The following is a 57,671-nucleotide window of genomic DNA, read 5'->3' on the forward strand; positions in this document are numbered from 1 at the left end:
TCGCAAATATTGTTTGGGTTTGATACCAAGTATCAAACCGCCCTACACATATTTGGTTTGTCGAAACAATGTTCAGTTTTCAAAGGTCTACCAAGTTATCAGAGAAGCAAGCGCTCCGTGACAACTTTTAAAGTATATCATGTCGTCAAATACCTGTCAACAACTTTTTAAACATCTTTTTGAATAAATATCGATGTTTCTGAATCAAGTTGAATAAATATTCTCAACAACGTTTACTACTATATCAATAATCAACCAGACCGTCAAGCCTTTTTTTAAATTATTGAGAAAGCAATTTTTCGTTGCTGTCACAATGTTTGCACACATAAATGACAACAGAAAATAGTTTACCAATATCTGCCGCCACGGTCAAGGGTAAAATGAATATTTACTGAAATTAATTTCAGCCTTCTCTCCCTCTCTTCAGAAAAAGGCCATCAAATCACCGTTAAGCCGCCTAAATCGGTCTACGTCATCCAATAGCATTCCCTAGAACGTAACCCTAACCGGAGCCCAATTATCACTTTGCTCACCCTCCCCCTAATGACTTAGATGATTCGTATTCCATTTATAACTTACATTTGGGCCCATCAAAACTCAAAAAAGAAGTCAATCACCTAACACGCGTGATTGACTTCTTCATTGTAGATAGAAATATGCTATTTTAATTCAGGTGCATCGGTCTTGTAGTCGGAAACCGTACTCTTGTCATCATGCTTAGCAAGCACACTCGTCTTTTCCTTCTTCTCCGCCTCTGCTAACTGCTCCATCGCAGGCTTCAACTTATAAGTGAAGTCTGTCTTGTTGACCTTCGTAAAGTTCTTAGGCGTATAGAAACGCAGCAAGTCCCCATAAATAACCCGATCAGACAAGGATAGCTCAGTTGTGACATGGTTCTGTAGCTTAGCCACGTCTTTCTTTTGTGCCGCCGTTAACGTCAGCACATCCCCCGTCTTGGTATCATAAACGGTCCCACCGATTTTAGTATACTTCGGCGAAACAAAGTTCCCATTTCGGAACGCCACGGTCTGATTACGATCTTTAGCCAGTAAATCTTGGCCAAATTGAACCGTATCCGTATTCTTAACCCCTAAGAGGTCCAGCAACGTTGGTAGCACATCGATTTCACCACCATAGGTTGACTGAATGCCGCCTTTGAGTCCCGTTGCGTGAATCATAAATGGTACCTTCTGGAACTGAGCGAGATCATAGTTGGTCACCTTGCTCTTACCCAACAGCTGCGCAATCGCTGGCCGGTGATTATTCGAAATACCATAGTGGTCCCCATAAGCCACAATGACACTGTTCTTATAGAGTCCTGCTTTCTTCAAATAATTGATGAACTCGGCAAACGCCTGATCCAGATAATGTGCAGTCTGTACGTACGGATCGACGGTCTTATCCCCCGTCTTGGTCGCTGGGAAGTCCGTATTCTTCTTATCCAGCTCATAAGGGTAGTGGTTCGTCAGTGTAATCAGCTTCGCATAAAACGGTTGTGGTAACTGCTCAATGTACTTAGCTGACTGCTTGAAGAAGATTTTATCCTTCAGTCCATAGCCGATACTATAATCCGCCTTCTCCGTATAATAGCTGGAGCTAAAGAAGTACTGGTATCCCCATGACTTGTAGGTATTGTCCCGGTTCCAAAAACTAGGCACATCCCCATGGAATGCTGCCGTCGTATACCCGGCTTCCTGATTCAAGATTGCCGGTGCTGCCTGGAACGTGTTTTGAGTCCCATAGGTGGTCATTGCTGAGCCCTGTGGTAATCCAAACAATGAATTTTCCAGCATCATTTCGGCATCAGAGGTTTTCCCCTGGGCTACCTGGTTATAGAAGTTCTTATAAGCCAGGGTATTCTTGCTATGGTAGAACTTATTCAGCGTTGGCGTTACTTCCTTGCCGTCCACCTTATAGTCGATCAAGAATTGCTGGAAACTTTCCAAGTGAATAATGAAGACGTTTTTCCCCTTCTCCTTGCCAAAGTATGAGACGTTTGGACTCACCCGATTTTGCTTCAGGTATTTTAGCACACTCTTCATATCACTGGCATTGGCACTTGCCCGCGTTGCGCTTTCCTTTTGCGTCTGATAGGCGTTAAAGGCGGCATATTCATTAAGCCCCAAGTATTTCACAATATAATTATTGTCAAATGTCCGGGTCAAAAGTCCTGAGCGATCCGCATTAGCCATCCCAAATTCAGCAAACATCAGGCCAAATGACAAGACCGTAATCGAGAACGCGTACCGCCGCTTGAACGGTCGCGCATCGATTCGAATCACGTGGGTGACCAATAGAATGATCAGAATCACGATATCAATATAGACAAAAAAATCATAGACGTGCGTAATCTGGGCTAAACTCTTGCCCAGGTTGTTTCCCACGTCACTAGAGCCCTTCATAATCCCAAATGAGAGGAAATCAGAGAACTCGCGGTAGTAGAGCACATTCGCAAAGATCCAAGTGGACTCTAATACATCAATAATCAACATTAGCCAATAAGCTAACCGCCCGCGGAAATAGAGCGCAATGCCAAATACGAGTAAGGCGGCCGGAATCGGGTTAATCAACAATAAAAACTGCTGAACGCTCCCCTTAGCCCCCAACGTAAATTCGGTCTGATAGGCAATGTAAGTTTTTACCCAAAATAAAACGACGATCAACAGGAAAAAGCCCATCCGGCTGTTTACCCAGTTCGTCTTCCGCTTAAAAAAGTTCGCCATGCGATTGCCTCCACAAAATAATTAACATCACTATAGTATAGCTGATATTAACGGGTAATCAATGTGATTCCATAACCTTTGGAAAAATGCAACTTTTTCCCGGTATAAAAAAACAAAACTATGGCACCCATAGTTTTGTTAGTTATCCGTCAACAAATCAAATAATTCGATAGCTACTAAATCGATGTTATCAAACTCAAAAGTCGTTTCCGGGTTGTGTTCGGTTAAGGTGTAGGTGTGGCTCAACTGGTTGTAAACAACCGTTGCCTGCTCAACGCCTTCCTTTTCAAATCGACGGGGTTGTGGCTCGTCGGTGGCATCTTCTTGCATCGCCTTTAAGCGATTGATGATGCCAATCAATTGAGATTCTTCCATGGTTGGTCCCCTTTCTAGCTTTCACTAATGATTTTACCAAACTTGAGGCGGTATGGCACGCCCTAATCCAGAAAAACTCACTCATTTGGCAAATCATTTTTTTCAATCACCTTATCTGGGGAAATCACCATTGCAATCAAGCCCGTCAGCATGCCGAAGTAGTAGGTCAGCAAGCGCCAGAGAATCATCGCTAAAACTAACTTACTATTTGACGAAATATAACTCCGAAAAATCATTTCGAAGCTATACTCCGCTCCACCAGACCCACCTGGAATGGGAAATAGTGAAATCACCATGACAATCAGCACGTGTAAGCTGGTCACCATGACAATATTCGCCGTTGTGTAGCCCAAGGCCAGCATAATAAAGTACGGGATCAGGTAATAAAACATCAATTGGAAGAAAGTAATCACAAAAACCTTGAGCATTAACTTTCCTTGCCCACTGATACGGACGCTTTCATGGTAAAACGAGTCGATCTTGCCATTAATGTTGGCTTCCATCCGCGCAAAATGATCCTTCTTCATAAACCAACGGCAAGGATACAAGACGACTCCCACCATTTTCTTCGTGAATGCGTGCCAAAACATCACCATCAGCAAACCGACAATGACAGCCAGATGAATCGTAAATCCAAAGACGACCAACCAGACCAGCGCGTGCAATTTATCCTGAATGTCATTAAAACCAATGACCAAGGCAAATAAAAAGTTAATAACAATCATTGATTGGTAAACAACAAACTTCATTAGGAGCACCGAGCTGGCTTTACCGGCATCGACTCCCGTTTGCATCAACGCAATTAGTTGCGCCGGCTGACCACCAGAAGAAAATGGCGTGATCCCGTTAAACAGCTGTTCCACCATCGGAATCCGCAACGCATCTTTAAACGTGAAACCCGCAATCCGATCCGAAATGAAGACCTTGACGATGACGGCTTCCAGACCAAGATATAACACCATGCACAGAATAGCGACCCCAAACCACCAGAAGTTAATGTGCACGAAGTCATTGATTAAGACTGAAAATTTAATGTCACGTAGCGAAAAGGCAAAAATCGCAATCCCCAAAAGCAACATTAAAGTGAGTACCCATTTATTTCGACGTGACATGCACTTACCCCTCTTTTGCTTGTTGCTGATAGAACGCCCGCCAGATTGTAGTCAAGTGTTCTTCAGAGTAGCGCTCAGCGGCAGCTAAACTCTGTTGATGCCAGTGTTCCATGGCATCCGGGTCCTGCGGTAACCGCTGCAGCTGCGCATTCATTTCCGCATAGTCTTTCGCCGGTTGATAGTCTCCAGCAATAATGGCCTGGTATAAGTCCAAATCACGCAGTAAAACTGGCGTTCCAGTGCTAAAGGCCTCCAAAACGGACATCGGAAACAACTCGTTAAATGACGGTAATAAGAATAAGTCTGTCAAGTTGTAGTAGTCAACTAATCGATCACGATCCACAATACCCGGAAAGCTTAAATTAGCCGGGGGATCATCAACGACCTTTTTCAGCGCGGCATAACCATCCGTCATCCGGCCAAAAGAGAATCCGCCAGCCCAAATGAATTGCAGCTGCGGATTATTTCGGGCCAACTTGATAAAGTCGAAGAGCCCCTTGCGTTCCTGAATCTGGCCAATTCCCAGCACCGTAAACTTTTGCTGGTCATAACCGTACTGGTCGCGCAACGCTTGTTTCTTCTCTGCCGTCACTGGATAAAACTCCTTACGACTCACAAAATTCGGAATGTACGTCACTTTATCTTCAGGGATGCCGTAAGCCACAAGCTTCGGGATAAATGTGGGGTTGACCACCACGATGTGATCCATCCGCTTGTAGAAGGCAATCACGTATTTATAAAAAATCGACCGGAAGGGTTGGGGGATCTTTAAGCTGCCCTCTAAAGTTTCCGGCAAGAAATGAACGTAGCCGATTTTTCGACCGCGTCCAGGTAAAAATGTTGATAAGTAATAGGAAAAATTAATCGTATGGTAATGCGTGAGGTCCACCCGACCATACTTGTTGACCGTCACCTGAAAATCGTCTGCTAGACGGGTGTGCATCAGGTTCATGAGCTCATTGTAAGCACTGCCGACACCCTGTCCCTTGACAGAATCAGCAGCGGAAAACATGTTGATTTTTAACATCCAATAACTCCTCTAATTGCTAAAATCTGGGGTATCCTCGTGGGCAGCCTCATAGCTTGCCTGCGCATCTTGATAAAAGCCAATGATTCGTTGACCAAAAGTATCCGCAGAAATATCGGCCAGTTTCTTCGCCAACAAGTCCGGATCCTGCTCTTCGTCTCCGTGACGCAGATAATCAACCACGTTTTCAATCATTTCAGCAGGTTCTTTAAAGGTGACCCCCAGCGTTCGACTCGACAACAGCTCGTCCGTATATGGACTGGTCATAACGACGATTTTCGTTCCCGCCGCCATAGCTTCAATGTAGGTCAACCCCTGTGATTCGGAATCCGAAGATGACAAGAAGACATTGGCCATATGATAATAACGGAATACTTCATCATTGTTCACTTCCCCGGTGAACGACACGTGATCCGTTAAACCGGCATCCTTGACCTGTTGTTCCAAATCTTCCCGTGCAGGACCATCCCCAACAATCAAGAGTTGGGCTTCAGGAACCTGGGCCAAGATCTGCGGCATTGCTGCGATACTTTCCTTGATATTCTTTTCATAGGCCAAGCGACTCAGCGAAAGAATGACGGGCGTATCAGGCTGGTAGCCCAATTGCCGCCGCAAGTTCGCCGTGTCTGGTTGCTCGTATTGATGTAAGTTGACGCCAGTCGGAATCACGCGGATCGGTGTTTTTACCCCATAATCCGTCAAGGTTGTTAACACCCGGTCACTGGGTGCAACAACGCCCGTCAAATGGTAACAAAAGGCCAACGTCCCCTGCTTCACGTGGACCGGCTTCAAGATCTTACCGTTAGCCACATAGTGTAAATAATCTTCGTACATGGTGTGATAAGTGTGGAGGCACGGAATTTCTAAGTTGCGCGCCACAAACTTACCGATCCACCCCATCGAGAACTCAGTCTGGGTGTGGACGATATCTAGATTCAATTCCTTTGCAATTTGGTAGGCTTGGAAAAGTCCCCGTACCGCAATCCGCCGATCCGTAAATGAAACGAACGGAATACTCGAAAAGCGAAAGACGTTCCGCTCGTAAACGTTACGTTCAACGTGCGGATCAGTCGTCGTAAAAATGTAGACCTGATGGCCCTGCTTTTCCAATTGATCACGCAACGTCTTAATCGACGTTGCGACCCCACTTACTTGAGGGAAATAGGTATCTGTAAATAAGCCAATGTTCATCGCCAATCCCCCTTGCGTCTGTGTTTGGCTAGGTTCTCCGGAATAACGCTTTGTACAGTCACCACAATTATATGGGTTTGGCTAGGTGATTGCAAACCACAACCAGGTTATGCCACAAAATAGTCTCGTTCTGGGGGGGATGGCAGCGTGTTATCGCAACTGCTCCTCAGTGATTAATAACCTTGGTTGACCCTCTTGCCGGCAAAGTTGATTGCCAGTTAACTAATTGTTGATGTTCCCCTTATAAAGGCTAAGTGGCTAGCAAAAAAGCACCAACAACGAGTCTCCCCGCTCTTAGTGCTTTTTAAAGCCAATTCAGTTATTTTTGCAAAACGCCAGGAACCGCTGCTTGAACCATGGTGATGACCTCTTGGCTCGTGCTGGCTGAGTTCAATGCTGTCTCGACCAACGATTGCAAATCGTGTGCGTTGAGCTGACCGATCAGCTCACGGGTCTTCAAGACGGCACCTGCGCTCATGGAGAACTCATCCAAGCCCATGCCTAACAAGAGTGGCACTGCAATTGGGTCACCGGCCATTTCACCACACATGGCAACGGGAATTCCCGCTGCATGACCGGCGTGAATGATTCGGTCAACCAGCCGCAGAATCGCTGGATGGTACGGTTGGTACAGGTAAGCCACATCTTGATTCGTCCGGTCGGCTGCCATGGTATAGCCAATCAGGTCGTTAGTTCCCACGCTCATGAAGTCGACCTCTTGAGCAAACCGGTCGGCTAACAGTGCTGCCGCAGGAACCTCGACCATCATCCCCACTTTGATCTTGCCCATCGGGACCTGAGCTGTGGTGAGCTTCGAGCGCTCATCATCGTAAATTGCCTTGGCCTGTCGGAATTCATCTAACGTCGCAATCATTGGAAACATGATTCGTAGCTGACCAAACGCCGATGCCCGTAGTAACGCCCGCAATTGACTGCGGAAGATATTTTGGTGCGCTAAGCTCTGACGAATGGCCCGTTCACCCATGAAGGGATTATCTTCGTGTTTCGTTTTTAAATAGGGTAACGGCTTATCGCCACCTATGTCGAGGGTCCGAATAACGACTGGTCGTGGGGCCATGGATTGAACGACTTGGCGATAAACGTCAAATTGTTCATCTTCCGTTGGGAGTTGGTCGGCGTCCATGTACAGAAACTCGGTGCGCATCAAGCCGATCCCCTCAGCGCCATTTTCTAAAACTGCTGGCAAGTCGCTAGCAGTTCCAATGTTGGCCGCCAACATCACACCAACGCCATCCTTAGAAATCGTCTCGTGGTGGCGTAAGCTCTCCAACCGTCTTTGATTAGCTACCCGTACCTTCATCTCACGGCGGGCCGTGGCCAACTCATCAACGGTTGGCTGAACGATCACGTTGCCGCGCGTTCCATTTAAGATTACCGTTTCACCAGCCGGAATTCGTTCGGTTGCGTCTTGCGTCCCCACAACGGCTGGCAGATTTAGGTTGCGCGCCAAAATCGAGGAGTGCGAGGTCCGGCCGCCCATGTCCGTAATGAAGCCTAAGATATACTGGGGATTTACAGAAACCGTGTCACTGGGAATCAGGTCGTGCGTCACCACAATAACAGGGTGATCAATCAAGGCCAGATCCGGTAATGTCACGCCCAGCAAATGACCCGTCAAGCGCTTCGTCACGTCATGCAGGTCCGTAATCCGCTCTTGCATATAGGGATTATCAGTGAGCCCCTGTAGCTTAGCTTCATAGTCCGCTGTGACCTTCGCTACGGCCGTCTCAGCGTTAACCCGCTTTTCTTTTATGTTTGCTTCAACTGCCGCAATCAATTCTGGGTCTTGAAGCATCGCAATGTGCGCACTAAAAACCTGGGCACTGTCAGCGCCCAGGTTTTTAGTTGCACGAGTTTTAATCGTCTCAATGTCTGAGACGGCTGCTTCAAGGGCCTGATGGAATCGATTTAATTCGGTATCAAGATTTGTGATTGTCCGTCGTTCAACGTTCAAGTCTGGTTCAACCAGGCGATATGCCTGACCGCAAACCACACCATCACTGGCGGCAATTCCCTTGAGCATCGTCCTCATTAGTCAGATAAACCCTCTTTTTTCAAAGTTTCAGCAACCGCGTTCATCGCATCTGCTTCATCGTCACCATCAGTTGTGATTGTGATTTCGGCATTTTGACCAACACCTAATGACATCACACCCATGATAGACTTTAAGTTAACAGACTTGTCTTGGTACTGTAAGCTAACTTCTGAGTTGAACTTACTTGCAGCCTGTACTAATAAAGTAGCGGGACGTGCATGGATACCAGTTTCTGCTGTAACATGAAATTCGCGTTTTTCCATAATTGATCGATCTCCTTTAAGCTTAGGTTGATTTCTTACTGAACATTATCCGTCTTGACCTGCGCATTGGCCAAACAACCATTTTTACGGATAACGTCTACCTACTAAGAATATCAATCTAACTGATAAATTACAAGTTCTATGTGAACCGCTTTCATCAAAAAAATCCTATTCGCCATCATTTCCGGCATCGTGATCGTAATGATAAATCAATTGCCCATTCTTATTGGCCTGACCAACCACCCGTTTCCGCGTGCCAAACGACATAAAAGCCTTTTGGAAGGCCGGAAAGTCTTCGGGTGTCACTTCAAACTGTTCGATTTTTTTATCTTTCAACTGATTCATCAGGTCCGTAAAGTCTTTTGCCAACTCGTCACCCCCTCATGTATGCTCGTGAAACTCGACTAGCTATGCTGAAAACTCACTTTACGCCAGGATCATCGAGCCAACTTATCTATTATACAAAAGTTTCTCCTTAAAAACACGCCAGCACACTTCCCCGCGAATTTGACCCTTAAGGCGACCATCACCCGCAAGCAATCACCAGTACTGACTGACCATTCTCACGTGTCGGTGGCTCTGAGTCTGCTTTTAAACCACGAACATCCCCGAATCATTTACTTCACGGGTCAAAGGACTGTGACCCCTAAAAGTTAAAAAAGTTGATAATTTCAGGAAGTCATTTTAGCATTCTCTGGGTGAGAGTGCTAAAATGAAGTCGTTCGCTGGAAAGCCCCTGACACGTGGCGTTTTCATCGCCGAACAAAATACTTGCACGATGAAGCGAACGCGGTATAATGTGGTCAATGGTCAAGAAAGGTCAAACGCTTTCGAACAGACCACGTGGGACCTCTCACGAGAAATCCAGGCAAGAAAGGAGACGACAAGATGCTATGTCAAAATTGCCACCGCAATGAAGCAACGATACACCTATACATGAGTGTAAACGGGCAGCGGCAACAAGTTGACCTATGCCAAAATTGTTACCAACTGCTTAAGCAGCAACAAAACGATTCTGGAAATGGAGGTGGCCGTATGGCACAAGATCCATTCGGCTTTGGCAACCTGGATGATATTTTCCGGGCAATGCAAGACGGTAACGCCAACCAAGGCGACTACCGGCAAGCAGCCGCACAGCAAAATCGGCCAACGCAACCAGCTGGCAATCAAGGTTCCGGCAACGGACTGCTCAACCAGTACGGACTGAACCTGACCCAATTGGCCAAGGATGGCAAGATTGATCCCGTTATTGGACGGGACAAAGAGACGGCTCAAGTCATCGAAATCCTCAACCGCCGGACTAAGAACAACCCCGTTTTAATTGGGGAAGCCGGTGTTGGGAAGACGGCGGTCGTCGAAGGACTCGCGGAACGGATTGTTGAAGGCAACGTTCCCGAGAAGTTAACGAATAAGCAAATCATTCGGTTGGATGTTGTTTCCCTGGTTCAAGGGACCGGAATCCGTGGGCAATTCGAACAACGGATGCAACAACTGATGAAGGAAGTCCAGTCTAATCCAGACATTATCCTCTTCATTGACGAAATCCATGAAATCATGGGTGCCGGCAATGCTGAAGGTGGCATGGACGCTGGTAACGTGTTAAAGCCAGCGTTAGCCCGGGGCGATTTCCAACTGATTGGGGCGACAACTTTAAATGAATACAGAGATATTGAAAAGGATCAAGCCCTCGCTCGGCGGTTCCAACCCGTTACGGTTGATGAACCGAGCGCTGATGAAGCCATTGAAATCCTGAAAGGGATTCAAAAGAAGTACGAAGATTACCACCACGTTCACTATACCGATGACGCCATTGAGGCGGCCGTTCGACTATCTGATCGTTATATCCAAGACCGTTTCTTACCTGATAAGGCCATTGACCTGTTGGACGAAGCCGGCTCACGGAAGAACTTAACGATCAACGTCGCTGACCCCAAGGCTATTGACGAAAAGATCAAGGCGGCTGAGTCACAGAAACAGGCTGCCCTGAAGCAGGAAGACTACGAAAAGGCTGCCTACTATCGCGATCAAGTGACAAAGTTGGAGAAATCCAAGGAATCCGCCGCAAACGCTGATCAAAATCAATCAGCTGAGGTCACGGTCAAGGACATGCAAGACATCGTCGAAGAAAAGACCAACATTCCGGTTGGCGAATTACAAGCTAAAGAACAGCATCAACTTCAGAGTTTGGCCGGTGATCTTGAAGGTCACGTTATCGGTCAAAACGAAGCGGTTGATAAAGTTGCCCGGGCTATTCGCCGTAACCGGATCGGCTTAAATGGTACTGGGCGGCCAATTGGTTCCTTCCTCTTCGTTGGCCCTACTGGTGTTGGGAAGACGGAATTAGCGAAGCAATTAGCCAATGAACTCTTTGGTTCCCAAGAAGCCATGATTCGGTTTGACATGTCTGAGTACATGGAGCCGCATTCAATTTCTAAGCTGATCGGGTCACCTCCTGGCTATGTTGGCTATGAAGAGGCTGGTCAATTGACTGAACAGGTTCGGCGTCATCCTTACACGCTGATCCTACTGGACGAAATTGAAAAGGCCCACCCCGACGTCATGAATATGTTCTTACAGATTCTTGACGACGGTCGCCTGACCGATTCACAGGGTCGTACCGTGTCCTTCAAGGATACACTGATCATTATGACCAGTAATGCCGGTACCGGTGATGCCGAAGCCAACGTTGGTTTCGGCGCTGCCGCTGAAGGCAAGACCCACTCCGTTCTGGGCAATTTAACCAACTACTTCAAGCCTGAATTCTTGAACCGGTTCGACGACATCATTGAATTCAACTCGCTCAGCAAGGAAAACTTGATGAAGATTGTTGATCTGATGATTGGCGATGTGAACCAGATGTTGGCGGGCCAAGGCCTCCACATCCACGTCACGGAACCCGTTGAAGAACAACTCGTCGCTAAGGGCTACAACCCAGCCATGGGTGCACGGCCATTACGTCGAGTCATTCAAGAAGAAATTGAAGACCGAATTGCTGACTTCTACCTTGATCACGCAGACGTTAAAAACCTCGTGGCCAAGATTGAAGACGGTAAGATCGTCTTAGCTGCCGATACCGAAGCGAATGCTGCGGCAAAGACAACGCCTGACTCTGATAAGAAATAGCTTTTCTCTGAATGGTCGTGCCAACTGGTGCGACCATTTTTGGTTGCAATTTTTACCCAATTACGAGAGCTACCGGTGGTTGTGCGAAACGGCCCCGCTACCCGCATCTCCTGCTGACTAGTTAGGAGCGCAAAAATAGGCTCCCCATTTTCACTGATTTTCTGTCATCTGCTCCAGATACTTTAGAATCATGATTGGTCCGTCAAAAATTGCCTGCCACGGGTGCGATGAATGCGGTATACTAGGTTTTAAAAGGAAACTTATGGAGGTGAGCAGAAATGGCATTTTTTGACTGGTTACGGCGCTTGATTGAGCCGGCCCCCCGGCGTGGGCCTAAACACGCGCTACGGCGGCAAGCATTACCAACAACCGCTAAGGTCACACCTGTCGTTTCCAAGCCCTCTCAGGCAACACCGACGGCAACTCCTCCTGCCACACCGGTGCCAACTCCAGCGATCAAGCCATCAGCACCTGAGCCAACTGCTACCTTAGTGGTGCGCCTCGTTGATGAAAACGATCACCCCCTGCAGCCTGCATTAATTTTAACTGGCCAGCTAAACCACGCGATTCGGTTCAGCTTTCCGATCATTCCGGGCTACGTGTTGACCCATACACACGGCTTCACACAGGACTTTATCACTGAATACGGGCTAACGACCCTGACCTACCAACGTCAATGGGGCCGGCCCATCGTCACCTATTTGATTGACTACGATAACGGCCAACTCTTAAAATTACCAACGATGCATCGCGGCCGACTCGATGAACGTTACCAGTTAACGCCACCGGAAGTCTCCGGCTATCGTATTTTTCAAGCACAGGGTGCCCAACGCGGTCAATTCTCTCAGCAAACACACCGCGTTATTTACTTCTACCGGCGGGATGCCTGGCAAACCGTACAACGGGTTCACCAGTATGTCTTGCTTACTGCAGACCATCAAATCGTCAATCAACCAGCCGGTCAAGCCTACGGGTACCAATTCCCAGCAAATTCACTCTGGCGGTTATTCGTTGTTGTGACCCGTACCGATGGCAGCGTCTGGTACAACTTGGGCGGTGAACAGTGGCTCGCTGCCACCGAGACGACCTTACGTGACCATCCGCTGCCTACGGGACTGCCACAACGACACCATTGGAACGTTCAGCCCTTTGCGCGACTAGGCAGTGTCGATTATGTTCCCCACGCAGCCGTGACCATTTTCAAGGAGCCCTATGGCGAAAGCATCGGGCAGCTCGATCATGGCGAACCGCTGGATGTCCGTGGTCGCGTTGTAGACGACCAAAACCTTGTCTGGTACCAAATTGGACCGGATGCGTATATTAGCGCCCACTATGTACGCCTAGTCCCCGTGGCATCTGCTTAACGCTAACCTAACAAAGAACCGTAACCCACTACCTCCTCCAAGGGATAGTCAGTTACGGTTCTTTTTCGTTGCGGAAATCCTTAGTCTAAGTCGAGCTCACCCATCAGCTGCTGCGTGCCTCGCCGCTGCCAGCGCTTTGCTACCTCGAGGATCAGGGTTGGCACAAAGACTGCCGGAAGCACCACCAACCAAGCTACTGCCGGTAAGGCGACGAGACCAAACATGCTCCGGATTCCAGGAACTAGCGCAATCAACAAGACAACGCCAATCGCGACTAACATTGCCCCGTTTAACACCGGGTTACGCTTTAAGCTCATCATCGTCAACGGTTGTCGATCCTTGATGGCGTAAATGTCGATCATGGAGCCAATCGCGAGCACCAGGAAGACCATCGTCATCCCCACCGTCGCCTGTCCCGCTGATAAGCTAAACCGGCCTAGGGCGTAAATTCCGAGCGTTAATCCCGTGAATGTCACGGCCCGAACTGCTAAGCGACCCCCAAGTCCTCTGGCAAATAAGCTTTCGTCGTTGGCCACTGGCGGTTGCGCCATGGCTTCCTTTTCACCTGGTTCCCGGCTAATGTAGAAGCCAGGAATCCCATCGGCCAACACGTTGATCAGCAACAGTTGTTCTGCCAATAGTGGCGCCCCCCAACCCATGAGGACAGCGCCCACCATCAGGAAGATTTGGGCGAAGTTGACCCCCACCAAGAACTCAACGGCTTTTAGGATGTTTTGGTAAACCGTTCGCCCTTCGCGGACCGCTGCAATGATCGTGGCAAAGTTGTCATCCGTTAAGACCATATCGGCAGCTCCTTTGGAGACCTCAGTCCCCGTAATCCCCATGGCGATGCCGACATCGGCTGCCTTCAAGGCTGGTGCATCGTTCACACCGTCACCCGTCATGGCGACCGTCTTGCCCAATTTTTGCCAAGCTTGCACGATTCGAATTTTATCCGTTGGGGAAACTCGGGCATAGACCGCAATATTTTCAATCTGCGCTGTCAACTCTTCGTCCGTCAGCGTCCGAAGTTCGTCACCCGACATCACCAACTGTCCCGGCGTCAACAAGCCGATTTCCTTTGCAATGGCCTCAGCAGTTACCATGTGGTCACCCGTGATCATGACGGGCTTGATACCCGCCCGTTTAGCTTCACGAATGGCAGGAATCACTTCTGGCCGTGGGGGATCAATGATTCCCACCAGCCCAGCAAACGTTAAGCCCGTCGTCAATGCTGCCCAGTCGATAGTCGCCGTTGCGCCAACCACCTTATACCCCACGGAGAGAACCCGTAGTGCATTGCGACCAAAGTCATCGTGAACCTGTTTCGCTGCAGCCTGTTCTGCTGCCGTCCAGTTTACACGAAGCCGATCAAAGGCACCCTTCACGATAACTAATCGCTGACCATCCTTGAGTTGATGGACCGTCGCCATCGTCTTTTTAGTCGAGTCAAATGGGTCCTCAGCTACCCGCGGCGCCTGTTGTTCAAATTGTGCCCGGCTTAGCTCATGCTTGCCTAACCACCGCACGATTGCCAATTCCGTGGGATCGCCCACCGTCTTTTCTTCGCCATTTGTCGTCTTGATTTCGGCATTCGTGGCTAGCCCCAGGTAACGCATCAATTGTTTCCCAGCCGGCGTCATTTCTGCCGCCGCCAGTGGTTGCGCTCCCGGCGTCCAGTAACGTGTAATCGTCATCTTATTTTGCGTTAGCGTCCCCGTCTTATCGGATGCAATCACGTCAACCCCACCAATGGTCTCCACAGCGTTCACCCGGCGCATGATGGCATGTCGCTTCGCCATCCGTTTGACCCCGTGAGCCAGACTGATCGTCACGATAATTGGCAGCGTCTCAGGCACGGCCGCCACAGCCAGTGAGATTCCGATCATTAAGCTGTCCGCCAAGCCTTGGTTTTGCATCCAGATGCTGAGTGCGAAAATGGCGAGACCACCGATCACGGCAAACGTTGTCAGCCAACCAGAAAGTCGGTTTAAACGTCCCTGTAGTGGTGTTGCCCGCTTCTTAGTCTTGTTCAGCAGACCTGCAATTTGTCCCAGTTCCGTTGCCATTCCAGTCGTAACGACCTGCATCACAGCTGTACCGGCAGTCACCGCCGTGCCGGAGAAGACTTGCTGGTCATCACCTACTTGGTCGAGCACCGTTAATTTTTCCTTGGTCACGGGCACACTTTCCCCCGTTAAGACGGCTTCGTCGACTGACAGGTTCGTACTTTCTAACACGATACCGTCAGCTGGAACCTGATCACCGGCTTTGAGTAAGACCAGATCACCTGGCACAATGTCTTTCGCCTTAATTTCTTGGGCGATGTCCTCCCGTCGAACCGTTGTCGTCGGCAGGCTCATCGACTGCAACGCAGCCAGCGCCTTTTCGGCCGAGGCTTCCTGGTACATGCCGATGACCACGTTGATGACTAAAATGGATCCAATCACGATTGATTTGGTCCAGCCCCCGCCCTGAAACAGTGCCATGTAGCTCGCTAAACCAACCGCAAATAGGAGGACCATTGAGGACACATCGCTTAAATGCCGTACCACTTGTCGCCACAATGCGGGCTTCTTAGCCGCCACCAATTCGTTTGTCCCATGCTGTATCAACCGTTCCGTCGCTTGTTGGGTCGTTAACCCTTCTTGGGCAGTTAACGTTAGGTTTTTCATCTCTTTTCTCGTCATGTTTGTATCCTCCACTGTATAAATGAGTTATCATATCAATTACTATAATCTTATTATTACCAAAAGTTTTGTATAGACTGTGGCTGAATTGTAAAGTTTTTTTGAAACCTGCAAGTTGTATGCTGCACGCTGGTTAACCCTTATACCAGCCATGGTCTCCTAACGGGTTCGCCATCACCTGTCATTGTTCAATCAAGAACATCCCTTCAACCCATCATTGCAAAAAAAACTAGCACCATCTGAATAGTCAGACAATGCTAGCTTGTTTAATTGGAATCTAAAGGTTGCGATCCATGTTAAAGGTCAACTTAGATAGCGTTAACCCTTTTTCAATCAAATCATTCGTAAATTTCGTTGTCTTCGTCCGCATGTCAGCAACAACGTGATGGTTTTGATCAGTCAGGTAAGCCGTCAGGTCATCCCCTGACAAGTCCTTGGCATGAGCTAACGTGTTGGCCACGTGCGTCCGCAAGTCTTGTTTTGCCGCCGTCACGTAGTCCACATCCAGTTCAATAAAGTTCTGGTAGTGGGATTCAACGATCATCGAGAGCTTCCGGTACATCCAATAGGCACTCTTGTCGTCCAAATGAACTGGTGTTTCACTATAGGAATCATCAGTATCCGTAGCGTTAGCAAAGAATGGCACGTACGGACTGAAGGCTGGGACCCCAAAGCATAACCAGAAAATAGCTGCGCTTTCAGCTGGCACATCGTTTCTAATCTGCAACACGTGGGAGTTTTGCGTCCGGTTCATTGAGATCGGTCGGAACTTCAACCGGTCTTCATCGGCCCCCTGGCCTAATGGATCGTACTTGGTCTCGTTGTAGTGGGAGCTCAGAATGTATTCAACATCTTCCACACTGATCTTGTGACTGGTCCGGCAAATAAATGGCAACTCACTTGATTGTGGATCCTGTTCGATTTCGGGGTTCAAGACGCGTTGCCCAAACCAGACCCGTGGTGTGTTGTAGTGGCGGTCTTTTTCAGTACTGGTCCCAAAAATGTGCCGGAAGTTCCAGCCATTTTGGTCGGGATTCAGATGATTCTCGGTCACGAATTCTTGGATTCCTTCCGAGTACATAAAGTTGTCGGGATCATCGAACGTGACTTGTTGAATGGCAACTTGGTTCGCAGCAACAGCGTATGCATCATCTGGAATACGTTGCGCCACCCAGTGGTGTCCCGTGACGATTTCCATGTACCAGACTTCATTGTGGTCGGAAAACAGCACCCCATTACCTTCAGGCGACCCATACTGTTTGATCAAGTTACCCAGGTAACGAACACCGTCACGAGCAGAGTTAATGTATGGCAGAACCATGGTTTGAAGGGAATCTTCCGCCAGACCGTCGGCTACTAATGGGTCAAAAGCCAAAGCATCTGGATTACCATAAACACTTTCGGTGGCACTCATCGCAACGTTTTTTTCATTAAAGCCACTTTCGGCGTAGACGCCTTCCTTGTCGACTTCCACGTTGGGCGTTGCTGAGTAACGGTAACCATCACTGGGAATTGGTGCGGTAAACCCATTTTGATTAGAGGTCCAGGTCCGTTCCGGTTGATCATGTTCCGCTGGGTGAACGTAGAATCGCTGTGGCGTCAGGGGTAAGAAGGTATCGTCATTTCTGGCAATCAGGGTCGACCCATCGACCGTTGCGAGCTTACCGACTAAGACAGTCGTACAAGCGGATAAGTGTTTTGCTGCTTTCATAACTAAAAACCACTCCTTAATTGATTCATCTATTTCTGGTTTGGCCCGCCATTTCACCAGTTTTCCCCGCAACCTATTTAGAGACGTGGTATCTGACTTGAACAAAATGAACGAACCAGCCTAGACAGAGATTATAAGCACTAGTGTACCCCTTTCAACTATTAAACACTAGTCCCGGCGTCCTCGTCCCGTTGCCAGTCAATGGTAACACTTTCACGAATGTGTTGACATTCCACTGTGATTGTGTAAAATAGAGTTGTAATCAATTAATACCTTTTTCACATAGTCCTATTTGTGAAAAACACATCATGTGTTAAAAACTTGTTTTGGGAGGCTACACCATGAAAGTTACAGTTGTTGGTTGTACACACGCAGGGACCTTTGCCATTAAACAAATCTTAGCAGAACATCCAGATGCCGAGGTTACCGTCTATGAAAAGAATGATAATATCTCGTTTCTATCTTGCGGGATTGCCCTTTATCTCGGTGGCAAGGTTGCTGATCCCCAAGGTCTATTCTACTCCAGTCCTGAAGAATTAAAGGGGCTTGGCGCCGACGTTCAAATGAAGCATAACGTCTTGGCCATCGATCCTGATCAAAAGACGGTCACGGTCGAGGACTTATCCACTCATGAACAATCAACCGAAGCCTACGATAAACTCGTCATGACCTCTGGTTCTTGGCCCATCATTCCTAAGATTCCCGGCATTGACGGTGATAAAGTTAAGCTCTGCAAGAACTGGAATCACGCCCAGACGTTGATTGAAGAAGCTAAGGACGCCAAACGGATCACGGTCATTGGTGCCGGCTATATTGGTGCGGAGCTGGCCGAAGCCTACTCGACGACCGGCCACGACGTCACGTTGATCGATGCCATGGATCGCGTGATGCCCAAGTACTTTGATGCCGAATTCACGAATGTGATTGAACAGGACTACCGTGATAACGGGGTTAAACTTGCCATGGGTGAAACCGTTCAAAGCTTTGATCAAAGTGGCGATGCCCTGACAATCACCACCGACAAGGGCAGCTACGAGACCGATTTAGCCATCCTATGCATTGGGTTCCGGCCAAACACAGCTCTCCTTAAGGGGAAGGTTGATATGGCCAAGAATGGGGCCATCATTACGGATGACTACATGCGGTCATCCAATCCTGACATCTTTGCCGCCGGTGACAGTGCCGCTGTTCACTACAACCCAACCCATCAAAATGCCTACATCCCATTAGCAACCAATGCTGTTCGGCAAGGTATCTTAGTGGGTAAAAACTTGGTTAAACCAACCACTAAGTACATGGGAACGCAGTCTTCTTCTGGTTTAGCCCTCTACGGTCGGACCATCGTTTCTACTGGATTGACCCTAGCTGCAGCGCAACAACAGGGTGTCAACGCTGAACAAGTTATCGTTAAGGATAACTACCGGCCAGAATTCATGCCAACCACGGAACCCGTACTGATGTCACTGGTCTTTGATCCCGCTACTCGTCGGATTTTAGGCGGTGCTTTGATGAGCAAGTATGACGTGTCCCAATCAGCCAATACCCTTTCCGTTTGTATCCAAAATGAAAACACGATTGACGATTTAGCCATGGTCGACATGCTGTTCCAGCCAAACTTTGACCGGCCGTTCAACTACCTCAACATCTTAGCTCAAGCTGCACAGGCTAAGGCTGACAGTTTAGCTAGCGTTGAAGCTTAGGGTTTAACGCCTGCCGTTTCTCGAAATTATTTAGATCTACCAAAACATACTAAGATATAACTCAAAAATCAGCGTTTTCAGAAGGACTTTCTGAAAACGCTGATTTTATTTTTTGCTATTATCGTGTTTAAACGTGCGTCACCAGGCAGTTTGTTGCGCTTAACGTGAGAACAGAACTTATGCCAAGACCAGACATAACCCCTGTTCTCACGTTAATGCTCGCAAACTAACCGCCGAATGTCGCACTCCTTTTTTGGTAGATCTTGCATTTTCCTACGCTGGCACATCATTCAGCGTCCAGGTCAGTGTGCCCGTATACGTGCCAGCGACCGTACCACCGCTTACTTCGAGCAGGAGGCCCGTATCGTCCGCCCAGGTATCTACGACATCCGTCATCTTATCTTCATCTGCCGCTTCCCCCTGGTGAATAGCGATTGGGGTATTTGAAATCAGCGTTTTGCCCTGTTCATCATGGTAATAGACACCACCCACAAGTCGCTGGCCCGTTGTGGAGACAAATGGGGTTCCCGTGACCTGTAACGACCACTTGGCACCTGCTTCTCGAGTATCGAGAACCTTTAACTGCCAGTCCGCTGTTCGTTTGATCCGTTGGTTAGTTCCCGTTAAATCCGTCGTGACAAAGGAACTCTTCTCAGCAACTGTATGGAAAGTCAACTGACGCGTTACGGTAATCGTAAACTTCACCTGATTAGAAGCGTTGCCATAAGGATCATAGGCTGTGACGGTCAAGATATTCTCACCCGCCCGTAACTTTTCTCCTGGGACCACCACTTCGAACTGACCACTGGTGTTGTCGTCACCATCCGGAACCATAAAGTCTGTCAAGGCCGTACCATTCAATTGCGCTTGAATCTGCATGTCACTGTTCACGAGGTCCCCCCCGTCCGGCACCAATATTAGTCCTTTCATCGTAACGTTTTCATTTGGCTTCACCGTAGTCCCACTCCCCGACAACGAGAGCAGGTGCAAGTCTAACGTTGGATTGAGCGTAAAGGCTACCGTATCCGCTGTAACTACCCCATTAACGGCACTAAACGTACTGCCACTGGCGGATACGGTCACCGGCGTCTTCACATCAGCTGCTTCACCAGTAAACGAAATGGTTGCCGTCGGATTCTTTTGCGATAACGTGCGCGTCAATTTCACATTGAGTTGATTGTCCGCTAGCTCACTGAGGTCGATGGTCTGACTCGTACCATCGGCATAGGTTACCTGAGCGTCCTGATAACGCAATTGCTCGGGCAAATTCAGGTGGGCCGTCACGTCCTGCCAGTCCTGTTTTCCAGCCACATAACTGAGTTGATAGTCCAATTGAATCGGGTCACGCCCCTTTAAGCTATCCCCATCAGTCACAACTGCTCCGGTCCGTTGATTAGTCAATTTGGTCTTCGCTGTCGCATCCACCAAGCCTGGAATCTCTTCCATCACGACCAGATTATTTTCATAACTTTCCCCGGTCGCCCCAGTGAACCCCCACCGAACCTGACCAGTCTGCTGCGGGTCGATCTTTGCGACATCCACGCTAACTGTGACCTGTTTACCGGACTGCTCAACCCCCGTACTCGGATTCTTATCATCAAAGGTGTAAGTCATCTCCCGTTTCGCGGCATCCCAGTCGAGTGATAAGTGGTGCCACTCACCATTGGCTAAGAACGTGTTGCCCCCACTGATGACACCTTCATGTTTTTGCGTCGCGTAGTACCCAGAGCTATAGATTGGAAAATAGGTAACGGCGCGTTCCATTGCGTAACTGTCAGGATCTCCGGGGTAATTAGTTGCCAAGTGAGGACCATTCAGCCCCACATCAAATGAATCGGCATCGCCGGCGTTCCCATAGTTAGTCGATGTATTCAAATGCGTGTCAAATTCCAACGCCCAACTATTTTGAATAGCCGAAGCGGCAACCTTGTCGGGTGTCGTCTGCCGCTTATCTGTGTCAACGCCCCACACCCCCAGCGTCTCACCGGAAACATTTTTCCCATAGGTCGGTGTGGCCGCCAACTTCCGGCTATCGTTTTGTAGCACAAAGGCCATGCCATCAGCTGCTTTTTTCCCCGTATTGCCAAAGTAAAGCCACATGGACGCCGACTGGTTCTGAGTGAGGTCAAAAGCATTCTCATCGGTCGACCAGAGCGCCCCAAACTGCTTCTTGCCGTTATTAACTCGAGCGGCTTGTGTGCCGGTCACGTTGGGGTTCGTCGTTGACACCACGGCGGCCGTATTGTTGGCTGTCGTTCCCGGTGTGAAAATTTGCGCTAACGAAATCCCTTGAGGAGCAGTCTTCAACGCCTGATCGTAATCGGCATCGGCTCGGCCAACATCGGCCATATGCAACATCCCTAACCCTAGCAATATTCCTAACCATACCTTTAATCTCATCGTTATCCGCTCCTCTCCTATCTCCGTAAATGGTGTTGGGACTTAATGACGTTGGTTCGTACTCTTTTTCAACATCAGCGTATCATGATTCAAACTATCGGATGATAATTGAGCAAAAAATAACGGGAGTCATTCGAAATTTGACCGAAAAATCTGCTGCCAGTAATCAAATAGATTGATTACCAACAACAGCTATTTTAGAACCAAAAAAGCCTCAACACTGATCACAGTAACGTGATTGCGTTGAGACCCATTTTTTCCATTTTAAATTAAACTTACAGCTTCGACGTCAGTTCAACGTCGGGATACTTATCCTTGAACCAACGTTCTGCGAACTGGTTTTCAAATAAGAATAATGGTTCGCCATGGCTATCCTTAACCAAGAGGTTCCGCGATGATGACATCCGTTCGTCCAATTGGTCGGGATTAATCCATCGTGCCGTCTTCTTCCCCATTGGTTCCATGATAACTTCGGAATTATATTCGTTTTGCATCCGGAACTGGAAGACTTCAAACTGCAATTGACCCACAGCACCCAAGATGTAATCACCGGTCGAGTAGGACGTGTACAGTTGGACCGCCCCTTCTTGAACCAGTTGATTGATCCCTTTGTGGAAGGACTTCTGCTTCATGACGTTCTTAGCAGCGACCCGGACAAAGAGTTCTGGCGTAAATTGTGGTAATTTTTCAAACTTGATTTTGGACTTACCGGTGTAAATGGCATCCCCAATTTGGAAATTACCGGTATCGTACAACCCGATGATGTCCCCAGCAACCGCCGTTTCCACCGTTTCCCGCGTGTCAGCCATAAATTCCGTCACGTTGGAGAGTCGCAGTTTCTTCCCCGTCCGTTCCTGAATCACGTCCATCCCCCGGTCGAATTCGCCGGAACAGATCCGGACGAAAGCAATTCGGTCACGGTGATTGGGATTCATGTTGGCTTGAATCTTGAAGACAAAGCCAGAGAACTCTGGATCGGTTGGCGCAACATCGGTATCTTCTTCGGTGTGGTGCTTGGCCGGTTCTGGTGCATATTGGAGGTACGTTTCAAGGAACGTTTGCACCCCAAAGTTGGCCAAGGCTGACCCGAAGAAGACTGGTGTCTGGTCTCCACTGGCGATCTTGGCTTCGTCAAATTGATTACCAGCCTCACCGATCAACTCCATGTTGTCCCGTGCATCGCGATACCAATCATCGTCCTGAATCGGGTTCGGCTCAGCTAAGTCACCATCGTCATTCAAAGGCAAGTAGCGGTGATCTTCATCTTCCGGACGGAATAAAGCCACGCGTTGATGGTAGCGGTCGTAGAGACCCTTCAATTCCTTCCCCATCCCAATTGGCCAGTTCATCGGGTAACCCTCGATGCCCAGAACATCTTCCAATTCAGCGATGAGGTCCATGGGATCACGACCATCCCGGTCCAGCTTGTTCATAAAGGTAAAGATCGGAATGCCCCGCATCTTACAGATTTGGAACAGTTTCTTAGTCTGCGGTTCGATCCCCTTGGCGGAGTCGATGACCATGACCGCCGAGTCAACGGCCATCAACGTCCGGTACGTGTCTTCGGAGAAATCCTCATGTCCGGGAGTATCTAGAATGTTGATTCGTTTACCCTGGTAGTTGAACTGCATCACGGAACTCGTCACCGAGATTCCCCGCTTCTGTTCGATTTCCATCCAGTCAGACTTGGCAAAGTTGCCGCTCTTCCGGGCCTTAACCGTACCAGCTTCACGCACAACGCCCCCAAATAACAGGAGTTGTTCGGTAATCGTCGTTTTCCCGGCGTCAGGGTGAGAGATGATGGCAAACGTTCGACGCTTAGAAACGGCGTCAGCTAAATTTTTTTCACTCATATAGTTTCCTCACAAATTTTCATTTTGATTTAAGTAACAGTCTCTATCGTTTTTAAACGTAACCTTTAAATTTTAACACATCTTAGCGCTCATAACAGTTCCTCGCGACTTTTGGGTTTAGTTACAATTTATTTCGTCTTTTTTTCATAGCGGTTAAATTTTACCACATCTACGCCGACAATTCACGGTTTGTTCGCACTCGGGGCATTTCGTGGTATGATTATAAAATAGAACTTAAAGTCGGATCAGCTCTTACGGCTACCCGATGATTTAGAAACGGGTGAAACTATGTCGGCGTCTACTGAAGCCATTTTAATTGAAATTGTATTTGGTCTGGGAGCCCTGATCGTGATTGGTGGTCTGGTCAGTCTGATTGTGATGAAACGTCACCGTCAGTCGATGCGTCCTGCGATGACCATCGTCCTGTGTGGTGCGGGACTGGTTATTATTGCCATTCTCCTGAACGTGCTCGTGTTTAAAACTTACGATCACGTTCGCGTGAAGAAGAACCAATACTACGAGGCCACTAGCCTGACTACCAACATGCGGGCCTCTCTGGCTAGCAGTCGTACGGCCAATCAACCGGTCAGCACACAATCCAAGAAAGCCAGCAAGAATGTGACCTACCTGATCAAGCACCTGCATCAATCCAAGCCAGCGGTTAAGCGGGCGCAAGCCGCACAACGTGAACTGACCACGCAGAAACAGCCAGATCTAAAATTAGTCCGCAACAATTACCGACTGATCTTAAACGGTTACTTCGCTGGCATTATTCGCCAGCCAGCAACGGCCCAGCGTGTGAGCCAACACGCCTACCACCAAGTCACGACCTACCGTCTTACAAAATAAACAGGTTTTGCCATTTTCCAACTCGGAATGATGACAAAACCTGTTTTTGTGTTTAAGGACTACTTTTAATTAGCCGTTCTTCTCAATTTGTTGAACCACATAGTTCACGATCTTCAGGGAACTAAGCCCATCGTCAATCGCACAGAAACGGTGATAGAAGTCCATAAACTTCTGGTTATCACTCATGTCTGGCGTCTGTAGCTTCTCCGCAATCAAGTCCAATAACTGCGACTCATTATGTGCAATCTCGCCCGGCAAATCCTTTTCATAGTCTAAGTAGAAGCCCCGTAACTCGTCCTTGTACATGTGATAGTCGTACGGGTAGAACAAGATTGGTCGCTTGAGATAGGCAAAGTCGAAGAAGACGGAAGAGTAGTCCGTGATCAACATGTCACTGATCAGATACAGATCCGAAATATTGGGATGGTTGGAAAAGTCGAAGACGACCCCTTCGTACCCACTGATATCCAGCGCATTGGAAATCAAATAATGCATCCGTAAGACCAGCACAGCGTCTTGACCAAACTTTTCACGGAATTCATCCAGTGAGAACGGCAATTCAAAGGTATACTTCCCCTTCTCAGCAAATTGATTATCGCGATAAGTTGGGGCGTATAAGACGACCTTCTTATCCAACGGAATTCCCAGCTGTTGTTTCAGGGTCACAATATCATCCGGCGTACTGTTAAGCAGTTCATCGTTTCGTGGATATCCCACCTTCAGAATCTGATTGTTAAACCCAAAGGCCGACCGGAAGATGCGCGTCGAGTAGTCATTAGGTGAGACCAATGCATCCCAGCGGTTGGCTTCCTTGACGAAGTTAGCATGGTACTTGACCGTGGTCGTTCCGGGCATGGAGACATTTTCAATGTCCAAGCCCAGCTTCTTCAACGGGGTCCCATGCCAGGTCTGAATGTAGGTGACATAATTGGGCTTACGCACCCATGCCGGGAACCGCGCGTTACTGATCCAGAAGCTGGCCTTTTCCAGCGTCCGGACCCACTTAGCCGTCCGCCGCACAACAAACGGAATCCCATTTTCCTTACAGAACTTCTTCTGTGACCGGTCGATCGACCAAATAAAGTTGAAGCCGGGATAGAGTTGTGTAAATAACTGGTAAATGGCATATGGAGAGTCACTGACCTGCCGCCCACCAAAACTTTCGAAAATCAGGGTTGGCTGATCAAATGGTCGGTGTCCACGCTTAAATAAACGCCGCATGTAGACCAAATTAATCTTGTCCATCAGTAAACTAAATAATTTGGAGGCACTCCCCAACTTAGCTGGTACCCCAGCCAAACGTTGTGGCAAAGTCGGCGCCGCCATCTCTTGCACCCGAATCCCGTTGTCAAACCGCTTCTCAATTAAGACCAATCGATGGTTGCCCGTAACGGCTTGGGTCACTTGACCGGCTAAAGACTTGGACAATACCACGCGTTGTTCAAGATCTTCGCCCGCGACAGTTGAGCGAATGAAGAGTTGCTGCGTGGTGTTAGCTGCCAAATCAGACAGCGGAATGGCTGCCGTAAATAACCCATGCAGACTCATCTTGGTAATCGGCCACTCTGCGGAACTATCTTCCGTGACATTTTTTAGCACTAGCCGTTGATTGGTAATGGGCTGGTTGTTGATGTGGCTGGGGCCGATGATCTGTAATTGATCATCTTGCAAGTTGATTGCATTGATTGAGAACTCATCTTCAGACTGTTGCGTATGCATATTGAACAGCGCCATTCCGTTGGCATCGCTGTTCAGCTGGTAGTAGCTGGTCAGCGTTAACTGATGCCGGTCACTGAGGTATTCACTCTCAACCTGAATCAGGCCGCGCGTCGTCTGTTGCTGAATGTTTAGGTAAAGTTCCCAGCTAAACTCGCTCTGCCCTTCCGCAGCAAACTGTAAGTCGGCGGCATTGATCCGCAACCGCACGACTTCGGAACTGACGACCTTACTGATTGGGACCGTCAATGACGCCTTCGTCTGCTTTTCCAGGAAGGTGACCGCCAAATCGTCAAACGGTTCCGGTACGTCGATCAATTCGAGTTCGAGTTCTTGTAAATTCTTTTTATGATGTAATCCAGATAAAATCGCACGCACGATGGAAAAACTCCTTAGTAGTTAAAAATCAGCTGGTTCGGCATTTGTGGTGAAAAGACGGCATTGACTGCCAAGTCCACGTAAAGGCGTGTGTCGGGCGTCAATAAGCGCCCGATGACGGCCTGGTAAAAGGCATAGACATCGTTGAATCGCCGGTAGTTGGAATAAGCCAGTACGCCATAGTAAGCTTCTGTCATCGTCACAATCTGCGTATGATCAACGGCCGCAGCTTCCGCCTTCGTCAGTTCTCGCTTGGTCATGTTGGCTGCAGCGGCACTCTGCTTGGCCTCAGCGAATCTCGTCGCTATCATCGCCGAAGAGTCGCTCAGATTAAGTACCTGCTCAAGCGGCCGTTCATGGCGCACAAAGCGCAGGACCGCTTCTCCCTTTTTGTTCAGGAGATAACTAGTTTGGGCAACTTCCCCCTGCATTTTTTCCACGCTAACCACTTGACCGTTCAACCCGTAGGTATCGATCTGCGTTAACTGGTCGCTATGGTACTGGCGGAGAATCATTGGCGTCTCATCATCTACCTGGCGCAATTCGGCCACCAAGTGCCCCGCGTCCAGATACCGTTTGACTTGTTCCTGGTTGTCCGCAAATAAGCGTTCGTCAAACTGTGTTAAGTCAACCGCATGGCGTTCGCTCTCGGTCAGGGCTAACCCGGACTCGTCTTCAAAGAGATCCGCTAACGTGACCAGATTTAAGTTTGCCACCCGATCCTCTTTTTCTGCGAGCCGGTTGAGGTACTCACGCACCGTCCACACCGCCTCAAAGTTCACCATGGCAACCAATACGCTCACGCGATGGCCCTGGTGTAAGGCTTTCATCAATTGAATCGAAAAATTGGGCTTGTGCATCCCGTCTAAGGACGTCACTAAGAAAATAATCTGTTGCTGCATGCGTTTGCCTCCGTCTCCGCTCTAAAAAAAATCCCTAGTCTGCGACTAAGGATCATTGCCAACACTACTCTTCTTCCTTCCAGTCGTCTTCTTCTGACAGGCCGAGATCGTGCTTGATTTTGGTCGTGGAAATCCCTTCAGTCCGTGGCAAGTAAATAACTTCACAGTAGTCCTTCAAGAAGTCAAATTTACCCTTCCAGTCATCGCCCATCACGAAGATGTCGATGTCATTTTCTTGGACGTCGCGGATCTTCTGGTCCCAAGTCGTTTCGGGAATCACGTGATCCACGTATTTAATGGCTTCCAAAATGTACTTCCGGTCTTCGTAAGACGTGTAAGCCCGCTTTCCCTTTTCGGCGTTGAATTCGTCGGAGGAAACACAAACTGTTAAGTCGTCACCTAAGGCCTTGGCCCGCTTTAATAACCGAATGTGACCCTTATGTAACAGGTCAAACGTCCCGTACGTAATTACTTTTTTCATGTAGAATCTCCTACTTTATCTGGTTAATTTCCCCTACCGTCACCAGTCAGGGGCGCTAAAAAATCCAATAACAATCTAAATAGTAGCATATTCAGCGGTCACGTCAACTTCAAACCGCAAACGTTAGTCTTTTCTTGATAAATTGGGCCCTAATTTTGGCGCTGGTTTATCGGGATGTGCCAACTGCCAAATGCTGTACAAATACTGCACGACCGTCTTGACCACGGCATACAGTGGCACCGCCAGGATCATCCCCAACAGTCCGGCAATATTTCCCGCTGCCAGTAAAATAATAATAATGGTCAGCGGGTGAATCTGTAAGCTCTTACCAATAATATTGGGGTAAACCAAGTTACCATCAATCTGCTGAACGACCACGACTACAACGATGACGTAGATGACCATGTTCGTGCTAATGGTAAAGGCCACAATCATGGCTGGCAAAATTCCAATGTAGGGACCCACGTAAGGAATCAAGTTGCACAGACCGGCGAAGACCCCGAGGAGCAACGCATATTTCTCACCGATCACCATATAGCCAATGGCCGTAAAGGTTCCCACGAAGAGGCATTCGAGAATCTGACCACCCACGTAACGGGCAATCGTGCTGTTCATCCGGCCTAACAGTTCGGCCGTCTGTGCCCCATGCTTCGCCGGTAACCAACGACGAACAGCCGGCATAAATCGCTCGCCATCCTTCAACATGTAGAATAACATCACGGGAACGGTCACGGCCGTCACGGTCACCGTTGTTACGGTGCCAATGACGGTACCGATACCGTTGGTCAACCCGCTCATGAAACTCTCAGCGTACTTTGAAAAAGCACTCTGAATCTGCGTTAAATATTTAGAAAAATCAATATCCTTAAAAATCGGATGGTTGATCAGCTTCGCCATCACGGCTTCGCTCGACTTCGCAAAGTCGGGAATATTTCCGATTAAGTTAGAGACCTGTGTTACCAACCGAGGAACGAGCCACATCCCGCCAGCAACCAGTAAGACAACTAACAAGAGAAAGACAATGGCCACGGCTGCTGTTCGGTTGATATGAAATCTTTTCCAGCGAACCTTCTCTAAGAGTTTCACGATTGGATTCAACAGGTAAAATAACACGCCTGAGAGCAGTAATGGCGCAAATATGGTGGAGAGAAACACCCCAATCGGTGAGAATAAGAAACTAATCTGCGTGCAGACCCAAATCAAGGCAGCGACAATTAACAGTTCCAGTGACCAGAACATCACGCGCGAATTGGCGACCCATTTCATCGACACTTCCCCCTTCTTTAATTTCAACAACCGCCCTTTGTTTTAAAAAAAGGAGCCAGCCACGAATGGACTTGCTCCTGGTGGTGCGGAAGACAACTCTTACTGATCATTCGAGCGCCGCAGTAACTCCTGATACCGTTGATACCAGAGGTCAACATAAGCTTGAGAAAAGGGACCCTTTTTATGGTTAATCCAATCGACGAGGGTTAACACGTTGGCCTTTAGTATCCGGTCGGTTTCTGCACCATAGTGCCACCGTTGACTGAAATCTTCATATTCGTCAACGTCGAGCAGGCGCTTTTCACCATCCGGAAAGACCTTCACGTCGAGATCATAATCAATATATTTGAGTGCTTCCTTATCCAAAACATAGGGAGAAGCCAGATTACAGTAGTAGCTGACCCCGTTGTCTCGAATCATCGCAACAATGTTGAACCAATAATGCTTGTGAAAATAAACGATTGCGGGCTCACGAGTCACCCACCGCCGCCCATCGTCTTCAGTGACCAACGTGTGGTCATTGACGCCGATGAGGGCGTTTTCGCTTGTTTTGAGTACCATAGTGTCGCGCCAAGTTCGATGCAAACTTCCGTCGTGCTTGTAGCTTTTGATCGTAATGAAGTCGCCTTCCTTAGGTCCTCTAGCTTCGCGCGTCATGTATAAACCCTACTTTCTAAGTAACGGGTAACTATAAAAATTCACTCAATATTATACCAGATTAGGCACTATTAATGAATAGGTTCAGACCGATTCCTCGACAAAGTGCTGGGCCTATCACAAAATTTAAGGTAAATTATAGATTATGGGGTGGCGAGTGTCCTATGTTCGGTTAAAGTTGCTGGTAGCGCTACCAGTCACCGCCGATTTAAATGATCAGCACGACTATCGGTGCGGCACCCAACCCTTGGTTAGAGCGCCAAAATTGTTCAATGTTTGCACGATTTATTAACTAAGGAAGTGATTAAATTATGACCCAGGTTCCTTTAAGCACCTTTGAACCAATGATTCCGCAGGTTGCCGAGTTACTGGCCGACGATGCTGGCCTCCTAACCTTCTTCAATAACTTAACCGTCGGCTATCAGCGCGAGTGGGCCCGTTACATATTTGGCGCCAAAGCCGACGCCACCAAGCAACGGCACATCACCGATATGCGGCAGATCTTGGCAGCCGGCTACAAGTCTAAACGGGCCTATGGCAGTCGGCCTAATAAGTAACTGCCAATCTCAAAAACACGTGATTCAGTTCACCGACATTGGGTGACTGAACCACGTGTTTTTACTTAGCGCTAATTATTTTTTATTTCAACTCTCCCGCTTCCAAGAGATTCCAAATCTGAATGGCTGCCGTCTGTGCTAACTGATTAGGCCGGTAGTAGTTGGTCAGCAAAATGACCCCATCCTGGCCATTCTTAGTCAGCATCGCAATGGCCTCGTAACCGTAGGCCAAGCCGTGAACCCGGATGTAACTGGGATAAACATAGGCACCACCACCGTACATCGATGAAGAACCTGGTGCCAATAAGACGTTGACATCATTCTGTGGATACAATTTTCCTAATAACATGTTACGTTCCCCAACGTAGAGGTCGTGGGCGGACATGTAGACTTGACCAGTCCCAAACTGATAATACATGGATGCCCGTGATTCCGGATACCGACTCGCGTAGTCTGCTGCTACATTGTTGTCGTTATTGTTTTGATAGCCTTGCGAATAAGTCTTACTATGCGCCATATTGAAGACAAACCCCGTGTGTTTTAGACCCCAAGGTTGAATAATATTTTCCGTAAAGTATTGACGGTAACTTTCCCCAGTGACCTGTTGAATGATACCTGCTAACAACATAAAGTTGACCGGTGAGTAGTCCCACTTGCCAATCTGACTTGGCCGACTAATGATGTTTTTCAAGATAAATTTCAGCATGCCGTTCTCGGAATCCAGTTTATTCGGAAAAGCCTCCAAGGTGAGACCACTCTTCATGTCCAACATATCACGCAACGTAATGTTCTTGGCGCCTACAATTTGCGGATAATACTGGGCCAACGTGTCTCCTAACGACAGCTTCCGCTCAGCTACTAGCTTCATGATCAAGCCAGCAGTAAATGACTTTTGCACTGACGCGAGCTGATAGACACTGTTCACGCCATTCTTCTTTTGCAGCGTTGCATCCGCGTATCCCATGCCTTTTTGGTAAATGACCTTGTCCTTATGCACGACCAACGCCGTTCCCACAAAACGGTTCGCACGTAAAATGGCATCGACTTCTCGCGTTGCTGCTGTGGCCTTAGGCGTAACGGGTTTCTTTTTCTTCGGTGGCACAATCCGCTTGGGCTTCGGTTTGACCACCGAACTACTGCTGGATGACGCCTGTTCAGCCTGGGATTGGGTCTGTGCGTTGAACCACCAAGCTAACCCCAGACCGATCCCCACGACCATGCCCATTGCAATCACAGTACCCCATACTCTATTTTTCATCACAGGTTCCCCCTACCTGATTAAATTTTTAATCCGATTCCCCAAAATCGGCCAGCCAGCGACTAATATCATCGAGCTTAAAGCCTTTACGATACAACGCCTGCTTGGTCTTGTAGGCCCGTTCCGATGCTGCTAACGCCCGGTAACGGTGCCACATTTTTTCACCCTGCTTTGCTAACAGGTCCTGCTGTTCATCAACGTCCGGTGTCAGGGCCAACGATGCCAACATAGCCCCTGCCTCGTCACTGTCGAACCCGCGTGTCATCAACCCCTGGCGAATCTTTTGTTGTTGCGTGCCAAAGGCCTGCCGATGATAGCGTTTGGCCAGTTTTTCCGCCACAGCCGTCCCCACGGTCATGCGTTCCGCTGGCGTATATTGTTTCAAGGCATCATCAATCACTTGTTCACCCACGCCCTTTTGACGCAAGTTCTGTCGAATCACGCGTGGTCCCTTGTCACTCGTATTCATCATGGTCCGGACATAACTGCCTGCGTACTGACCATCGTCGACGAGTGACATCTCCCGTAGCTTTTGCATCGTTTCATCAATCGTTTCAGGCGGAATTTCCAACGTTCCTAATTTGTCACGAACCTCTTTTTCCGTCCGCAACTGATTGGACAAATAATCCAGTGCCCGATTGTAAGCTTTAGAAACGTCATCAGCAGCTACCAGTTGGCTTTCGAGGTCCTTATCGATCTCCATCCCCTTAAAGAGTCGAAAATCGACCAGCACGCTCTCACTGACGGGAAAGGCATAGTGCCCATCAACGTAAATATTAAACCGACCACTACGCTTTTGCGCTTCAATCATGGTAATCTCAGCCATACAGGTCACATCCTTTCCGTTATTTCAAAAAATAGAAATTACATTAAATTCTTTGCAACTAAAGATTAAATTCAGGCCTCATTCTCGTATGAGTAAGTAGTCACGCCGCTAAATTAGTATAACTTGGACGCACTCCGGCTGCCAGGAATTCCACCTGCTGTGGGGACGCTTCAGCCTGGAAGAGCACCAGTCTTCTCGCTCGCTTTGAAGCCACGAAGAACACGTGTCTCCAAAGTCGCCCGTGATGTAAGCTGGCTGAGAAGCACCATCTAACATCACCTTCACGGCCGGTTCCATCCCTGGCCTCCTCCGGCGCTGACTGTGTTTTATCATAACAACAGTTAGAAAACGGGGATATTTATCATTTTCGCTCAATTATTAACGACTGTTGCAGTCATTATCTCAGTCGTCTGAGAACACTGTATAAGCCGAGAGGTCGGCAGATATGGGCTCAGGCGCGTCGTTCTACTTAGTCAGTAAGTGCATTTCTTACTGGCTTAGTAGAAAACCAAGCTTGTAGACTCGGTTTTTTCGAGGCTTCAAGTTGTGTTCGCACCGTTCCAGCCCATATCTGCCGGCCGGTAAGGCGAAGCAACCACTACGTTGCCAAGCCTGAATCCAATCTTCATTGCTAGAACAGGCATCGCCGGTACTTTGACACTTTCAACCCTTAGTTTGCAATATAAAAATTCTTTCGTCTGATCAGCTGACACCCAGCGACCGAAATAGCGTGACCACAACTTAAATCTTCGCAACCATTCTACCAGTTCTCTAGCTACGATGCTGAGCTTAACAGGTAATTAGTTAAGCCATCATCTTTTCTCAGGCGACACTGTGTGTGGTCATCACGGTCCCTAGCCACCAAGCGACCGACCTGCTATAATTAACCACATACTGACAAGGGAGTGGTCAAATTGGCAACGGCACACGTAGTATTTGCCACAATTACGGGTAACAATGAAGACGTGGCGGATATCGTCACCGAAAAATTAGAGGATTTAGGCTGTCAGGTCACTGAAACGGAAATCTCACAAACCGATGCAGCGGAGTTTGAAAACGCCGACATCTGTGTGGTTTGTGCGTACACCTATGATGAGGGGTCACTTCCTGATGAGGGCATGGACTTCTACGAGGATCTCCAAGAGCTCGATCTGGCCGGCAAAGTCTACGGCGTTGCTGGGTCTGGTGACACCTTCTATGGAGAATACTATAACACCACGGTCGACCATTTCGACCACGTTTTCCAAATGACCGGTGCCACCCGTGGTGCAGCCAATGTCAAGATCAACCTGGAACCCGATCAAGAAGCAATTGACCAACTCGATCAATTTGCGCAGGGGCTGGTCGCCACTTTTCAAAAACAATCATCCTAATAATGGACAATCCACTAAATAAATAAGGACTAAAATTGTCTAGAGCCACCAACGCACGCAGTCAGCAGTTAAGTTGATTGCGTGCGTTTTTTAAGACTTCATTTTTTCTTAATGCGGTACTTGAGTAGCTGCGGAATCGTGGATTGCTCGGCGATGTCCCCTTCCCAGAGTTCCTGAATAGCCGCGTTCAACACGGCACCAAACATCAAGATTATCCCCGTAAAGTATAGCCAAAACATCAACACAATAAACGTTCCAATGGTCTTGTAACTGTCAATGTTGTGTACAAAGTATTTCACGTATAACGAGAAGGCTTGCGATAAAAACAACCACCCCAACGTCGCCGTTAATGCACCGGGCCACACGTAGCGCCATTTGATTTTAGCGCTGGGCACGAAGTAAAACAGAATCATCAAAATGAAGAACGTGACCAGAAACGTCACCGGCCACTTGATGGCATTGACGTAAGCAATCAACTGCGATGGTAACTGAAGCAATGGCGTCAGCTGCTCCAAAACAATCTGACCAAAACTAAAGAACAACATCAAGACGAATAGCAACACAATCAGCGCCACCATCCAGAAGAATGCCACCACACGACTCACGAAAGCATTCTGTTTGGAGACCCCGTACGCGCCATTGACGGTTCGTTGAAATGCCGCAACGGCCCGTGATGAGGACCACAACGACACGATAACCCCGATGGATAGAACACTGCCACTCTTATTATTTAAAAACGAGTGGATAATCGGTTTTAACATGGTAAAAATACTTTCAGGAACAATCGGTTCAATATTATTGAGAATGGCGGTCGTATCAATGTGTAAGAATGGGAGCAGACTGGCCAACACCAGCAACGCCGGAAACAGCGACATCAAGACGTAGTAAGCCAAGACAACGGCTGAGTCGGAAACGTTCGCCATTTGAAAGTGCTTAGCGATGGTTTGAATCACCCGCATGGTGGGGGCAAAGCGTTTGCGCCACTGACTAGTCACGGTCATCCGGCTCCTTTCGTTTAAAATGACCCGTAGTCCTCTGCGAACTTTAACGTGCCAATCATTTTTTCAAGGGTTTTACGGCTGAAACGAACCCGCTTGGCCTGTCGAAAGGCTTCGATGAAGGTTTTTAAATCCTCGTAATTCGCAACCGCCGTACAGTTGTAGGCATCACTTGCATTCAACTTGGTCTTATTCCCGACAACTAATGAATTGCTGTGGTCGTAACGGTCGTAATAATTATAGTAAACCAGTGGCTTCACAAAGTCGATGATCCGATCATTTTTATTTTCTAATTGTTTGTGCATGGTGATTTCACTATTGATGTAACGCACCAACAACTTCGATGATAGCTCAGCCTGGGTCGCCGGATTACTGATTCCCGTATGCAACGTAATCGAGCGTTGCCCCCGGCCTTCCTGCTCCAGACTCATCGTGTACCCCTGCGTCAAGGATTCATTTTCATCGGATAAATTTGGCAGGAAGAAGCGATCCAAGCGATTGGTGAGCATCTGCGACGTTTCCTTTTCCTTTTCTCGCGAAGACAAGTTAACGGCAGAAAAGTCGTCCAAACTCGACGAGAACATTTCCTCTGACAAATCATGAAAGATCATTCCCCGCCAATACTTACTCTCTACATTGATCACACCAAATGAGGTGACCAACAGATTATCAATTTGCATGACCCGCCAGGAATCCCCATCATTCATCTCCTGCGTAACGGGATTCTTAACCTTGTTGGCAAAGTGCACGTTGCGCAAGATCTTATAGTCAAAGCGTTCATTTTTCTTCTTTGCGGCTAGATGAATATCCCGCATAATTTCTGATAACTGTTCAGTGGTCTTAATCTCGGCCCGGTCATACGCCGTCTCAGCCATTAGCATTGCCTCCAATTGTCTTCTGAATCGCATCCAAAATATAATCCGCCGCATGACCATCACCATACGGGTTCTTGGCTTGCGCCATCTGGTCGTAAGCCGCTTGATCCGTCAACAAACTTTCCATGGCTGTCGTGACCTGGTGCGGATCAGTTCCCACCAGCTTCAACGTGCCATTATCGACCCCCTCAGGCCGTTCCGTTGTGTCCCGTAAAACCAAGACTGGTTTGTTTAATGACGGGGCTTCCTCTTGCACGCCACCGGAATCAGTCATGATGAAGTAACTCCGGGCAGCCAGATTATGAAAATCAACAACGTCTAAGGGGTCGATCAAATGGATGCGGGCCATACCGTCCAGTTCTTCGTGCGCCACGCTCTGAACGGCGGGACTCAAGTGAACGGGATAGATTACTTCCACATCCGGATGGGCCTCGACCACTTGCCGCACGGCATGCAGGACGGCGTGCATCGGTGCACCCTGATTTTCCCGACGATGCATGGTCAGCAGAATCAACCGGTGCCCCGGCTGTACTTGATCCAAAACCGCGTGATGGTAATTGGCATCGACCGTTTGTTTCAAGGCATCGATTGCCGTATTCCCAGTCACGAAGATTTGGTTATCCGGATGGGCCTGTTTCAACAAGTTCGCCCGTGACAACTCAGTCGGCGCAAAGTACAGATCACTCAAAATATCCGTCAACTGCCGATTCATTTCCTCTGGGTACGGCGAATACTTATTCCAGGTCCGCAGACCAGCTTCCACGTGGCCTAGCAAGGTTTGATGATAAAAGGCACTGACACTGGCCGCAAAAGTCGTGGTCGTGTCCCCGTGGACCAAAACGATATCGGGCTGTGCTGCTGTCAACACATCGTCCAAATGGGTCAAGACCCGGGTGGTAATTTCACTCAACGTTTGTTTGGGCTTCATAATATTTAAATCATAATCCGGTTTAATGTGGAAAATTTCCAAAACTTGGTCTAACATTTCACGGTGCTGCGCGGTCACGACCGTAATGGGTGTAAACTCACTTGGTCGTTGCTGCATCGCTAAAATAATTGGGGCCATCTTAATTGCCTCAGGCCGCGTTCCAAAAATGGTCATGACTTTAATTGGTTTCGTCACAATTTTCCCTCCAATGATGATGCTAATTAAGGTCAATTATAGCAGATACCGTCGCCGAGTGTTACGCTATCCGCCCCATCCCCCAAAATAACCCCACTTGGTTTTCTGCTATGAATTAATGTCCCCCCACAACCACCCAGAATATGTTAAGGCAACTTCCTTAACTAGCTGTGTTGCGCACCTCACCTGTTACTATTGTCAAAGATTGTGCTAACGTTTAGGTTAGTCATTAAAAGTCTTTACCTAAGGGTTGAAAGCCGAAATTCATACCTCATTCCAATACTGGTTAGCTATGAGCTCAGGCGTATCGTTCGACTTAGTCAATAAATGACCTGCGTCCTGACTTAGTAGAAAACTAACCTTGTAGATTCGGTTCTTTCGCGGCTTCCAGTTGTGTTCGCACCGATCCAGTTCATAGCTGCCGGTTGGTAAGGCGAGAAGACCACGCTGCTACCTAGTTTGAGATCTAATGTTACGGCCAAAGGCGACTATCAGGTAAGGACTGTAAGGGAAACTTAATGGCCAGCCCGAAACAATTGCGGTAAGATAGTATCGTTGTGAAAGGAATGTCTGTGATGAAAAAAATTAGTCTGGTCGTTCCTTGCTATAACGAGGAGGAATCAATTCCACTGTTTTACCGAACCGTTAGCAAGGTGATCGATTCTATGAACGCCCCTACCCCAACGGTAACACCGGAGTACATCTTCGTGGATGACGGTTCCGATGACCGTACCCTTGAAGAAATGAAGACCTTACATCAACAGTTTCCGGAGACGGTCCACTACCGGTCATTCTCCAGAAACTTTGGGAAGGAATCGGCGCTCGCTGCCGGCTTGCAAGCCACGACTGGGGATGTGGTAGCAGTTATGGACGTCGATTTACAAGACCCACCTGAGCTCTTACCTAAAATGTTCAAGCTGATTGAACAGGACGGCTACGACTGTGTGGGCACGATTCAAAAGGAACGTCGCGGGCAAAGCCGCATTCGGGCGTTTCTCTCATCCAGTTTTTACCGTGTCATCAACTGGTTGTCCGATGTCCGCATTGAGCCTAATGCCAGAGACTACCGGCTCATGACCCGTCAATTCGTTGACACCGTTTTGTCTCTGCCTGAGTTTAATCGCTTTTCCAAGGGAATTTTCAGTTGGGTCGGCTTCAAGACGACCTACCTGACCTATGAGAGCCAGCCGCGGGCAGCCGGCAAGACACACTGGAATCTGCGACAGTTGTTCTCATATTCGATTGAGGGCATCATCGACTTTTCCAGTGCCCCACTGCGACTCGCAACTTGGGTCGGTGGCATTTCCTTTGTCCTATCGTTAATCGGACTGATTTTCGTTTTCGTTCGCGCCTTGACTGTGGGTGGTGCCGTCGCGGGTTGGCCGTCTTTAGTGGTCATCGTTCTTCTGATTGGTGGTATCCAGCTCTTTTGTCTGGGAATTCTCGGTCAGTACATCAATAAGATTTACCTCGAAACCAAGCATCGTCCCAAATTCATCATCCGTGAAAAAAAATAAGCTGCAACAAGTAAAGAGCATCGTGTCCATCCGCCCATTAAGGGGATAGATACGATGCTCTATTTTTAGCACCCAATTCATCTCAGTGCACCATAATATCTAAAAATAATTAAAAGACACACTTAGTGGATAATCATGTTCATTAATAAGACCATTAGCAGACCCACGACCGAGATGACCGTTTCCAGCGTCGTCCACACTTGGAACGTTTGCTTAACGCTCAGGTCAAAGTACTCGGAGAACATCCAGAATCCAGCATCGTTCACATGTGAGGCAGCCAATGAACCGGCACCAATCGCCAAGGCAATCATGACGGGGTCGGCGCCCAACGTGTGCATCAGTGGCGTGATCAGCCCGGAAGCTGTCATTCCAGAAACCGTTGCTGAACCTAATGAGATCCGTAAGATAACGGTAATCAGCCAAGCTAACAGAATTGGTGAGAACTTGGAATGCATCATCATCTGCTGTACCGCTTTACCAACACCACCGTCGATCAGCACCTGCTTAAACGCAGATCCCCCAGCGATAACCATTAACAGCATCGCAATCGACTTGATAGCGTCTTCCAACGTCGCACTGATTTCCTTCATGGTGCGCCCACGATGGAAACCCATCGACCAAATGGCAAAGAGCAACGCAATGACCATGGCGATGACGGGGTTCCCGAGCATCGTAATCACGGCATCTAGACCGTGTGGATTTTTCGGAGCAGTTCCCCCGTTAACGACCATTTGATAAATCGTTGCCAAAATCATGAAGACCACTGGGAACAACGATGTGAAGACGGCCAAACCGAAGCCTGGCGTTTCCTTCAGATCAAATTCCTTAACTTCACCAAAGGCGGGTAAGGACTTCTTGATGACAAAGAGATCTGGGTTAAACCGACGAATGACCCGCGTCCAGATTGGACCAGCGACGATCACACACGGAATAGCCACGATGATCCCGACCATCAACATTTCACCAACGTTGGCGCCTAAGGCAGTCGCAACGGCGGTTGGTGATGGTTGGGGTGGGAGGAATCCTTGTGTAGCCGACAGGGCGGCCGCCATAGAAATCCCCAGGTAGAGGAATGGCACTTCAGCTTCCAGCGCAACCGCGAATACGATTGGCGTCACTAAGACCAGTCCCACTTCAAACAATAGAGAAATCCCGATTAAGAAGGAAGCCACCACAATGGCTACCTGTAAACGTTTCTTCCCAAAGATACTGATCAAGGTCCGGGCAATTCGGTACGATCCACCGGCGTCAGAAACTAACCGGCCAATCATCGCTCCAAAACCAAAGACGATAATCAGTTCGCCCATGGAGCTACCGATCCCGTTTTTGATGGAATCCGCAATGTGTGCGGGGTTCATGCCCAAACCAAGCGCTACCAAAATAGACGTAGCGATCAGCGAAACGAAGGTATTTAACTTTACTCGAATAATTAAGAAGAGCAATAGTAAAATACCCAACAACAAAATCACGAACTGCATTCTTATTCTCTCTTTTCTTATGCTGATTCTAACTAATTTCGCCTGCCGTAGCAAAACTAGCAACTCGCATAAGAACCATTGTATGAAAAATATTTTCAACTTGCAAGGGGCCAATTGAACATTATTTTCATATGAGTTCGTCAAATCGTTGTGAAACCGCTAACGGACAATCATTACGGAAATTGGAGAATATTTTGCCATGTAGGCAGCCTGACTCCCAAAATACTTCCGAACGCCAGATTGTGACAATGATCCCACGACTAGCAGGTCTGGCTTAGCCTCCGGAATGATCTTCTTGACGATCGTTTCACCGGGATCCCCTTCACCAATGATAATCTTAACCTTGTTGATACCGAAACGTTCCGCCAACTTTTGGTACTGTTGTAAGTGCTTCTGCAGGTCCGCGCGTTGACCGTGAACGTAGTCTTTACTCAGTGCCTGATAAATGTTCATGTTGTCTGATTCCAAAACCGAACAGATGACCAGTTCGGCATCATCAAATTTGGCCCGGTTCATCGCGTAACGAAAAGCCAACTGGGCATCAGGTGAATCATCCACCCCCACTAGGATACGGGTAAACTTCTTTGGATTCATTGATTCTGTGTTATCCATTAAGAAACTCCTCCTCACTTGTTTGACTACCCTTATTATAGCGGAAAACGATTCCATTGGGGAGTTGAATACCGGAAAAGGCAACTTTGAGTGGCTGTCTTTCCGGCACAAAGTGAAATCAACCGCAATGTCACAGCTATTGCCCACCCTACTCACTGCATTTCAATTCAAATTGGGCGAATGGTCAAACGACGAACTAGCCAACCGCACGTTGCCAATACACATCATCCCCGCTATGGTAGCTATAAAAAAACGTCCTAGACCGTAATCTAGAACGCTTTTCAACCACATGACTCATCTAAAATTGGCCCCACCCGGACTCGAACCGGGATCATTCGCTTAGGAGGCGAGTGCCCTATCCAGTTGTGCTATAGGGCCATAAAAAGATCCGCTACTAATTCTCACACGGATCTTTCAAATTGTAAAGGACTACTTCTGGTTCTGCTCGTCGTGGTCACGCCACTTCTTGCGCATCCCCTTATTCTTGGTGTGCCGATTCTTATGCTTCTTTTTCTTGCTTGGATTACTAACAACGGCCTTAGTTGGCTTAGTTGCCGGTTTCGCCCCTGGTTGCTCAGTGGACTGATCCGTCGCTGATGCGGCTGGGGTAGTGTGCGCCTTCGTTGCGACCGTCGACGTGCCCGATTGGCTTGCAACCGGTTTATCTACTGGCGCCTTGACCGGTGCCGCTGGTCGGTCAGTCGTTAACGTGCGACCGCTGAAGTAGATGGGAACTAAGTCGTAGTCCGTATCCTTCAGCATTTTTTTGAGATCCCGTAAGTCATGGTCGTCACCCAAACTGATGACCTGTCCAGGCTCACCCATCCGCCCCGTCCGGCCAACCCGGTGAACGTATTCGTTAACGGAGCCAGGCAGATCGTAGTTGATAACGGCCGGCAACTTGGGGATATCCAACCCCCGCGCCGCAACGTCAGTGGTCAACAACAGGCGAATCCGCCCCAACCGGAAGTCCTGTAAGGCCTTTTCCCGTTGTACTTGCCGCAAATCACTGGTTAGGCTAGCTGCTGACATATGTTCGTGATAAAAACGAGTCGCGGTTTGCCGCAGGGTGTTAGCTTGTTTGAAGAAGACCAACGCCCGGAAATTTGGCATGGCTAGTAGGCGCTTTAACATCTGATCCCGTTTGCCCATGCCGACCTCAAGTAAGCCATGCCGCACGACCCCTTGTGTCTGATCCTGTTGGCGAACGTCGATGCGTTCGACAGTTTGGCCAAACCACTGATCGAGCTCATGAAGGATCGGCGTGTCGGTAGCTGAGAAGAAGGCCAACTGTACCTCCGCTGGTGCGGCTTGCGCAATCGAACGGACCGTATCTAATGTGTCCCCCGTTAATAAGTCGTCGGCTTCATCAATGATCAGTAATGAAACCAAGTGGAGCTTTAATTTCCGATCATTCACCAAGTTCAGGACCCGACCGGGCGTCCCTACAATGACTTCTGGCCGCTTCTTTAACCGTTCTGTTTGCCGTTTAACGTTGGCACCACCGGTCAGGGCAAGCACCTGTAAGTCCAGCAACTTTGCCCAGTCACGCATGACCCGGCTCGTTTGAATGGCTAATTCCTGGGAAGGTTCCAACACGATCAGTTGGGTACCATCACCAGGTAACAGGTTCGCTAAGGCTGGCAAAGTAAATGCAACCGTCTTACCAGAACCCGTTGGGGCTAACCCCAAGACATTGTGGTCACTGACTAGCGGTTCGTAAACCGCGGCTTGAATGGCCGTTTGTTCCGTGTAGCCCAAATCTTTAAAATGAGCTTCAAATTGTTTTAACATACAGTTTCCTTTCTGTTAGTGCGCGTCGGCTGGAAAACTCAGGTTCGCCGAAACCCGCAAACTGTAAAGCACTTGATTGACAGTCAAACTCCACTGCAACCACCGTTGATAATCGCGCACATTCTGGGGGTCAGCTGGTGCTTGTAAGACCCGTGCGAAGTCCATGACCTCTGGCAGCATTGGGTTCGCTAAGTCGCCTTGACTCAGATCCGTTGCCTGACCATCCGCGGCCCGTTGTGCAACGTGTGTCAATTCGCCAGCACTATCGATGGTGATGGTTTCCTTAAGACCGTAGATTTCTGACAGACCGTACGCGTTACTGGTCTTGCCGAAGCTGACGGTCACATCGAAGTCGCCGTACCGCAGAATTGCAACGCCCTTGCCATCAGCACCGGTCTCAACCAGCGTTGGGAATAATTCAACGTGACTGGGTTGACCGAATAGGGCCACGGCGACATAGATTGGGTAAACGCCCACGTCCTGTAAGGCCCCCGCGGAAAATTCTCGGGTGAAGATGTTTGGCCGCTCGCCGGCTAAGACCTTGTCATAACGAGACGAATACTTCATATAAGTGAAACTGGCTCCCTGGACGGTCGGTAAGCCGGACAAGGCCGTTTCAATCGCCTTGAAGTTTGGCGTGTGAACATGCCGTGCCGCCTCAAAGAATCTCACCGCCGGATGTTCTGCCAATGCTGCTTTGAAGGCAATCATTTCTCGTTGGTTGCTGAACGCTGGTTTTTCAACGATGACCGAGATGTCCTTGGCAATTGCGGCCATGGCTTGGTCAAAATGCAAACTGTTGGGCGAGGCAATGTAGACGACATCCAGATTAGCTTGCGCTAACATGTCCTCATAGTCCGTGTAGCTTGCCTGGGCATGGTTCTTAGTCGCAAATGCTGTCGCCGTCTCCGCGTGGCGTGAATAAATACCGGCCAACGTGAACTGCTGCGATAACGCCACTGCTTCAACCAACTGCTGTGTAATCCAGTTAGTCCCTACCGTTCCAATTCGAATCATCATAATCCCTCCAGAATTGAATGTTTTTTATTTAAGAAATTGTCAAACTTGTTCAACGCTCCTGTCATGATCCGCTACCTAAGTCGCTGAAACGCAGGACCGTCACCTGGTTGCGCTTGGTTTCACGCGCATTGACCACTATCCTATTGATCTCATCGCGGCCACCCGTCACACTTGTCTGGCCACCGAACCAGGTGTCTTTTTCTATTTTAACAGTCGGGCCGGCATCGCGATAGCTTTAGAATTAATTTTCCGCTAAACCGGGGTAATTGTTAAGGCATTCGCGGTCAAAAATGGTATATTGAAGATAGAAATCTATTCAAGGGAGGGATTACCGGTGAAAGGTCGGGAAATCGCACTATTTGGCATTTCGCTCATCGCTGGCCTAACGGGTGGCTTTTCATTACGAAAGAAAAAACAACCACAACCCAGCGAGTCACCGTTATTCTATGTGGGCACGTGGCAGTTTGTTGACCCCCACAATCAACGACGTCACCGGTTAGAAATTAGTCCTAATCTTGACGTGCAAATCGATGATCACCAGTTACAGGTGCGGGTTCAAGACCTCAACGAACAGCAGCTGACATTTCAGGACAAATTTGGCTATCATTTGACGATTCACGCCAACGAGCGCCAACCAATTTCTTTCTTCGATGAAGCCGATGACTGTACTTATGCCGTCAAACCACTGACTGACAAGGATAACTAGTTAGGGTCTTAGGCTCTAACTTTTTTATTGGGCTGACAGCACGGACGACCTTGAAGACACGTGATTTTCGTGGCTTCAAAGCGAGCGAGAAGACTGGTGTTCTGCCAGTCTGAAGCGACCCCACAGCAGGCGGAGTGCACCCCATTTAGCGGTGCGACTGCTTACCCACACTGAGATGAAATCGAATTTTATCTTTCAACCTTTAGTCATCTAACCAAATAGGGCGTTACTGAGGAGATCAATCCCTTCAGTAACGCCCTTTTCATCTATATATTTACCTTATTCCGCATACTTGGTCCACGCCTGATGCGTCCCGTTGAAGACTGAGACCGCCACCGCATGTTCTTGACCGTCCTGCGTGATCGAGGTGTTGGCATCATACTCAATGAACCGAATCTGGGCAGCATGCCCCACCAAGTGTCCCCCGGCAATCCAGTAGTCCTGTTGGGGAAGAACCGGTTTGACAAACTGGTTCAACACTTGCCGGTTCGCCAAGACCACGATTCCCTGCTGATAGTGTTGCTGGAGTAATGTCACCAACTGCTTTAATTTCTGCCCCTGAGTCGCCATGGCCGGGTTACCACTATTATAATCGCCATAATAGTTGACGTTGATTGCCAGCGGCAACGAACCCGAGTCCGTACCGACCGTCTCGACGATATGCGCGAACTGCCGCTGGGCCGACGTGGTAAAGCTAAACGTATGCATGACCCCGACCTTAAGGGCAGCCCCCTGTGAGCGCGAATAGTTATCGCTGAAATCATCATCCGTGTAAGTTGCGCCAGAGGTTGCTTGCAGGTAAACAAACTGGTGCTGCTTAGCCAACTGTTGAAAATCAAGATAGCCGCTGGCCTGGCTTACGATGACGCCACGAATCGGGTAGTTGGCCAACTGCTGTTTCTGGTGAGCTTGCCACTGGAACCAGCCAAAACCTGCTACCAGTAAAACGATGATCAGACCGCATAAAGCCCACCATCGCCGTCGGTGGCGCCGATGAAAGGTATTCTCATATATTGGTTGATAGTCGCGTCGTTTCACCGTCAATCACCGATCCCCTAACCTGGTTCGCTGCGCAGTCTAATCACCGAACAGCGGAATGCTTCTATTATACCATGCTAATTAGGATTCGTGACGGGTCTGTTCGATCACGTTGCGGACCCGCGTCATGACCTTGTCAGTCCGTGAAGAAATGCGCAAGATGGTCATCATAAAAAGACTATCGAGGATTGTCAGCTGAGAAATCAACGAGTACATCCCCTCTGAACGATACTTCACTTCGTCCGTCAGTGACAAGAAAGTCACGTCTGCGGCCTGCGCCAGCGGCGAACCACTGTAACTCGTGATGGCAATAATGGTCACCCCGCTACGCTGAAGCTCCTTAACAATATGTAGCGTTTCATGATTACGACCTGAATGAGAAATCACAATCGCACAGTCTTCATCGGTCATTTTGGCCGCCTGCATCAACTGAATGTCATAGTCTGGATGATACATGACGTTTAATGACGTCCGAATAAACTTGTGGTAACCGTCCAACGCCGCCACAGATGATCCTCCTAGGCCAAAGAAGGCCACGTTACGGGAATTGATCAACTTTAAAACTGCGCGAGCGAGATCTTTTTCGTTCAAAGCTTCATTCGTTGCCCGTAAGGAACTAATGGAAAAACCAAAAGTCTTGTTGGCAATTGTCGCCAATGAATCGCCCTCGGCAAGTTCTGGAAACGAACTCGGCTGTTGCGGAGTCTCCTCAGTTGCCGTATGGGCCAAAGCCATGGTAAACTCCCGGTAGTTAGCGTAGTTCATTCGTTTAACGAACCTTGAAATGGTCGCTGTGGACACCCCGGTTGCACTGGCAAGCTCCTTGATTGTCATTTCACTGACCAGTGCAGGATTATCTAAAGCTAGTTGAGCCACCTTTTTTTCTGTGCGGGACAACTGATCATACGTTCCGCGAATCTTCCCCGTCGTTGAGCGTGCGATGGTCGCCGCCCCCTTCCTCGATATTAATTTTAAAATTATTTCAGCTTTTGTAAACATTTTACATCATATGACTTGAAATGTGAAACTTTTTTACATATAATATTCCCTGTCAGAAAATTTCGCATCTTGCAAAGGAGATTAATTTCATGAAACTCGGATTGATTGGATTAGGTAAAATGGGGCTTAGCCTTGCAGAAAACGCAATGGACCATAAGCACGAAGTTGTCGGCTTTGACTTAAACAAGGACTTTGTTGACAAGGCCGTTGCTGCTGGTGCTGAAGGCGCTAACAGTTTGGAAGAAATGGTTGCTAAGTTACCTTCTCCTAAGATTGTTTGGGTAATGGTACCTGCCGGCAAGCCAACTGACTCAACGATCGAATCATTGAGCAACTTGTTGAACAAGGGCGACATCTTAATTGATGGTGGGAACTCTTATTACAAGGACTCCTTACGTCACAACGAAATCCTCAAGGCCAAGGGCATCGACTTCTTTGACTGTGGGACTTCAGGTGGTATGGAAGGCGCTCGTTCACACGGGAACTTCATGATCGGTGGGGACAACAAGGAAGCCTTCGAAACGCTTCGTCCATTGTACGAAGACATTTCCGAAGCCGATGGTTACCTTTACACTGGTAAGGCCGGTTCAGGTCACTACTTGAAGATGGTCCACAACGGAATCGAATATGGTGAAATGCAAGCCATCGCTGAAGGTTTCGAAGTTCTCGAAGCTTCCAAGTTCGACTACGACAACGAAGCCGTTGCCAAGGTTTGGAGCCACGGTTCAGTTATCCGCGGTTGGCTCATGGAACTTGCTGAAGAAGCCTTTGCTGCTGACCCAGAATTAGACAAGATTGCTGGTCGGATGCACGCTTCTGGTGAAGGCCAATGGACTGTTCAAGAAGGTTTGGACAGCCATGTGCCAACGCCAGTTATTGCTTTGTCATTAATGATGCGTTACCGTTCCATGCAAGATGACACCTTTACTGGTAAAGTTGTTTCAGCTTTACGTAACGGTTTTGGTGGCCACGCCATGGACAAGGCTGACAAGTAAGCCTTTAACCAAAACCACTTGTAACTTGTAACACGAAAGGAAGAGCATTATGGACTACATGATTGGGGTCGATATTGGGACGACCAGTGTCAAGACCGTACTTTACGATACTGCGGGTAAGATGCAAGGCTATTCAAACAACCTGTATCCCCTCTATCAAGATGTGCCCGACATGGCTGAAGAAGATCCAGATGAGATCTTCTCCGCCATTATCGATGGGATGACCACGGTAATGCGCAAAGCAGACCTGAAGAACGGCACATTACATGGCGTTTCTTTCTCTGCTGCCATGCACAGCTTGATCTTATTAGATGATGATCACAAGCCTTTGACCCGAGCAATCACTTGGGCTGACAACCGGGCCGTTAAGTACGCGGATGAATTGCGTGAAAACGGTGTCGGCAAACAACTTTACGAGAAGACTGGGACGCCAATTCACCCAATGACGCCGTTGAGCAAATTGATCTGGTTACGCAATGAACAACCAGATCTGTTCAACCAAGCACGTTGGTTCGTTGGTATCAAGGAATACGTCATCTACAAATTGTTTGGTGTCTTACAAGAAGACTACTCAATTGCTAACGCAACTGGGCTGTTCAACATCTTCAACATGGACTGGGACGACCAAGCCCTTGAAGTCGCTGGGATTACCCGTGACCAATTGCCAAAGCTAGTTGACACCACTGACCAGATTACTGGGATGAAAGCTGACTACGCTGGTGTGATCGGCATGGATCCACAAACGCCATTCATTATGGGTGCCTCTGATGGTCCCCTGGCGAACTTGGGTGTCAACGCCATCGATCCCGGTGTCGTTGCCGTTACCATCGGAACGTCCGGTGCCGTGCGGGTCGTTACTGACAAGCCGAAGATTGATCCTAAGGGTCGGGTCTTCTGCTACTACCTGTCTAAAGATCACTGGGTCGTTGGTGGACCAGTCAACAACGGTGGGATTGTCTTCCGTTGGGTTCGTGACCAACTCTTCGCCCCAGAAAAGCTGACGGCGGAACAAATGCAGATTGATTCCTACGATCTCTTGACTGAGATTGCAGCCAAGGTTCCTGCTGGTTCCGATGGTCTCATTTTCCACCCATTCCTAGGTGGCGAACGGGCCCCAATCTGGGACGCTAATGCTCGTGGTTCCTTCTTCGGCTTGACCCGGACCCACTCGCGGGCACACATGGTGCGTGCCGCACTTGAAGGGATCGTTTACAACCTCTACACCGTGATGTTGGCGCTCGAAGAAGTCGTTGGCAAGCCATCTAGCATCCAAGCAACCGGTGGGTTCGCCCGCTCCGCGCTTTGGCGTCAGATGTTGGCCGACATCTTTGAACAAGACGTAACGATTCCAGAGAGTCCTGAAGGAACTGCTCTGGGTGCCGCTACGTTAGGCATGTATGCTTTAGGAATGATTGACGACCTGGCTGCCGTGAAGAACTTTATCGGCGTTGCCAACGTTCACCACCCTAATCCAGAAACCTTCCCCGCATACCGGGCCTTGGTTCCAATTTACATTCGCCTGAGTCGACAATTGCAATCTGAGTATAAGAACATCGCTGATTATCAGCGTAAGTACGTTCACCAATCAGATAAGAAATAGTTTTGCAGATTTAGTATTTTCAGAAAACTAACCCGATAAATTTATGGGTTTTGAAACTAAACTGTATACAAAACTTTATTAATCAAGTACAATGTGAGTAATCATATTGGGAAGCCAGTGTTTTCACGCTGGCTTTTCAAAATTCACTAAATGAAAGGGCTTACTTATAATGGAGCTTATCGCACTTTTAATCGGGGTCATCTTCTTATTGGTCCTCATCATCAAGTTTAAGATCAATACTTTCGTTTCCCTGATTCTTACTTCTGTTCTAACAGCCATGCTGCTGGGAATGGACCTCACCAAAATTGCTACGACGATTGAGGCTGGGATTGGGAGCCAACTTGGCGAACTGTCCTTAGTCTTTGGGTTTGGTGCCATGCTGGGTCGGTTAGTTGCCGATGCCGGTGGGGCCTACGTGATTGCCACAACACTGATTGATAAATTTGGGAAACAGCGTCTGCAATTAGCCATTATGTTAGCGTCATTTATTCTTGGGATTGCACTGTTCTTCGAAGTTGGGATGGTCTTGTTGATCCCTATCGTCTTCGCCATTGCCGTTGAAGCCGAAGTACCAATTCTCTACTTGGGGATTTCCATGGCGGCCGCTTTGTCCGTTACCCATGGATTCTTACCACCTCACCCGGCACCAGTTGCCATTGCGCAAGTTTTAGGTGCCAACGATGGTAAGGTTCTCTTGTTCGGTTTAGTCGTTGCGATTCCTGCAGCCATCGTTGCCGGACCAATGTTCACCAAGCTCGCTCAGAAATTTGCGCCAGCTGCATTTGAACGTAAAGGAAACTTATCTTCATTAGGTGAAGTTAAGACCTTCAAGCCTTCTGAAGCACCTAGCTTTGGCCTGTCCGTTCTGACTTCCCTCTTCCCCGTGATCTTAATGGCCATCACGACCATCTACAAGATGACGGTCGATGGTGGGGCAACTCCTACCAAGAATGCATCGATGCTAGACCAAATCGTTGCCTTGATCGGTGACCCAGCTATCGCGATGTTGATTTCATTGCTCGTTGCTATGTTTACCATGGGCTGGGGTCGGAATCGAAAGACCGCAGACATCATGGCAACCTTGGAAAATGCCGTTAAGTCAATTGCTATGCTGCTGTTAGTTATTGGTGGTGGTGGCGCCTTCAAGCAAGTCCTCATCGACGGTGGTGTTGGTAAAGAAGTTGCCAAGCTCTTCATTGACTCCAACATGTCCCCACTGATCTTAGGGTGGTTAGTCGCTGTGGTCCTCCGGGTTGCTTTAGGTTCCGCAACCGTTTCTGCTTTGACCGCCGCTGGGATTGTTGCCCCACTGATGGCACAATCCGGTGTTGATCCTGCCTTGATGGTACTGGCCATTGGTGCCGGTTCCTTAGCCGCATCTCACGTGAACGATGCTGGGTTCTGGATGTTCAGAGAATACTTTGATTTAACCGTTAAGCAAACGTTGAGTATTTGGACGGTATTGGAAACCGTGATTTCCATCGTCGGTATTCTGATCGTGCTGATTCTGAACATGGCATTCCATTAAATTCTAATTTCTGACAGATCAATTCGAGTTTATGAGGGTTGGGACAAAGGTCCTGACCCTTTTTTATTGTCTGACTAAAGGCTGAAAGCACAATGTAAGCCGACCGGTAAGGCGACCAGACCACCAAGTTGCCTAGTTTTAGGACCATTGTTGCTAGCACAGGCATGGGCCGTCCTTTGGAACTTGCAGCCTTTGCTTGTCATAGCGCATCGCCAGCACTAGAATTTCTTAGCGAATTTTCACAAAGTCCTCCGCAAGACGTTCAGATTACGTGCTATAATGATTGAATCAGTCATTTGAGAGCAGAGAGAGGAGTTTTACCTTGGCAAAGGAGTTACGCCGTGAAATCGGCACGTTTACCGCCCTAGCGACCGTCATGGGGACCGTTATCGGTGGCGGGGTATTCTTTAAAACGGCTAGTGTAGTGGCTGCCAACCACTCCGCTAATATGACCCTCGCCGCCTGGATTCTAGGTGGCCTCCTGACTATCTGTGCGGGTCTGACCAGCGCGGAACTTGCAGCAGCTATTCCACGAACTGGTGGTGCCATGCGGTATCTCGAGTACGCCTATGGCAAGCCCGTGGGTTTCTTGATGGGCTGGGCACAGATGTTGGTCTACTACCCCGCCAATATCGCCGCACTGTCGATCATCTTTGGCGTGCAGTTTGTCGCCCTCTTCCATCTGGCAGCGGCTTGGCAGTTACCGGTCGCCGTGCTGTGTGGTCTCAGCATTACCGGCCTCAACTTTCTGGGGGCCAAAGTCGGTGGGACCGTTCAGTCCATCGCCTTAATCTTTAAATTAATTCCCATCATCGTTATTGTCATCTTTGGGCTCTTTGCCCCTGCACAGACGACCATTCAGCTTTGGCCGATTACCACCGGTGATCATATCGGCTGGGGAAGTGCTTTTTCTTCCAGCCTGTTGGCGACCATGTTCGCCTATGACGGTTGGATCAACATTGGTAACATTGCTGGCGAGATGAAGCATCCGGAGCGTGACCTGCCCCGGGCCATCGTCTTAGGACTGGCCCTGATCACCGTGGTCTACACGCTGATCAACCTGGTCTTCTTGAAGACCTTACCGATCGACCTGATCGCTGGGAATCAAAATGCGGCGGCCGATGCCTCCATGAAACTGTTTGGTCAATTTGGTGGCAAATTAGTCACCATCGGGATTCTCGTCTCCGTTTACGGTGCGATCAACGGGTACACATTGACTGGAATGCGGGTGCCGTTTGCCATGGCAGAAGAGGACAGTTTGCCCTTCTCTAAATATTTTCGGCGGCTTTCACCGCGGACCTACGTGCCCTACTTTGCCGGGAGCGTTCAGTTTGGGATTGCCCTGATTATGATGTTCATGGGTAATTTTGATGTCTTGACCGATATGCTGGTCTTCGTCATGTGGGTCTTCAACTGTCTCATCTTCCTGGCCGTATTCAAGCTACGCCACCAAAACCCTGAGCTTAACCGCCCTTACAAAGTTCCGGGCTATCCGGTAATCCCGTTAATTGCGCTAGTTGGTGGCATTTTCATTCTCGTTACCACTTTAGTGACCGAAACGGGGCTGGCCGTGACTGGACTCGCCCTCACCGCAATTGGCTTGCCCATTTACTTCTGGCATCAAAAACGCTTAAACTAAAAAAATAAAATCACCGTCACTGACAATTTTATCAGTGAACGGTGATTTTTTATTTGCGAACTAAAGTTCCGAAGTACGGCTCAAGCCTGTTCTACCAGCAAAAGTGACCGTAAACTTAAACAACTTGGTGGTCTGGGCGCCTTACAGCCGGAGTGCGCCCAATTTAAACTACTTTAACGGGGCTTCTAATAGTGCAAGGGCGCTGGTAACGGTGGTAAGTCTGGGAACAACTGCCGTAACCGTTTGTCTGGGTCGGCGACCTTGGTATCACGATCCTGTAAGACCTGAGTGACCCCATCGAAAGTGAACATCAGCAAGTCATCGCCGTCTTCATCCCGGACCTGGAAGAACCGAATGCCATCTTGCATGGCAACCAGCACAAACCGTTGTGCGTAGTCACTCAACTGCTTGAGCCGGGGCAACAACTGGTCAGTACCTAGTCGTTCATGATACCAGCGACGAGCAACAGCCTGACCGTATGTCATCAGGCTATCCTGCTCGACGTGTGCCATCAGCTTGGCCGCTGGTGTCAACTCAGGATGCATCAAGACCTCTTCAAGATCATCAATGACCCCCCATTGCTCCGTATGGGCCTGTAGCTGATCGGCCATCGCTCGCATTTCCTTAAAAACACGTTCACCGGCAGCCTGATATTGTGTCGGTGCTAGTGGATTCTCTAAGGCGACTGCCTGGTTCTGATCCCGTGCGGCACCTAAGGCCGTGTTTAAATCATCGGGGAGATTCCGCGTCAACAAGTAGATCATGAAAATCTTCAAGAAGTACAGGGCGTGCCGGCTAACACCATTGGCAGTAAACGGCGTGTTGTCAAAATCGCGTAGCTCAAGGTATTGAATGCCGCCGGTCAAAAAGTCGCGGGCATTCCCCTGCCCTTTGAGGCGAACTGGTCCATAAAACTCATGGGCGGAGAAGTAAGTCCCATTGTCGATCAAACGTTGTAACTGCGTCAGATGGGCTGGCAACGAAGCGTACGTCACCTGTTCTTGGGGAAAGTTCACGAAACCATAGCGACTATTGCGAATACTCCGCACTGGCCGCTTTAACGCGTCCGGTACCGTTTCAAAGAAGCCCTTTTCGGCAATTGGACTTGCCCCAAAGAGATAGGTCAATAGCCACTGGTAACGCACAAAGTTTTGGGTGATCCGGAAGTACAAGGCGTTTTTAAAGCCGACTAGTGAATCAAATTCCTTAGTATAGTGACTGTAAAGCCGATGAATAACGGGATCTGGCAAACTGTAATTGACGTGAACCCCCGTCAAACAGCCATGTTGAATGCCATATTTTTTCAGTAAATACTCCCGGTACGGCCGAATGGCGGGACGATCAAAGTGACCGGCCACAAATTTTAGATCGTCGGGATCCATCACCGGCGGCATACTCAACGGCCAAATTCGGTCGTCTCCTTCGAGTGACCGATAGACCACCGTTTGCAAGGTATCTAATTGATCCAGCGTCCCCCCAATATTAGGGTTGGGATCGGTGATGACCTCCAACTGTGTTTCAGTAAAGTCCGTTTGAAGATATGGGTGAAAGGTCCGTGACCCCAGCTTACTTGGATGGGGCTGGCGACTCAACCGACCATGCTGGTCAATTCGCTGTTCTTCAATTTCAAGCCCCACGAGACTGTGATAAAGTTGTTCTGATAAGTTCTCTTCGCGAATAACCGCTAATAAATTGTCTAGCATGGCGGCAACATCCCCTGACCTTCAATATGATTAACTTAACCTAAAGTGTAAACAAAAACAGGCGTTCTGTCACTGATATTGTTCGAATTTTTACAAAAAAAGTCAGTTCTGACAAATCGCTAGCTAGCCAGCGCCTTTAACCTTTCAGTCGTCAACTTACTATCCCCTAATTTTTCGGCCCCAGACTTTCTACGCTAACGATAAGCCATGCCCAACTTTCCCCCCTGATCGACCCAGACCAAACAAATACCCCCGATCCACAAAGGACCAGGGGCACTTGCTGCAGAACAGCTCAGCTAGTTTCTAATTTCCACTTACCGAACCGTTTCGTGAATCAGCGTAAATGGTTCTGCTGAGTCACTAATTTCAATGTTGTCGTATAACCGCTTCTTGATATCTTCAACATCTTCGCGGTTACTGTAGATGGTCAACAAGGTGTCGCCTTCCTTGACAGCATCGCCAACCTTCTTATTCATCATGATACCAACGGCATAATCAAGCTTGTCGTCAGCCTTTTGCCGGCCGCCACCAAGCAGCATGCTGGCAATACCCATTTCATCAGCTTCGACCTTGCTAACGACCCCACTAGCCTTGGCTGGTAGCGGAATCTTGTATTTGGCTTGTGGCATGATTTCTGGGTGGTCGATCACGCTACGGTCGCCACCTTGAGCTTCAACCATATCCCCAAACTTCTTCAGTGCGGAACCATCAGTAATGGTCTTTTCACACATTGCCCGGGCTTCATCCAACGTCTTCGCCTTACCGGACATCACAACCATGTGTGACCCTAACGTCAAGACTAAGTCGGTGATGTCAGCTGGTGCTTCGCCCTTCAACAGGTCGATAGATTCTTTGATTTCCAAAGCGTTCCCAATGGCATTCCCCAGCGGTTGATTCATATCGGAAATGATGGCCATGCAGTCCATACCAACCCCTTTACCGATACCAACTAAGGCCTTGGCCAATTCACGAGAGTCATCTAAGGTCTTCATGAAGGCACCAGCACCGGTCTTCACATCAATAACTAAAGCGTCAGTCCCGGAAGCAATCTTCTTACTCATGATGGAGCTGGCAATCAATGGAATTGAGTCCACGGTGTCCGTCACGTCACGCAGGGCATAGATCTTCTTGTCAGCAGGGGCAATGTTCCCGGTAGCCCCAACAATGGCTAAGCCTTTGTCCTTAACTTGTTCGATAAAAGCATCTTCGCTGATTTCAACTTGGTATCCTGGAATCGCTTCCAATTTATCCAACGTCCCACCAGTGTGGCCCAGGCCACGACCAGAGATCATGGGTACGGGGATTCCTAATGCCGCAACGATTGGCGCTAGCGGAATACTCGTTTTGTCCCCAACACCACCGGTTGAGTGCTTGTCGACCTTCATGCCAGGAATGCTGGACAGGTCCAAGTGGTCCCCGGACTTCATCATCGCCATGGTGAGCTCTGAGCGTTCAGCGTCCGTCATGTCCTTGAAGTAAGTTGCCATCAGAAAGGCACTCGTTTGGTAATCAGGAATCTCACCGGAAACGACGCCATCAACAAACGTCTGGATTTCTTCCTTAGTTAATTCGCCACCGTTACGTTTCTTATCAATAATATCAACCATTCTCATAATTAAGCCACTCCATTTCTAAGTCAGTGACATCACCGGCGTTAAGCCGACGGTGTGACCTTCAGTAGTTGTGTTGCTGCGTGTTGATCGATGATGAGGCAGTTCGGGTAGCCGCCGAGTAAGGCCGCTTTAATTGCCGGAACCTTAGCATCGCCGGCTGCCACTAAAATTGAATGTTCCTTTTCACGTAAACTATCGAGGTTAATGCCAATTGTCCGTTGATTTAACTGCTGATCGACGATTTCACCATTTTCGTCTATGTAGCGGGAGAAGATATCTCCCACAGCATGATCCTGTAGAAACTGTTTTTCTTGTTCTTGCAGGTAGCCTAGCTGAAAAACCAATGCGGTATTGCGCACGGTACCTACCGAGTAAATCGCAATATTGGCCCGTTCACCCAACTTCAGGAGGTACTGGATGTGCCGTTCAGCTTCCACCAATTCCTTAGTTTGTTGGTGGTCAAAGATGACCGGTAGTGGCAAGTACTGGGGCACCGCGTGAAAGGCATTGGCAAAGGCGTCGATGCTTTCGTACGCGTACGTGTGCTCCGTGGAATAACTCACGCTTCCTTTGAGTTGAATCACCTCGACGCCCGTGAGCGTGTCTGGCTGTAAATTGGAACCAATGGCATAGATGGTCTTGCCCCAACCGATCCCGATGACGTCATGTTCTGTCACGATGTCCTCCAGATAGCGAGCGGCATATTGTCCAACCGCGTTGAGCAGCTCACTGGCTGCCGTTAACTGCGTTGGGACCACGTGTACCTCAATCTGATAGGCCCGTTTCAACGCCCGTTCTAGTGTCTGCACGTCTTGAACGGGATCGACGATTTGAATTCGTACCAATCCCTGTTCCCGTGCAAACTGCAGGAGCCGTGAAACGGTTGGTCGGGAAATCCCTAACTTTTGGGCAATCTGGCTTTGACTCTGGTCGCCTTGGTAATACATCTTAGCGACGGTCAGTCCTTGTGCCAACCGTTGTTCCGTCGTCTCTGCCATGGTCTTGCCCCCCTCACTTTTTATTTATGAACAAACCAGCGGGTACGGTCATGATTGTCCGCACCCGCCAGGTTGATTACGCTTTAACGGCTGTGTCTAAGGCAACCTTGATCATATCGTTAAATGACTTTTCCCGTTCTTCGGGACTCGTTGATTCACCAGTAATCAAATGGTTACTAATGGTTAAGACGGACAATGCCCGCACGTGGTACTTTGCAGCTAACATGAAGAGGGCTGCAGATTCCATTTCCGTTGCGATAATCCCGTAGTCAATCAGCTTCTGCCGATCCATTTCATCATTATAGAAACGATCCTCAGCTAAGATATTACCGACTTTAACCGGAATCTTCAGGTCTTGGGCAACGTGGTAAGCAGTGTCCAGCAGACCAAAGTCACTGATTGGGGCGTAGTAGATGCCACCGCCAAACGTGTTGTGAATGATTGAAGAATCCGTCGTAGCGCCTTGTGCCAAGACCACGTCACGCACGTGGACATCTGGGCTCATCCCACCCGAAGTGCCGACCCGGAATAAGGTTTTAACGCCATATTCGTTGATCAGTTCGTTGGTGTAAATGGAGATTGAAGGAATCCCCATCCCGGTCCCTTGAACGGAGATCCGTTTGCCCTTGTAAGTCCCGGTGTAGCCGAAGCAGTTCCGAACCTTGTTGTAGCAAACAGGATTTTCCAAGAAGGTTTCCGCAATGTACTTTGCCCGTAATGGATCACCTGGCATCAAAACAGTATCAGCAATTTCGCCCATTTTCGCTTCAATATGGTTACTCATGATTAGTTCCTCCTAAAATGGTTGTGGTTAACTATTTCAAGTCTGCTAAGAAACTGTGGCCTTCACCGTTACCAGCCACGCCAAAGTTGTCTAAGACGGTTGCTCCGAAATCAGCAAATGGTGACCGAACACCTAAGCTCCCGCCTTGCTTGAAGCTTGGTGAGTAAACCAGTAATGGTACTTGTTCACGGGTGTGATCTGAACCGGTATAAGTGGGGTCGTTCCCATGGTCGGCGGTGATCATCAAGAGATCATCGTCATTCATGTTATCCAACACCGTCCCAAGACGCTTGTCAAAGTCCATCAACGCGTTCCCAAAACCTTCTGGGTTCCGCCGGTGACCGTACATCGCATCGAAATCAACTAAGTTAATGAAGCAAAAGCCAGTGAAGTCTTCAGTCATGACGTGATCAACGTGGTCCATCCCATCCATGTTACTTTCGTTATGGTAACCTTCGTCGATACCATGGCCAGAGAAGATATCGTTGATCTTCCCAACACCGACAACGTGAACACCGGCAGCTTGCAGGCGATCCATATCGGTTTCAGCCGTTGGTTCCAACGTAAAGTCCCGTCGGTTAGCTGTTCGGGTAAAGTGATCGGCATCTGGTCCAACGTAAGGCCGTGCAATGATCCGACCAACTAAGTATTCTGGACCATTAACTAGTGAGCGCGCATATTCACAGATCTTGTAGAGTTCAGCGAGTGGGATAATATCTTCGTGCGCTGCAATCTGAATAACGGAATCCCCAGAGGTGTAGACGATCAAGTCGCCCTTTTCCATCTGCTGTTCACCAAGT

Annotated in this window: 45 protein-coding genes and 1 tRNA gene (1 of these 46 running past the window's edge); 12 read left to right on the forward strand and 34 right to left on the reverse strand. The window is 48.6% G+C overall.

What is annotated here, in order from left to right; all coding sequences use genetic code 11:
• Nucleotides 1–659: 659 nt before the first annotated feature.
• From FAY32_RS11455 to FAY32_RS11490, 8 genes are all read right to left on the reverse strand, one after another.
• Nucleotides 660–2,723, reverse strand: coding sequence for an LTA synthase family protein (locus FAY32_RS11455; RefSeq protein ID WP_143463571.1), 2,064 nt, complete (start codon nucleotides 2,721–2,723; stop codon nucleotides 660–662).
• 138 nt (nucleotides 2,724–2,861) lie between these two features.
• Nucleotides 2,862–3,098: a YkuJ family protein gene (locus FAY32_RS11460; RefSeq protein WP_048735739.1), complete on the reverse strand. Its 237-nt coding sequence runs from the start codon at nucleotides 3,096–3,098 to the stop codon at nucleotides 2,862–2,864.
• Nucleotides 3,099–3,175: 77 nt separating this feature from the next.
• Entirely contained in the window at nucleotides 3,176–4,210 is a 1,035-nt protein-coding gene (locus tag FAY32_RS11465; protein WP_143463572.1) for a lysylphosphatidylglycerol synthase transmembrane domain-containing protein, read from the reverse strand.
• Nucleotides 4,211–4,214: 4 nt separating this feature from the next.
• Nucleotides 4,215–5,237, reverse strand: coding sequence for a glycosyltransferase family 4 protein (locus FAY32_RS11470; RefSeq protein ID WP_143463573.1), 1,023 nt, complete (start codon nucleotides 5,235–5,237; stop codon nucleotides 4,215–4,217).
• Between the two features lie 12 nt (nucleotides 5,238–5,249).
• Nucleotides 5,250–6,428, reverse strand: a complete 1,179-nt coding sequence (locus FAY32_RS11475) for a glycosyltransferase family 4 protein (protein ID WP_143463574.1) — start codon at nucleotides 6,426–6,428, stop codon at nucleotides 5,250–5,252.
• Nucleotides 6,429–6,747: 319 nt separating this feature from the next.
• Nucleotides 6,748–8,481 (reverse strand): phosphoenolpyruvate--protein phosphotransferase, encoded by a 1,734-nt coding sequence (ptsP, locus tag FAY32_RS11480; RefSeq protein ID WP_143463575.1) that lies wholly within the window; start codon nucleotides 8,479–8,481, stop codon nucleotides 6,748–6,750.
• Entirely contained in the window at nucleotides 8,481–8,747 is a 267-nt protein-coding gene (locus tag FAY32_RS11485) for a phosphocarrier protein HPr (protein ID WP_011668257.1), read from the reverse strand. Before FAY32_RS11485 ends, ptsP begins: the two co-directional genes overlap by 1 nt.
• 168 nt (nucleotides 8,748–8,915) lie before the next feature.
• Nucleotides 8,916–9,116: a hypothetical protein gene (locus tag FAY32_RS11490; protein WP_143463576.1), complete on the reverse strand. Its 201-nt coding sequence runs from the start codon at nucleotides 9,114–9,116 to the stop codon at nucleotides 8,916–8,918.
• Between the two features lie 519 nt (nucleotides 9,117–9,635).
• Here FAY32_RS11490 and FAY32_RS11495 point away from each other — a divergent pair.
• Both FAY32_RS11495 and FAY32_RS11500 read left to right on the forward strand, forming a co-directional pair.
• On the forward strand, nucleotides 9,636–11,870 hold the full coding sequence (locus tag FAY32_RS11495; protein ID WP_143463577.1) for an ATP-dependent Clp protease ATP-binding subunit: 2,235 nt from the start codon (nucleotides 9,636–9,638) through the stop codon (nucleotides 11,868–11,870).
• A gap of 278 nt (nucleotides 11,871–12,148) precedes the next feature.
• A complete protein-coding gene (locus FAY32_RS11500; protein WP_143463578.1) occupies nucleotides 12,149–13,234 on the forward strand; it encodes a MucBP domain-containing protein in 1,086 nt (361 codons plus the stop codon).
• Nucleotides 13,235–13,314: 80 nt separating this feature from the next.
• Here FAY32_RS11500 and FAY32_RS11505 read toward each other — a convergent pair whose 3' ends face one another.
• Together FAY32_RS11505 and FAY32_RS11510 are read right to left on the reverse strand one after the other, a co-directional pair.
• Nucleotides 13,315–15,924, reverse strand: coding sequence for a cation-translocating P-type ATPase (locus FAY32_RS11505; protein WP_143463579.1), 2,610 nt, complete (start codon nucleotides 15,922–15,924; stop codon nucleotides 13,315–13,317).
• A gap of 277 nt (nucleotides 15,925–16,201) precedes the next feature.
• On the reverse strand, nucleotides 16,202–17,635 hold the full coding sequence (locus FAY32_RS11510) for a C69 family dipeptidase (protein ID WP_143463580.1): 1,434 nt from the start codon (nucleotides 17,633–17,635) through the stop codon (nucleotides 16,202–16,204).
• 341 nt (nucleotides 17,636–17,976) lie between these two features.
• Here FAY32_RS11510 and FAY32_RS11515 point away from each other — a divergent pair, with 341 nt between their 5' ends.
• Entirely contained in the window at nucleotides 17,977–19,335 is a 1,359-nt protein-coding gene (locus FAY32_RS11515) for an FAD-dependent oxidoreductase (RefSeq protein ID WP_143463581.1), read from the forward strand.
• Nucleotides 19,336–19,608: 273 nt separating this feature from the next.
• On the opposite strand, the gene FAY32_RS11520 is transcribed toward FAY32_RS11515, so the two are convergent.
• Complete coding sequence (locus FAY32_RS11520) at nucleotides 19,609–21,735, reverse strand: lectin-like domain-containing protein (protein WP_143463582.1); 2,127 nt, start codon at nucleotides 21,733–21,735, stop codon at nucleotides 19,609–19,611.
• 275 nt (nucleotides 21,736–22,010) lie between these two features.
• The gene (locus FAY32_RS11525) at nucleotides 22,011–23,588 is read right to left on the reverse strand and encodes a peptide chain release factor 3 (protein WP_143463583.1); all 1,578 of its coding nucleotides are present in this window, start codon (nucleotides 23,586–23,588) and stop codon (nucleotides 22,011–22,013) included.
• Between the two features lie 288 nt (nucleotides 23,589–23,876).
• Here FAY32_RS11525 and FAY32_RS11530 point away from each other — a divergent pair, with 288 nt between their 5' ends.
• Nucleotides 23,877–24,437 carry a hypothetical protein gene (locus tag FAY32_RS11530; protein ID WP_143463584.1) on the forward strand — a complete coding sequence of 187 codons (561 nt, stop codon included), beginning with the start codon at nucleotides 23,877–23,879 and terminating at the stop codon, nucleotides 24,435–24,437.
• Nucleotides 24,438–24,506: 69 nt separating this feature from the next.
• Here FAY32_RS11530 and FAY32_RS11535 read toward each other — a convergent pair whose 3' ends face one another.
• The 5 genes from FAY32_RS11535 to ntdP form a co-directional block, all read right to left on the reverse strand.
• Nucleotides 24,507–26,531 carry a CDP-glycerol glycerophosphotransferase family protein gene (locus FAY32_RS11535; protein ID WP_143463585.1) on the reverse strand — a complete coding sequence of 675 codons (2,025 nt, stop codon included), beginning with the start codon at nucleotides 26,529–26,531 and terminating at the stop codon, nucleotides 24,507–24,509.
• Nucleotides 26,532–26,545: 14 nt separating this feature from the next.
• Nucleotides 26,546–27,433 (reverse strand): hypothetical protein, encoded by an 888-nt coding sequence (locus FAY32_RS11540; protein WP_143463586.1) that lies wholly within the window; start codon nucleotides 27,431–27,433, stop codon nucleotides 26,546–26,548.
• Nucleotides 27,434–27,497: 64 nt separating this feature from the next.
• The gene (gene tagD / locus FAY32_RS11545) at nucleotides 27,498–27,914 is read right to left on the reverse strand and encodes a glycerol-3-phosphate cytidylyltransferase (RefSeq protein WP_048735721.1); all 417 of its coding nucleotides are present in this window, start codon (nucleotides 27,912–27,914) and stop codon (nucleotides 27,498–27,500) included.
• Nucleotides 27,915–28,037: 123 nt separating this feature from the next.
• Entirely contained in the window at nucleotides 28,038–29,180 is a 1,143-nt protein-coding gene (locus FAY32_RS11550) for an AI-2E family transporter (protein ID WP_143463587.1), read from the reverse strand.
• Between the two features lie 99 nt (nucleotides 29,181–29,279).
• Nucleotides 29,280–29,837: a nucleoside tri-diphosphate phosphatase gene (gene ntdP, locus FAY32_RS11555; protein ID WP_048735719.1), complete on the reverse strand. Its 558-nt coding sequence runs from the start codon at nucleotides 29,835–29,837 to the stop codon at nucleotides 29,280–29,282.
• Nucleotides 29,838–30,148: 311 nt separating this feature from the next.
• Here ntdP and FAY32_RS11560 point away from each other — a divergent pair, with 311 nt between their 5' ends.
• Entirely contained in the window at nucleotides 30,149–30,394 is a 246-nt protein-coding gene (locus FAY32_RS11560; RefSeq protein WP_143463588.1) for a YdeI/OmpD-associated family protein, read from the forward strand.
• Nucleotides 30,395–30,476: 82 nt separating this feature from the next.
• Here FAY32_RS11560 and FAY32_RS11565 read toward each other — a convergent pair whose 3' ends face one another.
• Both FAY32_RS11565 and recX read right to left on the reverse strand, forming a co-directional pair.
• Nucleotides 30,477–31,652 carry a serine hydrolase domain-containing protein gene (locus FAY32_RS11565; protein WP_143463589.1) on the reverse strand — a complete coding sequence of 392 codons (1,176 nt, stop codon included), beginning with the start codon at nucleotides 31,650–31,652 and terminating at the stop codon, nucleotides 30,477–30,479.
• Nucleotides 31,653–31,680: 28 nt separating this feature from the next.
• Nucleotides 31,681–32,478, reverse strand: a complete 798-nt coding sequence (recX, locus tag FAY32_RS11570; protein WP_143463590.1) for a recombination regulator RecX — start codon at nucleotides 32,476–32,478, stop codon at nucleotides 31,681–31,683.
• 914 nt (nucleotides 32,479–33,392) lie between these two features.
• Between recX and FAY32_RS11575 the strand changes: the two genes are divergently transcribed.
• The gene (locus FAY32_RS11575) at nucleotides 33,393–33,851 is read left to right on the forward strand and encodes a flavodoxin (RefSeq protein ID WP_143463591.1); all 459 of its coding nucleotides are present in this window, start codon (nucleotides 33,393–33,395) and stop codon (nucleotides 33,849–33,851) included.
• Nucleotides 33,852–33,949: 98 nt separating this feature from the next.
• Here the strand turns inward: FAY32_RS11575 and FAY32_RS11580 are convergent, their stop codons facing one another.
• From FAY32_RS11580 to wecB, 3 genes are read right to left on the reverse strand one after another with little or no spacing between them, the layout of a single operon-like run.
• Nucleotides 33,950–34,846 carry a YihY/virulence factor BrkB family protein gene (locus tag FAY32_RS11580; RefSeq protein ID WP_143463592.1) on the reverse strand — a complete coding sequence of 299 codons (897 nt, stop codon included), beginning with the start codon at nucleotides 34,844–34,846 and terminating at the stop codon, nucleotides 33,950–33,952.
• A gap of 20 nt (nucleotides 34,847–34,866) precedes the next feature.
• Nucleotides 34,867–35,724: a nuclease-related domain-containing protein gene (locus FAY32_RS11585; protein ID WP_143463593.1), complete on the reverse strand. Its 858-nt coding sequence runs from the start codon at nucleotides 35,722–35,724 to the stop codon at nucleotides 34,867–34,869.
• Nucleotides 35,717–36,826, reverse strand: coding sequence for a non-hydrolyzing UDP-N-acetylglucosamine 2-epimerase (gene wecB, locus FAY32_RS11590; RefSeq protein ID WP_191988189.1), 1,110 nt, complete (start codon nucleotides 36,824–36,826; stop codon nucleotides 35,717–35,719). Before wecB ends, FAY32_RS11585 begins: the two co-directional genes overlap by 8 nt.
• 596 nt (nucleotides 36,827–37,422) lie before the next feature.
• On the opposite strand from wecB, the gene FAY32_RS11595 reads away from it, so the two are divergent.
• A complete protein-coding gene (locus FAY32_RS11595; protein ID WP_143463595.1) occupies nucleotides 37,423–38,364 on the forward strand; it encodes a glycosyltransferase family 2 protein in 942 nt (313 codons plus the stop codon).
• Between the two features lie 122 nt (nucleotides 38,365–38,486).
• Here the strand turns inward: FAY32_RS11595 and FAY32_RS11600 are convergent, their stop codons facing one another.
• The 5 genes from FAY32_RS11600 to FAY32_RS11620 all read right to left on the reverse strand — a co-directional run bounded on the left by FAY32_RS11600 (nucleotide 38,487) and on the right by FAY32_RS11620 (nucleotide 43,265).
• Nucleotides 38,487–39,842 carry a gluconate:H+ symporter gene (locus FAY32_RS11600; protein WP_143463596.1) on the reverse strand — a complete coding sequence of 452 codons (1,356 nt, stop codon included), beginning with the start codon at nucleotides 39,840–39,842 and terminating at the stop codon, nucleotides 38,487–38,489.
• A gap of 159 nt (nucleotides 39,843–40,001) precedes the next feature.
• Entirely contained in the window at nucleotides 40,002–40,454 is a 453-nt protein-coding gene (locus tag FAY32_RS11605) for a universal stress protein (protein WP_143463597.1), read from the reverse strand.
• Between the two features lie 305 nt (nucleotides 40,455–40,759).
• Nucleotides 40,760–40,832 (reverse strand) — tRNA-Arg (locus tag FAY32_RS11610).
• Between the two features lie 51 nt (nucleotides 40,833–40,883).
• Nucleotides 40,884–42,248: a DEAD/DEAH box helicase gene (locus FAY32_RS11615; RefSeq protein ID WP_143463598.1), complete on the reverse strand. Its 1,365-nt coding sequence runs from the start codon at nucleotides 42,246–42,248 to the stop codon at nucleotides 40,884–40,886.
• A gap of 15 nt (nucleotides 42,249–42,263) precedes the next feature.
• Complete coding sequence (locus tag FAY32_RS11620) at nucleotides 42,264–43,265, reverse strand: Gfo/Idh/MocA family protein (RefSeq protein WP_143463599.1); 1,002 nt, start codon at nucleotides 43,263–43,265, stop codon at nucleotides 42,264–42,266.
• 337 nt (nucleotides 43,266–43,602) lie between these two features.
• Between FAY32_RS11620 and FAY32_RS11625 the strand changes: the two genes are divergently transcribed.
• Nucleotides 43,603–43,974, forward strand: coding sequence for a DUF4828 domain-containing protein (locus FAY32_RS11625; protein ID WP_143463600.1), 372 nt, complete (start codon nucleotides 43,603–43,605; stop codon nucleotides 43,972–43,974).
• 279 nt (nucleotides 43,975–44,253) lie between these two features.
• On the opposite strand, the gene FAY32_RS11630 is transcribed toward FAY32_RS11625, so the two are convergent.
• Nucleotides 44,254–45,012 (reverse strand): GH25 family lysozyme, encoded by a 759-nt coding sequence (locus tag FAY32_RS11630; protein WP_143463659.1) that lies wholly within the window; start codon nucleotides 45,010–45,012, stop codon nucleotides 44,254–44,256.
• An 81-nt stretch (nucleotides 45,013–45,093) separates the two neighbouring features.
• Nucleotides 45,094–46,011: a MurR/RpiR family transcriptional regulator gene (locus tag FAY32_RS11635; RefSeq protein ID WP_143463601.1), complete on the reverse strand. Its 918-nt coding sequence runs from the start codon at nucleotides 46,009–46,011 to the stop codon at nucleotides 45,094–45,096.
• A gap of 89 nt (nucleotides 46,012–46,100) precedes the next feature.
• Here FAY32_RS11635 and gnd point away from each other — a divergent pair, with 89 nt between their 5' ends.
• The 4 genes from gnd (at nucleotide 46,101) to FAY32_RS11655 (ending at nucleotide 51,773) form a co-directional block, all read left to right on the forward strand.
• Entirely contained in the window at nucleotides 46,101–47,006 is a 906-nt protein-coding gene (gene gnd / locus FAY32_RS11640; RefSeq protein ID WP_143463602.1) for a phosphogluconate dehydrogenase (NAD(+)-dependent, decarboxylating), read from the forward strand.
• Between the two features lie 49 nt (nucleotides 47,007–47,055).
• Entirely contained in the window at nucleotides 47,056–48,606 is a 1,551-nt protein-coding gene (gene gntK, locus FAY32_RS11645) for a gluconokinase (protein ID WP_143463603.1), read from the forward strand.
• A gap of 169 nt (nucleotides 48,607–48,775) precedes the next feature.
• Nucleotides 48,776–50,134, forward strand: coding sequence for a gluconate:H+ symporter (locus tag FAY32_RS11650; RefSeq protein ID WP_143463604.1), 1,359 nt, complete (start codon nucleotides 48,776–48,778; stop codon nucleotides 50,132–50,134).
• A 322-nt stretch (nucleotides 50,135–50,456) separates the two neighbouring features.
• Nucleotides 50,457–51,773, forward strand: a complete 1,317-nt coding sequence (locus FAY32_RS11655) for an APC family permease (RefSeq protein WP_143463605.1) — start codon at nucleotides 50,457–50,459, stop codon at nucleotides 51,771–51,773.
• Between the two features lie 185 nt (nucleotides 51,774–51,958).
• Here FAY32_RS11655 and FAY32_RS11660 read toward each other — a convergent pair whose 3' ends face one another.
• The 5 genes from FAY32_RS11660 to FAY32_RS11680 form a co-directional block, all read right to left on the reverse strand.
• The gene (locus FAY32_RS11660) at nucleotides 51,959–53,476 is read right to left on the reverse strand and encodes a gamma-glutamylcysteine synthetase (RefSeq protein WP_143463606.1); all 1,518 of its coding nucleotides are present in this window, start codon (nucleotides 53,474–53,476) and stop codon (nucleotides 51,959–51,961) included.
• A 314-nt stretch (nucleotides 53,477–53,790) separates the two neighbouring features.
• Nucleotides 53,791–55,089, reverse strand: a complete 1,299-nt coding sequence (locus FAY32_RS11665; RefSeq protein ID WP_143463607.1) for a pyrimidine-nucleoside phosphorylase — start codon at nucleotides 55,087–55,089, stop codon at nucleotides 53,791–53,793.
• Between the two features lie 41 nt (nucleotides 55,090–55,130).
• A complete protein-coding gene (locus tag FAY32_RS11670) occupies nucleotides 55,131–56,087 on the reverse strand; it encodes a sugar-binding transcriptional regulator (RefSeq protein WP_143463608.1) in 957 nt (318 codons plus the stop codon).
• Nucleotides 56,088–56,163: 76 nt separating this feature from the next.
• Nucleotides 56,164–56,871 (reverse strand): purine-nucleoside phosphorylase, encoded by a 708-nt coding sequence (gene deoD / locus FAY32_RS11675; RefSeq protein WP_143463609.1) that lies wholly within the window; start codon nucleotides 56,869–56,871, stop codon nucleotides 56,164–56,166.
• Nucleotides 56,872–56,902: 31 nt separating this feature from the next.
• Nucleotides 56,903–57,671 carry the 3' portion of a phosphopentomutase gene (locus FAY32_RS11680; protein WP_143463610.1) on the reverse strand. The gene runs 419 nt beyond the window's last position, so 769 of the gene's 1,188 nt are visible here — the last part of the coding sequence; its start codon lies off the right edge, out of view — the gene reads right to left on this strand; the stop codon is at nucleotides 56,903–56,905.

The sequence above is a fragment of the Levilactobacillus enshiensis genome, from assembly GCF_007115095.1.
In the GTDB taxonomy this organism is placed as follows: domain Bacteria; phylum Bacillota; class Bacilli; order Lactobacillales; family Lactobacillaceae; genus Levilactobacillus; species Levilactobacillus enshiensis.

Excerpts from the sequence above, each read along its gene's own strand:
- FAY32_RS11515 (WP_143463581.1), top strand. The coding sequence starts at position 17,977 with ATGAAAGTTACAGTTGTTGGTTGTACACACGCAGGGACCTTTGCCATT.
- FAY32_RS11540 (WP_143463586.1), bottom strand. The coding sequence starts at position 27,433 with ATGCAGCAACAGATTATTTTCTTAGTGACGTCCTTAGACGGGATGCAC.
- gntK (WP_143463603.1), top strand. The coding sequence starts at position 47,056 with ATGGACTACATGATTGGGGTCGATATTGGGACGACCAGTGTCAAGACC.
- FAY32_RS11565 (WP_143463589.1), bottom strand. The coding sequence starts at position 31,652 with ATGAAAAATAGAGTATGGGGTACTGTGATTGCAATGGGCATGGTCGTG.
- ptsP (WP_143463575.1), bottom strand. The coding sequence starts at position 8,481 with ATGAGGACGATGCTCAAGGGAATTGCCGCCAGTGATGGTGTGGTTTGC.
- FAY32_RS11495 (WP_143463577.1), top strand. The coding sequence starts at position 9,636 with ATGCTATGTCAAAATTGCCACCGCAATGAAGCAACGATACACCTATAC.
- FAY32_RS11620 (WP_143463599.1), bottom strand. The coding sequence starts at position 43,265 with ATGATTCGAATTGGAACGGTAGGGACTAACTGGATTACACAGCAGTTG.
- gnd (WP_143463602.1), top strand. The coding sequence starts at position 46,101 with ATGAAACTCGGATTGATTGGATTAGGTAAAATGGGGCTTAGCCTTGCA.
- FAY32_RS11550 (WP_143463587.1), bottom strand. The coding sequence starts at position 29,180 with ATGAAATGGGTCGCCAATTCGCGCGTGATGTTCTGGTCACTGGAACTG.
- FAY32_RS11595 (WP_143463595.1), top strand. The coding sequence starts at position 37,423 with ATGAAAAAAATTAGTCTGGTCGTTCCTTGCTATAACGAGGAGGAATCA.
- FAY32_RS11525 (WP_143463583.1), bottom strand. The coding sequence starts at position 23,588 with ATGAGTGAAAAAAATTTAGCTGACGCCGTTTCTAAGCGTCGAACGTTT.
- FAY32_RS11660 (WP_143463606.1), bottom strand. The coding sequence starts at position 53,476 with ATGCTAGACAATTTATTAGCGGTTATTCGCGAAGAGAACTTATCAGAA.
- FAY32_RS11650 (WP_143463604.1), top strand. The coding sequence starts at position 48,776 with ATGGAGCTTATCGCACTTTTAATCGGGGTCATCTTCTTATTGGTCCTC.
- FAY32_RS11530 (WP_143463584.1), top strand. The coding sequence starts at position 23,877 with ATGTCGGCGTCTACTGAAGCCATTTTAATTGAAATTGTATTTGGTCTG.
- FAY32_RS11560 (WP_143463588.1), top strand. The coding sequence starts at position 30,149 with ATGACCCAGGTTCCTTTAAGCACCTTTGAACCAATGATTCCGCAGGTT.
- FAY32_RS11500 (WP_143463578.1), top strand. The coding sequence starts at position 12,149 with ATGGCATTTTTTGACTGGTTACGGCGCTTGATTGAGCCGGCCCCCCGG.
- recX (WP_143463590.1), bottom strand. The coding sequence starts at position 32,478 with ATGGCTGAGATTACCATGATTGAAGCGCAAAAGCGTAGTGGTCGGTTT.
- FAY32_RS11455 (WP_143463571.1), bottom strand. The coding sequence starts at position 2,723 with ATGGCGAACTTTTTTAAGCGGAAGACGAACTGGGTAAACAGCCGGATG.
- FAY32_RS11520 (WP_143463582.1), bottom strand. The coding sequence starts at position 21,735 with ATGAGATTAAAGGTATGGTTAGGAATATTGCTAGGGTTAGGGATGTTG.
- FAY32_RS11665 (WP_143463607.1), bottom strand. The coding sequence starts at position 55,089 with ATGAGAATGGTTGATATTATTGATAAGAAACGTAACGGTGGCGAATTA.
- tagD (WP_048735721.1), bottom strand. The coding sequence starts at position 27,914 with ATGAAAAAAGTAATTACGTACGGGACGTTTGACCTGTTACATAAGGGT.
- FAY32_RS11465 (WP_143463572.1), bottom strand. The coding sequence starts at position 4,210 with ATGTCACGTCGAAATAAATGGGTACTCACTTTAATGTTGCTTTTGGGG.
- FAY32_RS11470 (WP_143463573.1), bottom strand. The coding sequence starts at position 5,237 with ATGTTAAAAATCAACATGTTTTCCGCTGCTGATTCTGTCAAGGGACAG.
- FAY32_RS11585 (WP_143463593.1), bottom strand. The coding sequence starts at position 35,724 with ATGGCTGAGACGGCGTATGACCGGGCCGAGATTAAGACCACTGAACAG.
- FAY32_RS11615 (WP_143463598.1), bottom strand. The coding sequence starts at position 42,248 with ATGTTAAAACAATTTGAAGCTCATTTTAAAGATTTGGGCTACACGGAA.
- FAY32_RS11475 (WP_143463574.1), bottom strand. The coding sequence starts at position 6,428 with ATGAACATTGGCTTATTTACAGATACCTATTTCCCTCAAGTAAGTGGG.
- FAY32_RS11605 (WP_143463597.1), bottom strand. The coding sequence starts at position 40,454 with ATGGATAACACAGAATCAATGAATCCAAAGAAGTTTACCCGTATCCTA.
- FAY32_RS11460 (WP_048735739.1), bottom strand. The coding sequence starts at position 3,098 with ATGGAAGAATCTCAATTGATTGGCATCATCAATCGCTTAAAGGCGATG.
- FAY32_RS11600 (WP_143463596.1), bottom strand. The coding sequence starts at position 39,842 with ATGCAGTTCGTGATTTTGTTGTTGGGTATTTTACTATTGCTCTTCTTA.
- FAY32_RS11510 (WP_143463580.1), bottom strand. The coding sequence starts at position 17,635 with ATGAAAGCAGCAAAACACTTATCCGCTTGTACGACTGTCTTAGTCGGT.
- ntdP (WP_048735719.1), bottom strand. The coding sequence starts at position 29,837 with ATGACGCGCGAAGCTAGAGGACCTAAGGAAGGCGACTTCATTACGATC.
- wecB (WP_191988189.1), bottom strand. The coding sequence starts at position 36,826 with ATGACCATTTTTGGAACGCGGCCTGAGGCAATTAAGATGGCCCCAATT.
- FAY32_RS11670 (WP_143463608.1), bottom strand. The coding sequence starts at position 56,087 with ATGGCAGAGACGACGGAACAACGGTTGGCACAAGGACTGACCGTCGCT.
- FAY32_RS11485 (WP_011668257.1), bottom strand. The coding sequence starts at position 8,747 with ATGGAAAAACGCGAATTTCATGTTACAGCAGAAACTGGTATCCATGCA.
- FAY32_RS11505 (WP_143463579.1), bottom strand. The coding sequence starts at position 15,924 with ATGACGAGAAAAGAGATGAAAAACCTAACGTTAACTGCCCAAGAAGGG.
- deoD (WP_143463609.1), bottom strand. The coding sequence starts at position 56,871 with ATGAGTAACCATATTGAAGCGAAAATGGGCGAAATTGCTGATACTGTT.
- FAY32_RS11635 (WP_143463601.1), bottom strand. The coding sequence starts at position 46,011 with ATGTTTACAAAAGCTGAAATAATTTTAAAATTAATATCGAGGAAGGGG.